General features: G+C 72.0%; 52 protein-coding genes and 3 pseudogenes (1 of these 55 only partly in view). 34 read left to right on the forward strand and 21 right to left on the reverse strand.

Translation table 11 applies throughout. From position 1 onward, the window contains the following. Nucleotides 1–105: 105 nt before the first annotated feature. Nucleotides 106–2277, reverse strand: coding sequence for a TerD family protein (locus ACFWP3_RS21935; RefSeq protein ID WP_384223607.1), 2172 nt, complete (start codon nt 2275–2277; stop codon nt 106–108). 306 nt (nt 2278–2583) lie between these two features. Between ACFWP3_RS21935 and ACFWP3_RS21940 the strand changes: the two genes are divergently transcribed. The 3 genes from ACFWP3_RS21940 (at nt 2584) to ACFWP3_RS21950 (ending at nt 5358) form a co-directional block, all read left to right on the forward strand. After that, nucleotides 2584–3057 carry a subtilase-type protease inhibitor gene (locus ACFWP3_RS21940; RefSeq protein WP_384223609.1) on the forward strand — a complete coding sequence of 158 codons (474 nt, stop codon included), beginning with the start codon at nt 2584–2586 and terminating at the stop codon, nt 3055–3057. Nucleotides 3058–3318: 261 nt separating this feature from the next. Further along, on the forward strand, nt 3319–4263 hold the full coding sequence (locus tag ACFWP3_RS21945; RefSeq protein ID WP_384223612.1) for an ornithine cyclodeaminase family protein: 945 nt from the start codon (nt 3319–3321) through the stop codon (nt 4261–4263). A 465-nt stretch (nt 4264–4728) separates the two neighbouring features. After that, nucleotides 4729–5358, forward strand: coding sequence for a DUF4190 domain-containing protein (locus ACFWP3_RS21950; RefSeq protein ID WP_384223614.1), 630 nt, complete (start codon nt 4729–4731; stop codon nt 5356–5358). Nucleotides 5359–5376: 18 nt separating this feature from the next. Here ACFWP3_RS21950 and ACFWP3_RS21955 read toward each other — a convergent pair whose 3' ends face one another. Beyond that, nucleotides 5377–6492 (reverse strand): AI-2E family transporter, encoded by a 1116-nt coding sequence (locus tag ACFWP3_RS21955; RefSeq protein ID WP_384223617.1) that lies wholly within the window; start codon nt 6490–6492, stop codon nt 5377–5379. Between the two features lie 88 nt (nt 6493–6580). Between ACFWP3_RS21955 and ACFWP3_RS21960 the strand changes: the two are divergent. From ACFWP3_RS21960 to ACFWP3_RS21970, 3 genes and pseudogenes are all read left to right on the forward strand, one after another. Next, a pseudogene (locus ACFWP3_RS21960) lies at nt 6581–7384 on the forward strand (alpha/beta fold hydrolase). Beyond that, nucleotides 7384–8676 (forward strand): PP2C family protein-serine/threonine phosphatase, encoded by a 1293-nt coding sequence (locus ACFWP3_RS21965; RefSeq protein ID WP_384223619.1) that lies wholly within the window; start codon nt 7384–7386, stop codon nt 8674–8676. Before ACFWP3_RS21960 ends, ACFWP3_RS21965 begins: the two are co-directional and overlap by 1 nt. A gap of 1 nt (nt 8677) precedes the next feature. Continuing rightward, a complete protein-coding gene (locus tag ACFWP3_RS21970) occupies nt 8678–9034 on the forward strand; it encodes an STAS domain-containing protein (protein WP_384223621.1) in 357 nt (118 codons plus the stop codon). A 55-nt stretch (nt 9035–9089) separates the two neighbouring features. Here ACFWP3_RS21970 and ACFWP3_RS21975 read toward each other — a convergent pair whose 3' ends face one another. The 4 genes and pseudogenes from ACFWP3_RS21975 to ACFWP3_RS21990 form a co-directional block, all read right to left on the reverse strand. Further along, nucleotides 9090–9332 (reverse strand): protealysin inhibitor emfourin, encoded by a 243-nt coding sequence (locus ACFWP3_RS21975; protein WP_384223624.1) that lies wholly within the window; start codon nt 9330–9332, stop codon nt 9090–9092. Nucleotides 9333–9481: 149 nt separating this feature from the next. Further along, nucleotides 9482–9721: pseudogene (locus tag ACFWP3_RS21980) on the reverse strand (sensor histidine kinase); the annotation flags it as partial. 4 nt (nt 9722–9725) lie between these two features. After that, a pseudogene (locus ACFWP3_RS21985) lies at nt 9726–10103 on the reverse strand (VanZ family protein); the annotation flags it as partial. A gap of 124 nt (nt 10104–10227) precedes the next feature. Further along, nucleotides 10228–11640 (reverse strand): alpha/beta hydrolase family protein, encoded by a 1413-nt coding sequence (locus tag ACFWP3_RS21990; protein ID WP_384223627.1) that lies wholly within the window; start codon nt 11638–11640, stop codon nt 10228–10230. A gap of 275 nt (nt 11641–11915) precedes the next feature. Between ACFWP3_RS21990 and ACFWP3_RS21995 the strand changes: the two genes are divergently transcribed. Beyond that, nucleotides 11916–12737 (forward strand): class I SAM-dependent methyltransferase, encoded by an 822-nt coding sequence (locus ACFWP3_RS21995; RefSeq protein ID WP_384223630.1) that lies wholly within the window; start codon nt 11916–11918, stop codon nt 12735–12737. A 6-nt stretch (nt 12738–12743) separates the two neighbouring features. Here ACFWP3_RS21995 and ACFWP3_RS22000 read toward each other — a convergent pair whose 3' ends face one another. After that, nucleotides 12744–13052: a GPI anchored serine-threonine rich family protein gene (locus ACFWP3_RS22000; protein ID WP_384223632.1), complete on the reverse strand. Its 309-nt coding sequence runs from the start codon at nt 13050–13052 to the stop codon at nt 12744–12746. 69 nt (nt 13053–13121) lie between these two features. On the opposite strand from ACFWP3_RS22000, the gene ACFWP3_RS22005 reads away from it, so the two are divergent. The 3 genes from ACFWP3_RS22005 to ACFWP3_RS22015 are packed head-to-tail and all read left to right on the forward strand — an operon-like array spanning nt 13122 to nt 15124. Then, complete coding sequence (locus ACFWP3_RS22005) at nt 13122–14339, forward strand: hypothetical protein (protein ID WP_384223635.1); 1218 nt, start codon at nt 13122–13124, stop codon at nt 14337–14339. Between the two features lie 51 nt (nt 14340–14390). After that, on the forward strand, nt 14391–14888 hold the full coding sequence (locus tag ACFWP3_RS22010) for a DUF2975 domain-containing protein (RefSeq protein WP_384223637.1): 498 nt from the start codon (nt 14391–14393) through the stop codon (nt 14886–14888). After that, on the forward strand, nt 14888–15124 hold the full coding sequence (locus tag ACFWP3_RS22015; RefSeq protein ID WP_384223640.1) for a helix-turn-helix domain-containing protein: 237 nt from the start codon (nt 14888–14890) through the stop codon (nt 15122–15124). The genes ACFWP3_RS22010 and ACFWP3_RS22015 overlap by 1 nt, the downstream gene beginning before the upstream one ends. An 18-nt stretch (nt 15125–15142) precedes the next feature. Here ACFWP3_RS22015 and ACFWP3_RS22020 read toward each other — a convergent pair whose 3' ends face one another. Continuing rightward, nucleotides 15143–15577, reverse strand: a complete 435-nt coding sequence (locus ACFWP3_RS22020; protein ID WP_384223642.1) for a VOC family protein — start codon at nt 15575–15577, stop codon at nt 15143–15145. 19 nt (nt 15578–15596) lie between these two features. Further along, complete coding sequence (locus ACFWP3_RS22025; RefSeq protein ID WP_384223645.1) at nt 15597–16247, reverse strand: SRPBCC family protein; 651 nt, start codon at nt 16245–16247, stop codon at nt 15597–15599. A 157-nt stretch (nt 16248–16404) separates the two neighbouring features. Here ACFWP3_RS22025 and ACFWP3_RS22030 point away from each other — a divergent pair, with 157 nt between their 5' ends. Then, nucleotides 16405–17076, forward strand: coding sequence for a TetR/AcrR family transcriptional regulator (locus tag ACFWP3_RS22030; RefSeq protein WP_384223647.1), 672 nt, complete (start codon nt 16405–16407; stop codon nt 17074–17076). Nucleotides 17077–17101: 25 nt separating this feature from the next. Here ACFWP3_RS22030 and sbnA read toward each other — a convergent pair whose 3' ends face one another. Continuing rightward, nucleotides 17102–18082: a 2,3-diaminopropionate biosynthesis protein SbnA gene (sbnA, locus tag ACFWP3_RS22035; RefSeq protein ID WP_384223650.1), complete on the reverse strand. Its 981-nt coding sequence runs from the start codon at nt 18080–18082 to the stop codon at nt 17102–17104. Between the two features lie 398 nt (nt 18083–18480). Here sbnA and ACFWP3_RS22040 point away from each other — a divergent pair, with 398 nt between their 5' ends. From ACFWP3_RS22040 to ACFWP3_RS22065, 6 genes are all read left to right on the forward strand, one after another. Next, on the forward strand, nt 18481–21090 hold the full coding sequence (locus ACFWP3_RS22040; RefSeq protein WP_384223652.1) for a Pls/PosA family non-ribosomal peptide synthetase: 2610 nt from the start codon (nt 18481–18483) through the stop codon (nt 21088–21090). Nucleotides 21091–21134: 44 nt separating this feature from the next. Further along, entirely contained in the window at nt 21135–23675 is a 2541-nt protein-coding gene (locus ACFWP3_RS22045) for an amino acid adenylation domain-containing protein (RefSeq protein ID WP_384223654.1), read from the forward strand. 47 nt (nt 23676–23722) lie between these two features. Then, a complete protein-coding gene (locus ACFWP3_RS22050) occupies nt 23723–24793 on the forward strand; it encodes a TauD/TfdA family dioxygenase (RefSeq protein WP_384223657.1) in 1071 nt (356 codons plus the stop codon). Beyond that, nucleotides 24790–25881, forward strand: coding sequence for a 2,3-diaminopropionate biosynthesis protein SbnB (gene sbnB / locus ACFWP3_RS22055; RefSeq protein ID WP_384223660.1), 1092 nt, complete (start codon nt 24790–24792; stop codon nt 25879–25881). The genes ACFWP3_RS22050 and sbnB overlap by 4 nt, the downstream gene beginning before the upstream one ends. 164 nt (nt 25882–26045) lie before the next feature. After that, a complete protein-coding gene (locus ACFWP3_RS22060; RefSeq protein WP_384223662.1) occupies nt 26046–27263 on the forward strand; it encodes a pyroglutamyl peptidase in 1218 nt (405 codons plus the stop codon). 194 nt (nt 27264–27457) lie between these two features. After that, on the forward strand, nt 27458–28570 hold the full coding sequence (locus tag ACFWP3_RS22065) for a mechanosensitive ion channel family protein (RefSeq protein ID WP_384223665.1): 1113 nt from the start codon (nt 27458–27460) through the stop codon (nt 28568–28570). A gap of 65 nt (nt 28571–28635) precedes the next feature. Here the strand turns inward: ACFWP3_RS22065 and ACFWP3_RS22070 are convergent, their stop codons facing one another. Continuing rightward, nucleotides 28636–30126, reverse strand: coding sequence for an MFS transporter (locus ACFWP3_RS22070; RefSeq protein WP_384223667.1), 1491 nt, complete (start codon nt 30124–30126; stop codon nt 28636–28638). A gap of 362 nt (nt 30127–30488) precedes the next feature. Between ACFWP3_RS22070 and ACFWP3_RS22075 the strand changes: the two genes are divergently transcribed. The 3 genes from ACFWP3_RS22075 to ACFWP3_RS22085 all read left to right on the forward strand — a co-directional run bounded on the left by ACFWP3_RS22075 (nt 30489) and on the right by ACFWP3_RS22085 (nt 33754). Next, a complete protein-coding gene (locus ACFWP3_RS22075; protein ID WP_384223668.1) occupies nt 30489–31142 on the forward strand; it encodes a phosphotransferase in 654 nt (217 codons plus the stop codon). A gap of 99 nt (nt 31143–31241) precedes the next feature. Beyond that, a complete protein-coding gene (locus ACFWP3_RS22080) occupies nt 31242–31886 on the forward strand; it encodes a CatB-related O-acetyltransferase (protein ID WP_384223671.1) in 645 nt (214 codons plus the stop codon). A gap of 128 nt (nt 31887–32014) precedes the next feature. Continuing rightward, on the forward strand, nt 32015–33754 hold the full coding sequence (locus ACFWP3_RS22085) for a BCCT family transporter (RefSeq protein ID WP_384223673.1): 1740 nt from the start codon (nt 32015–32017) through the stop codon (nt 33752–33754). Between the two features lie 98 nt (nt 33755–33852). Here ACFWP3_RS22085 and ACFWP3_RS22090 read toward each other — a convergent pair whose 3' ends face one another. From ACFWP3_RS22090 to ACFWP3_RS22105, 4 genes are all read right to left on the reverse strand, one after another. Further along, nucleotides 33853–34710, reverse strand: coding sequence for an alpha/beta fold hydrolase (locus tag ACFWP3_RS22090; RefSeq protein ID WP_384223675.1), 858 nt, complete (start codon nt 34708–34710; stop codon nt 33853–33855). Next, nucleotides 34707–35075: a hypothetical protein gene (locus ACFWP3_RS22095; RefSeq protein WP_384223678.1), complete on the reverse strand. Its 369-nt coding sequence runs from the start codon at nt 35073–35075 to the stop codon at nt 34707–34709. The genes ACFWP3_RS22090 and ACFWP3_RS22095 overlap by 4 nt, the downstream gene beginning before the upstream one ends. A gap of 101 nt (nt 35076–35176) precedes the next feature. Continuing rightward, nucleotides 35177–36013: an alpha/beta fold hydrolase gene (locus tag ACFWP3_RS22100; RefSeq protein ID WP_384223680.1), complete on the reverse strand. Its 837-nt coding sequence runs from the start codon at nt 36011–36013 to the stop codon at nt 35177–35179. Next, nucleotides 36010–36603, reverse strand: coding sequence for a TetR/AcrR family transcriptional regulator (locus ACFWP3_RS22105; protein ID WP_384223682.1), 594 nt, complete (start codon nt 36601–36603; stop codon nt 36010–36012). Before ACFWP3_RS22105 ends, ACFWP3_RS22100 begins: the two co-directional genes overlap by 4 nt. Before the next feature lie 193 nt (nt 36604–36796). Here ACFWP3_RS22105 and hemC point away from each other — a divergent pair, with 193 nt between their 5' ends. Further along, nucleotides 36797–37735: a hydroxymethylbilane synthase gene (hemC, locus tag ACFWP3_RS22110; RefSeq protein WP_384223685.1), complete on the forward strand. Its 939-nt coding sequence runs from the start codon at nt 36797–36799 to the stop codon at nt 37733–37735. Nucleotides 37736–37769: 34 nt separating this feature from the next. Here hemC and ACFWP3_RS22115 read toward each other — a convergent pair whose 3' ends face one another. From ACFWP3_RS22115 to ACFWP3_RS22125, 3 genes are read right to left on the reverse strand one after another with little or no spacing between them, the layout of a single operon-like run. Beyond that, complete coding sequence (locus ACFWP3_RS22115; RefSeq protein WP_384223687.1) at nt 37770–38513, reverse strand: FAD:protein FMN transferase; 744 nt, start codon at nt 38511–38513, stop codon at nt 37770–37772. A 1-nt stretch (nt 38514) separates the two neighbouring features. Next, nucleotides 38515–38964 carry an FMN-binding protein gene (locus ACFWP3_RS22120; protein WP_384223689.1) on the reverse strand — a complete coding sequence of 150 codons (450 nt, stop codon included), beginning with the start codon at nt 38962–38964 and terminating at the stop codon, nt 38515–38517. A gap of 31 nt (nt 38965–38995) precedes the next feature. Next, nucleotides 38996–40363, reverse strand: coding sequence for a ferric reductase-like transmembrane domain-containing protein (locus ACFWP3_RS22125; RefSeq protein ID WP_384223692.1), 1368 nt, complete (start codon nt 40361–40363; stop codon nt 38996–38998). Nucleotides 40364–40514: 151 nt separating this feature from the next. On the opposite strand from ACFWP3_RS22125, the gene ACFWP3_RS22130 reads away from it, so the two are divergent. The 4 genes from ACFWP3_RS22130 (at nt 40515) to ACFWP3_RS22145 (ending at nt 44004) form a co-directional block, all read left to right on the forward strand. Next, nucleotides 40515–41204 (forward strand): response regulator transcription factor, encoded by a 690-nt coding sequence (locus tag ACFWP3_RS22130; protein ID WP_384223695.1) that lies wholly within the window; start codon nt 40515–40517, stop codon nt 41202–41204. Continuing rightward, the gene (locus ACFWP3_RS22135) at nt 41201–42691 is read left to right on the forward strand and encodes a sensor histidine kinase (protein WP_384223698.1); all 1491 of its coding nucleotides are present in this window, start codon (nt 41201–41203) and stop codon (nt 42689–42691) included. Before ACFWP3_RS22130 ends, ACFWP3_RS22135 begins: the two co-directional genes overlap by 4 nt. A gap of 8 nt (nt 42692–42699) precedes the next feature. Beyond that, nucleotides 42700–43317 (forward strand): hypothetical protein, encoded by a 618-nt coding sequence (locus ACFWP3_RS22140; RefSeq protein WP_384223701.1) that lies wholly within the window; start codon nt 42700–42702, stop codon nt 43315–43317. Nucleotides 43318–43470: 153 nt separating this feature from the next. After that, nucleotides 43471–44004, forward strand: coding sequence for a GNAT family N-acetyltransferase (locus ACFWP3_RS22145; protein WP_384223704.1), 534 nt, complete (start codon nt 43471–43473; stop codon nt 44002–44004). A 46-nt stretch (nt 44005–44050) separates the two neighbouring features. Here the strand turns inward: ACFWP3_RS22145 and ACFWP3_RS22150 are convergent, their stop codons facing one another. Then, complete coding sequence (locus ACFWP3_RS22150) at nt 44051–44704, reverse strand: maleylpyruvate isomerase N-terminal domain-containing protein (RefSeq protein ID WP_384223707.1); 654 nt, start codon at nt 44702–44704, stop codon at nt 44051–44053. A 110-nt stretch (nt 44705–44814) separates the two neighbouring features. Between ACFWP3_RS22150 and ACFWP3_RS22155 the strand changes: the two genes are divergently transcribed. Then, the gene (locus ACFWP3_RS22155) at nt 44815–45954 is read left to right on the forward strand and encodes a C40 family peptidase (protein WP_384223709.1); all 1140 of its coding nucleotides are present in this window, start codon (nt 44815–44817) and stop codon (nt 45952–45954) included. 153 nt (nt 45955–46107) lie between these two features. Then, nucleotides 46108–46500, forward strand: coding sequence for a DoxX family protein (locus tag ACFWP3_RS22160; protein WP_384223712.1), 393 nt, complete (start codon nt 46108–46110; stop codon nt 46498–46500). On the opposite strand, the gene ACFWP3_RS22165 is transcribed toward ACFWP3_RS22160, so the two are convergent. Together ACFWP3_RS22165 and ACFWP3_RS22170 are read right to left on the reverse strand one after the other, a co-directional pair. After that, entirely contained in the window at nt 46455–47141 is a 687-nt protein-coding gene (locus ACFWP3_RS22165; RefSeq protein ID WP_384223715.1) for a response regulator transcription factor, read from the reverse strand. The two genes, ACFWP3_RS22160 and ACFWP3_RS22165, sit on opposite strands and share 46 nt — an antisense overlap. Continuing rightward, nucleotides 47138–48331, reverse strand: coding sequence for a sensor histidine kinase (locus ACFWP3_RS22170; protein WP_384223718.1), 1194 nt, complete (start codon nt 48329–48331; stop codon nt 47138–47140). Before ACFWP3_RS22170 ends, ACFWP3_RS22165 begins: the two co-directional genes overlap by 4 nt. A 209-nt stretch (nt 48332–48540) precedes the next feature. Here ACFWP3_RS22170 and ACFWP3_RS22175 point away from each other — a divergent pair, with 209 nt between their 5' ends. The 7 genes from ACFWP3_RS22175 to ACFWP3_RS22205 all read left to right on the forward strand — a co-directional run. After that, nucleotides 48541–49542, forward strand: coding sequence for an ATP-binding cassette domain-containing protein (locus tag ACFWP3_RS22175; RefSeq protein WP_384223721.1), 1002 nt, complete (start codon nt 48541–48543; stop codon nt 49540–49542). After that, nucleotides 49539–51032 (forward strand): hypothetical protein, encoded by a 1494-nt coding sequence (locus tag ACFWP3_RS22180; RefSeq protein WP_384223724.1) that lies wholly within the window; start codon nt 49539–49541, stop codon nt 51030–51032. Before ACFWP3_RS22175 ends, ACFWP3_RS22180 begins: the two co-directional genes overlap by 4 nt. Nucleotides 51033–51037: 5 nt before the next feature. Next, complete coding sequence (locus tag ACFWP3_RS22185) at nt 51038–51778, forward strand: ABC transporter permease (protein ID WP_384223757.1); 741 nt, start codon at nt 51038–51040, stop codon at nt 51776–51778. A 56-nt stretch (nt 51779–51834) separates the two neighbouring features. Further along, a complete protein-coding gene (locus tag ACFWP3_RS22190; protein ID WP_384223726.1) occupies nt 51835–52263 on the forward strand; it encodes a hypothetical protein in 429 nt (142 codons plus the stop codon). Between the two features lie 153 nt (nt 52264–52416). Next, complete coding sequence (locus ACFWP3_RS22195; RefSeq protein ID WP_384223729.1) at nt 52417–53061, forward strand: SDR family NAD(P)-dependent oxidoreductase; 645 nt, start codon at nt 52417–52419, stop codon at nt 53059–53061. A 118-nt stretch (nt 53062–53179) separates the two neighbouring features. Continuing rightward, complete coding sequence (locus tag ACFWP3_RS22200; RefSeq protein ID WP_384223732.1) at nt 53180–54634, forward strand: SWIM zinc finger family protein; 1455 nt, start codon at nt 53180–53182, stop codon at nt 54632–54634. Then, a protein-coding gene (locus ACFWP3_RS22205) for a DUF6493 family protein (RefSeq protein WP_384223735.1) crosses the window boundary here: on the forward strand, nt 54631–55815 show its start. The gene runs 1497 nt beyond the window's last position; 1185 of the gene's 2682 nt are visible here — the first part of the coding sequence; its start codon is at nt 54631–54633; the stop codon falls past the right edge of the window. Before ACFWP3_RS22200 ends, ACFWP3_RS22205 begins: the two co-directional genes overlap by 4 nt.

A 55815-nucleotide genomic window follows, 5' to 3' on the forward strand; every position in this document is an offset into this window, starting at 1 on the left:
GCCACGACCACCACAGCCAACCCGTCGACCGGCAGAAACACTGCAGGTCATCGCGGCCGTCGCACCCCCACCAGACCCCTAAATCAACGGCATTGACGTTAACAGTCAGGCGGGGATCAGGTCACGCAGGTTTTCGGGAGTGACGATCCGGGACCGCGGGTGCAGCCCGGCGGGGCGCTCCAGGCCGATGTAGGTGACGGGCCCGGCCGGGGGCGTCTTGCCGTCCCACAGGGTGACCGTCGTCGTGCTGCCGGTCATCAGCTCGGTGAGGTGGCGCACGGTGAGCTGCTCGCGCTCGACGATGCCGCGCAGCAGCGTCGCGACGGTCGCCCGGTTGCCCTCGACCGTGTTCGACGACGGGGTCCCCTTCAGGTAGAGGTGCAGCCACTTGGCGCGCCACCGGCCGTCGGACGCGCGCAGGAAGACCAGCGGCAGGGCGACCCGGCCGGGACCGCGCAGTTCGGACTTCATCCGTACCGTGCGCGGCTCGAACGGGCGTCCCTGCTGCTCGCCCTCGCGCAGCATGAACCCGAAGAAGGACTCCTCGACCTCCTCGAAGCCCTCCCCGGAGTAGAGGTTGACCTGCGGGACGATGCAAGCGGCGCGTACGGCGTCCAGCCGCAGGTTGATGAACTCCGAAGCCCCGTCCGGGGCGTCGGTGATGTCGCCGGAGTGCTCGCCCCCGACCCCGCTCAGGTTGGTGTACGACAGCCAGGAGGCGGTGGAGTAGTCGGCGTTCAGGAGCGCAGCCGACAGGTCGTAGTCCGTGGAGCGCTCGCTCTGCTTCCAGTACACGAAGAAGCGCAGCAGGTCTCCGTCGACGCGGGACACCGAGCCGCGCGGCAGCACCCCGAGCCCGGACGCGGTGGCCTTGCCGCTGAGCGGCAGCGCCACGTCCAGCACGTCCGGGTCGATGAGCAGGTGGTCCGCGGTGGGCATCCGGCGGCGCAGCTCCGCGTCGAGCGCGGCGATCAGCCGCCTGCGCTCGGGCGCGAACACCGGTCGGCGGACGTCGTCGGTGACCCAGGCCCGGCCGTGGCGGTTGACGAACACGCGCTGCTCGCCGGTCTCGTGCTCGCGGTTGTGCAGGTGCTGGCGCACCGACAGCACGACCCGGCCGGAGACGCCGGCCACGACCTGCTCGGCGGCGGCCACCACGATGTCGCGCTCGTGCTGCGTGATCGAGTCGCGCAGCAGCTGGTCCAGGGCGCGGAAGAGCTTGCCGGGAGCGGCCTTCAACAGTTCGACGGCCGCGGTGGTCTCGCCCCGGGCGAGCAGCTCCTCGACCCGGCTGTCCAGGGAGCGGGCCGTCTTCTCACCGCGGGCGACGGCGAACACCTCGGCCGCGTGGGGCCACTGCGGGTACTCGTGCGGGTGCAGCCGCTCGCCGAGCCGCTTCCACATCTCGCGGTGGGCGTGGACGTCGGCGAGCTTGGCCGGCGCCTCGGCGACGACCGCGTCGAGGCCCGCGAGCAGCGCCCGGCGCACCGACCGGGGCAGGGTGCGCAGCCGCGTCGGCTCCTGCAGGGTCACGTCGCCGCCCACGAGCGCGCAGGCCAGGCGGAGCACATCGGTGACCGTGTCCAGCAGCAGACCCGCACCGGCCATCAGGCGGGCCTGGTTGACCACGGCGCGGTTCTCCCGTACGGGGATCTCGGCGGGCTGCGGCCCGTCGGCGCAGTGGCCGGCGAGGTCCCGCAGGTCGCGCAGGCCGTCCTCGCCGAGCGGGGTGGTGCTGCCGGCCAGCGCCAGGTAGAGGGCGCCGATCTCGTCGTCGAGGGCGCCGCCCAGGTGAAGGACCGTCATACGGTCTCCGGCCGCGGCGATCAGCTCGTCGTGGTGGGCGAGCATCTCGGCGTAGGTGTGCCGGTAGTTCCCGTACGAGGGGAGGGTGAGCAAGTTCACCAGACCGGTGCTCAGCTGGTCCAGCGTGCTCGCGCGCGTCTCCTCGTCGGCGAGGGCGTCGGCGATGCAGCTCATCCAGAAGCCGAAGGTGTCCGGCACGTTGGCGGGGAAGTCGATGAAGTACACGTTGTGCCGGACGTGGTCGCCGGCCATCTCCCGTACGGTTCCCAGCGTCCGTACGGCGGTCTCGACGACCGCGCCCTCGCAGAGCCCCGACAGGTGCGCGAGCAGCTCGGCGGAGAGCTTGAAGCCCGCGGACATCAGCGCGGCGTCGAACTGCTGCGCCGCGACGGCGCCTTCCCCGACGGGTCCCGCGGGGGCGGGGATGCGATGGGTGTGCCGGATGACCAGGGGTTCGAGTCGGTGGACCATCCCGGGATGATCCCAGGGCGGGTCGAGCGGCCGCACCCGGTTTTCGCGGGACGCGCACCGGCACTATCCGGTCAGCCTGGGTGGACGTTCGATGAACAGCGCTCGGCCGACAGCAGGTCAACGGCCTGCATACGGCTGCCCCGTCGGGCGTAACCCTCCGCTTTCGCACGATCGCGAAGGGGTGCATCCCCGGTCCGAGCTGCCAGAACGACCATTCGGTCGCCGATAATCGAACGAGATGTCTGTAAATCGGTGTTCGATGTGCGTGCGCCCTTCGCACCCGACAGACTCGGCAGCGTCCGGTCGATGAATCGCAGTCAACAGCTGCATCATCCCTTCGAATTGAAAGAGAGTTCTGTCGTGCGTCACCGCATCGCTGCCGTCTCCGCCGTCGCCCTTCTGACCCTGGCCGGTGCCACCGGCATCGCGGAGGCACAGCCCGCCAGCCTGTACGCCCCCTCCGCCGTGGTCCTGACCGTCGCTCAGGGCGAGGACGCGCAGACCGTCGCGCGGGCGTCGACCCTCAGCTGCGCCCCGACCGCCCAGGGAACCCACCCCGACCCCACCGCGGCCTGTGCGGCCCTCGCCGCCACCGCCGGCAGCCTCGACACCCTCCTGGCCGCCCCGGACACGAACCGCGCCTGTCCGATGCACTACGCCCCAGTCACCGTCACCGCGGACGGCGTCTGGCAGGGCAACCGCATCTCCTGGAAGCACACCTTCGGCAACGCGTGCACCATGTCGGCGACCCTCAACGGAAACGCCGTCTTCGCGTTCTGACCCCACCTCGCAGGCCGTCCGCCCCGCGCGTCCGCCCCCGCCCCTTCCCCGGGCGGGGGCGGCCGCGCGTACGGCCGCGGCGCCGGCCCGCACAACGCGGAGCACGCTCAGTCGATGCAGAACTCGTTGCCCGCGATGCACTCCGCCTCGAGTGCGGCGAGGCGCTCCGGTTCCGCGCAGTCAAAGGTGACTTGGAACTTCTTGGCCGCTGGCATCGGCGCACCATACCAACGGGTCTCCGCCCTGAGAGATCATGGGTGGGTGACCCGTCTACTGACCCGAAGCGACCTCGAAGCCGTGCTCGACCCGGTGTCCTGCATGGCCGCCCTGCGCGACGGCTTCCGTGCCGTCGCCTCCCCGGTCGCCGGGCAGCGGATCCGCACCGACCTGCCCTTTCCCGGTACGGCCACGGCCCTGATCCCCGGTGTACTGCCCGGGATCGACGCGTACACGGTGAAGGTCAACGCCAAGTTCCCGGCAGCCCGGCCGGCTCTGCGGGGTGTGATCTGCCTGCACAGCGGGCACGACGGGGAGCTGCTCGCGCTGATGGATTCCGCGACCGTCACCGCGTGGCGCACCGGACTGGCCGCGGCCCTCGGAACGGACCTTCTGGCAGGCCCCGCCTCCGCGGAAGGCGAGGTGCTCGGAGTGATCGGCGCGGGCGCACAGGCCGAGCTCATGGTGCAAGGCCTGAGCACCCTGCGCCGGCACCGCGACCTGGTCGTCCACGACGCGGATCCGGATCGCGCCGACGCCTTCGCCGCACGCCACGGCGGCCGCCCCCTGCCGTCCGCCACGGCGGTCGCCGCGGCCGCGCACATCGTCCTGCTCGCCACCTGGTCACGCTCACCGGTACTCCGGCTCGCGGACACGCGGCCGGGGCAGCACCTCACGAGCCTGGGAGCCGACGAGCCGGGCAAGCAGGAACTCTCCGCCGACGTACTGGAGTCCGCACTCCTCGTCGTCGACGACCGGGAACTCGCCGCGGCCATGGGCGCGCCGGCGGCCGCCGGCCTCCCGGCCTCGGCGGCCCACGCCACACTCGGCGAGGTGCTGCGCGGCGAGCACCCGGGACGCACCAGCGCGACGGCCCGCTCCGTCTACGCGCCCGTCGGACTTCCCTGGCAGGACCTCGCCGTGGCGTGGACCGCGTACCGACGGGCGGAGCAGCACGACATCGGCCGGCAGATCGACTTGCTCTCCTGACCGCCGCCCGCCCGACGTGCCGCGTCGACGGCGAGCCAACAGGGCGAGCGGCTCCGGCAGGACGCCTCCGGCTCCGGGGCGTAGCGTGGAGATCAGAGCACCATCGGCAGGCAGGCGTCGTCGGTGTGGACGACATGCACGCCGCCGGCCGAAGGCACGAGGTCGAGTTTCACGTTCCTCTGTGCAAGGAGCGTCACGCGCATGACCTTCCCACCCCCGCCGCCACCGTCGTCCCCCGAGCCGAAGCCGGGCTGGGGGCCGCACGGACCGCCCGGCCAGCAACCGCCCCCGCCCCCACCCGGTCAGTACCCGCCGCCGCCACCCCCACCACCTGGTCAGTACCCGCCGCCGCCCCCGCCCGGTCAGTACCCGCCGCCGCCAGGACAGCCCCCCGGGCCCTACGGTGGCCCGACGGGCTGGTACGCGCCACCGGATCAGTCGGAGAAGACCAACACGCTGGCCATCGTGGCCTTCATCATGTCGGTCCTCTGCGCGATCCCCCTGGTCCCGCTGATCCTCGGCATCATCGCCCTCCACCAGATCCGCGCGCGGCACCAGAGGGGCAGGGGTTTCGCCATCGCCGCGATCGTCATCCACTGCGCGACCCTCGTGCTCTACGCCCTCGCGGTGGTCTTCGGATTCTCCGCGCTGGACGACGAGCCGAAGCGCGACACCACCGGCCAGGTCACCGAGGAGGGCTCCAGCGCGATCGAGGACCTCCGGACGGGGGACTGCTTCAACACGGACAACGACTTGGCGGGGTTCCAGGACGAGGCCGGTGTGGACGCTCCCTTCACGGTCACCGTCCTGCCCTGCGACCAGCCGCACGAGGGGGAGACGTACGCCGTCTTCGACCTGGACGACGGACCGTACCCGGGCAAGGAGGCGGTCACGGCGACCACCGAGGAACGGTGCTCGGGCACGGTGCTCACCGACTACGTGGGCCCGTCCGCGACCCTTCCGGACAACCTGGAGATCTTCATCTACTTCCCGTCCGAGGACACCTGGGGCCGTGGAGACCGCGAGGTCACCTGCTTCCTGGGTGACAGAAGCGGCTCCAGCACCGGCTCGGTCCGGGAGACCATCAGTTCCTGAACGGCTCGTTGGGACCGCCTAGGACGGGACGGGAGCCGCGGGCAGTGGTTCGCCGGCCTCCGGCTCCTGTGGTGGTTCGCTGATCTGCTCGCGCAGGTAGTTCCAGAAGACGGCGACCAGCGCGGCCGCCGGTACGGCCAACAGGCTGCCCACGACGCCGGCCAGGCTGCCGCCCAGCGTGACCGCCAGCAGGATCACCGCCGCGTGGAGACCGAGACCGCGGCTCTGGATCATGGGCTGGAACACGTTGCCTTCGAGCTGCTGCACCGCCACGATGATCGCCAGCACGATCAGCGCGTCCGTCAGACCGTTCGACACCAGCGCGATGAGCACCGCCACCAGACCGGCGAACAGGGCTCCCACGATCGGCACGAACGCCGAGACGAAGGTCAGAACCGCCAGCGGCAGCACGAGGGGTACGCCCACGATCCACAGGCCCAGGCCGATGAACACGGCGTCGAGGAGGCCCACGAAGGCCTGTGAGCGGACGAACGAGCCCAGGGTCTGCCAGCTGCGCGCGGCCACGACCGGGATGTCGGTGGCGAGCCGGCCGGGGAGCTGGCGGGTGAGCCACGGCAGGAAGCGGGGGCCGTCCTTGAGGAAGAAGAACATCAGGAACAGCGCCAGCACGGCGGTGATCAGGCCGTTGAAGACGGTGCTCACCCCGGTGGCGACGGTGGAGACCGCGCTGCCGACGCTGTTCTGGAGACGGGCCATCGCGGCGTCGAAGGCGCCCGAGATCTGGTCGTCGCCGATGTTCAGGGGAGGACCGGCCGCCCACTCGCGCAGCCGTTGGATGCCCGCGGAGACACCGTCGACCAGTTCGCCCGACTGGGACGCCACGGGCACGGCGATCAGTGCCACGATGCCCGCGCTGACCAAGAGGAAAAGGACGGTTACCACGGAGGCGGCCAGGGCGGGCCGCCACCCGCGCCGGCGCAGGTACGCGGCCAGGGGCCAGGTCAGTGTGGTGAGGAACAGGGCGACTATGAGCGGCCAGACGACCGACCACATCCGGCCCAGAACCCACAGGGCCGCCGCCGCCATGACCAGGACCACCAGCACCTCGGCGGAGACCCGTGCCGACGTACGCAGTGCGGCAGCGGCTCGTGCGGAGCTCAATGTGACAGACATGGGGTCACCCTATTCACACCCCGGCCGCACCCGGGCACGGCCGGCGGGATGCCGGCACCGCGCCTGCGGTGGATGACAGGATGTCCGGATGGACGTACTCCGCAGGAACAACGTGAAGGTCAGCGGGTCATCCGGCAGACCCGTGGTCATGCTGGCGCACGGGTTCGGCTGCGATCAGAACATGTGGCGGCTCGTCGAACCCGCCCTGGCCGAGGAATTCCAGGTGGTCCTGTTCGACTACGTGGGCTCGGGCGGCTCCGAGCCGTTCGCCTGGAGCGACGAGCGGTAGGCCTCGCTGGACGGCTACGCCCGCGACGTGACTGAGGTCTGCGAGGCCCTCGACCTGCGGGACGTGGTCTTCGTCGGGCATTCGGTCAGCGCGATGGTCGGAGTCCTGGCGGCCGCCGACGCCCCCGAGCGGCTCTCCTCCCTGGTCATGGTCGGCCCTTCACCCTGCTACATCGACGACGGCGCCTACCGGGGCGGCTTCAGCGCCGAGGACATCGACGAGTTGCTGGAGTCGCTCGAGTCCAACTACCTCGGCTGGTCGGCCGCCATGGCGCCGGTGATCATGGGCAACCCGGAGCGGCCGGAACTGGGCGAGGAGCTGACCAACAGCTTCTGCGCCACCGATCCGGCCAAGGCCCGCGTGTTCGCCCGCACCACGTTCCTCTCCGACAGCCGCGGCGACCTGAAGTCGGTGGGCGTGCCGACGCTGGTGCTCGAATGCACGCAGGACGTGATCGCACCGCGAGAGGTCGGCGCGTACGTTCACGCGGCCATCCCCGGCAGCCGCCTGATCACCCTTGACGCGACGGGCCATTGCCCCCAGCTGAGCGCCCCCGAGGCCACCACCTCGGCCATCAGGGCGTTCGTCCGGAACCCGCGGTGATGTGCCGCACCGCCCAGAACCCGGAGCACCCGGAGGGTGAGAAGGAGGCGACCGACGCCGCGTTCTCCATCCTGCTGGAGGACACCGCCGAGGAACTTTACGAGTCGGCGCCCTGCGGCTACCTGTCCACCCTGATGGACGGCACCATCGCCAAGGTCAACGGGACGCTCCTGGACTGGCTCGGCCTCACGCGCGAGGCCGTCGTGGGCCGCAAACGCTTCACCGACCTGCTGAGCGTCGGCGGCAAGCTCTACCACGAGACGCATTTCGCGCCGCTGCTGCGCCTACAGGGAAAGATCGGCGAGATCGCGTTGGAGCTCAGGGCGTCCGACGGCAGACGGCTTCCCGTCCTGGTCTCCGCCACGGTGAAGACGAGCGCCGACGGCGAGCCCATGCTGATCCGCACCACCGTCTTCGACGCCCGGCAGCGCCGCGCCTACGAGAACGAACTGCTCCGCGAACGCAAGGCGGCGGAAGAGGCACGGCGCGAGGCCGTGGCCGACCGGGAACGGCTGCGCGAGGCACTCGCCGTACTGCAGCAGAGCCTGCTGCCCGCCACCCTGCCCGCGGTGCCGGGCATGGAGGCCGCCTCGTACTACCACACGGCCTCCGTCGACAGGCTCGGCGGAGACTTCTACGACCTGTTCCCGCTGGACGACAAGCGCTGGGCGTTCTTCCTCGGAGACGTCTGCGGCAAAGGCCCCCAGGCCGCCGCCGTGACCTCGCTGACCCGCTACACCCTGCGCGCCGCGGCCCTCCACGATCCCGACCCCGCGGCCGCCCTGACCACCCTGAACACCGTGCTCCACGAGCGGTTCACGGGTGAGGACCCGCGCTACTGCACCGCGATCTTCGGCGTGATGGAACCGGACGGCAATGGCGGTACGACGGCCGTCCGCATCGCGTCCGGCGGCCATCCCCCCGCCCTGGTCCTGCGCGCCGAGGGGCGGGCCGACTACCTTCCCACCCCCGGCGGCCTGCTCATCGGCATCCTGCCCGAGCCCCGGTTCACCTCCGCCGAGACCACGCTCGGCCCCGGCGACACCCTCCTGCTCTACACCGACGGCCTCACCGAGGCCCGCACCGGCACGCGCCGCGAGCTCTACGGGGAAGACGCCCTGCGCGCCTTCGCCGCCCGCCACGGCCACGGCGGGCCGCACCGGCTGATCACCGCCCTCACCGCACTCCTGGACGGCTTCGGAGAGGGACTGAACGACGACACCGCCCTCCTCGCCCTCGGCGTACCCCGTCCCCTTCCCGCCTCGCGAGAGCACGACGAGAGCACGATCTGACATGAACGCCTTGACGATCACCATCCGAGACGCCGAGACCGGTCCCGTACTGGGACTCGCGGGCGACCTCGACTACGACCAGGCCCCCCGCCTCCGTCAGGCACTGGAGGCCCTGACCCTGCGACCGGGCCAACGGCTCGTCATGGACCTCTCCCGCATACGGTTCTGCGACTCGAGCGGCATCACCGTACTCATCGTCGCCCGCAACCTCGCCGTGGCCGCCGGAGCGGACATGGCCCTGGCCGGGGTCCCCGACAACACGCTCCGCATCCTGCGCATCGTGGGCCTCGACCAGGTCTTCCCCCTCCACCCCGACGTGGCCACCGCCCTCGCCGACGGCCCTGCCGACCCTTCCTGACGGAGCGTCGCGGCTGTCGCGCGGTGCCAGGCGATACCGTGCGGGCCGCCGGTCGTCAGGCGCCTTCGCCGAGCACCGTGCGGATCAGCGCGCGCTGGGCGTCGGACAGACACGGGTCCTGAACGTCGAGCACCTCGTCGTCGACGGTGATCCGGTAGTGGAAACCGTCGGCCACCGGGGCGACGGCCCGCTGCGCGAGTTCCTCCAGCTCCGCCGTGTCCGCACGGCCCGAGGTGTCGAGCGCGCGGAGCTTCTCGAAGCCGGCCAGGCCTCCGGAACGGGTGACCGTGATCAGCATGGCTGTTCCTCCCTGTTCGCGTGTCGTACGACCGGCACGGTGCGGTCACTGCCTCGCCTGCCCCGAACACCGGCCCCCTGTCACCGAGGCGGGCCCTGACGGCAGGAACGTCCGGAAAGTGCCACTGGGCGACGGGGATGCCTGGATGCCTACGGTGTGCCGGGAAGCCGGACCGTGACGACGAGGCCGCCGGCGGGGCGGGGGACGAGGTCGAGGCTGCCGTCGTGGGCGCGGACAATGCTGTGCACGATGGCCAGTCCGAGACCGACGCCGGCGTGTTCGTCGGTGCGTACGCGGTCCGTTGCGCGCCGGAAGGGTTCGGTGAGGGTCGGGACGAGTTCGGGTGGGAGCCGTCGGCGCGTGTTCTCGACCCGCAGGACGCTCGTACCGCCGGCTCACCCGGCCGGGCACGATGCCGGCCCCGGAGCCCGGCATCATGGTCATCCAGACGAACGGCACCGTCCCGTGGACCATGCCCACCTCGGCCAGCGACAGCCGCCACGGCGATGCGACGCCCGCGGCGCGCCGGCGGTGCGCCAGGGCCCACGCCACCAGGACGGCCAGCGGCAGCGCGACCAGCGTCATGAGCACCACACCGTTGAAGGTGTCGAAGCAGCCGTGCCACCGCCCGGCCATGCACGCCGGCGCGGACATCATGAGCGGCCCTCGCAGGACGAACCCGGCGCCGGCGATCCCGAGGACCGCCAGGCCGATGAGCACGATCCGCAGCGCGCGGCGGAGCGGTGGGGGCGGTGATGCGTTGTGGTTCATACGGCCATGGAAGGCGGAGGGCCGTTGCGGTGGCGTATGCGATTTTCGATACGTACGCGATACACGCGGGCCCCGGCGTGGCCGCCGGTGCAGGTGTCGGCGTCTTGGGCCGGTGCACGCCGCGTCAGCTGCCCGGCAACGTGTCCTGCAGCCAGTCGAAGACGACCTCGCAGTGCAGCTGCGGGGCCATGGGGGAGCAGTGCAGCTGCGCGCCCTGCGCCGCCGTCAGCCGCAGGAAGTCCTTGGGCGAGGTGAGCGCGTCGTACATCCGCCGCGGCTGGCCGGGGTAGAACTGCTCGCCCTCGTAGTCCAGCACCAGGGTGGGCGCCTTGATGCGGCCGACGACATCGGTGATGGACAGGGCCTGAATGCGGGTGGCGGGCGTGTAGAAGTCGGTGAACAGCTTGCCCTGGCGGGCGTCGAGCATCGCGGGGATGGAGAACGGCTCGAAGCGCTTCTTCATCACGGCGGCGGCCTCGGGCGGCAGTTCCGGGACGACCTCGTTGTTCCAGATGTCGTTCGTCTCCTGCTTGTCGGGCGTGAGGATCTTGCGGATCTCGGGCGGGAAGCCCAGCCACGGTTCCACGCACCCCGGCATCGCCACGAGCGCGGCGATCCGGCTCTCGAACGCCGCGGCCCGGGGCGCGAGGTCCCCCGCCATGCTCAGACCCGTCAGGGCGATCCTGGCCGGGTCCACCTCGGAGCGGGCCGTCAGCCAGTCCACGAGGGGCGTGACGACCTTCTCCCAGGTGGGCGTGAACACGATCCGGTCGACGAAGAGCAGTTGGCCCTGCCCCGGCCCGTCGTAGACGAGCGCGTTCCAGCCGCGCTCCAGCGCGGCGGGAACCCCGTACGTCCACATGTCGACGTTCTGCCCGTCGCTGCCGTTGGTCAGGATCACGGTGGGGCGGCGGGTGTTCGAGGTGTCGGGCCGGAAGAACCACACCGGCAGCGGCGTCGTGCCGTACGGGACGGTGGCCTTGACGGGGACGGGATCGCACAGGTCGCAGAAGGCGTCCCAGGCCGCGCGGCCGGACCGGTAGAGCTGCTCCTCGCTGCCGGGGTCGTCGGATCCGAGGACGAAGAACAGGGCCTGGCCGTAGTACTGGGCGGCGCGCAGCGCCCGGAACCGCTTCGTCTGGTCGTCGGCCGGGGCGCCGGGCGGGGCCTTGAGGAGCTGGTCACCCAGGGTGCGGAAGGTCTCGACGAACGTTTGCGAGGACAGCCCGTCACGGTTGATGGCGTTGACGGCGGTCAGCACCTCGCCGACTTCGGCGGCGCCCGCGCCGGAGGCGCCGAGCGCGAGGAGCCCGTTGAAGTTGTACTCCGGGTCCTTGAACAGCGTCATCACGCCCGGTGTGATGCCGTCCGCGGCGGTACTGGGCGTGGCGGAGCCGCTGGCGCTGGGGGTGGCGGCGGCCGGGGCGCCGGGCGAGCCCCCGCGGGAGCAGCCCGCCACGAGTGCGGCGCCCGCGCCGGCGGTGAGCAGGGCGCGACGCGAGGGGCCGGAGGGACGGTCGCCTGATATCTGCTTCATGCCATCGGAACGTAGCCCCGACCCGGCGCGCCGACACGCGGTCCGCCGCCCACGGACCGTGCCCCCGCCCTGGCCGTTCCGCCCGCCCGGCCGGCGATTCACCAGGTCGCGGGCCCGTATGCGGTCCGGCTGCCGCCCCGTCCCCGATCCGGCCCGGCGTTGGGCCGTCCGGAGGACCGGGAAGGGGAGGACGTCTCGCGCGGCCGCCGGCCGCCGTCACCCTCCTGGCCTCTGCCCCGGGGCCGCCGAGGGCGTCAGGCGTTAGGTATAGGGACATGAGCAACGAGAACGCGGTCCCCGATGCCCTGAAGGCGAAACACCGTGCGATGTGGGCGCTGGGGGACTACCCCGACGTGGCGACGCGCGTGATCCACGAGCTGGGTGGCGAGCTGGTACGGGCATGCGGCGTCCGCAAGGGCGACCGCGTCCTCGATGTCGCGGCCGGCTCCGGGAACGCGGCCATCCCGGCCGCCCTCCTCGGCGCCGACGTCGTCGCGTCCGACCTCACGCCCGAGCTCCTGGAGGTCGGACGCCACCTCGCCGAGACGAGCGGCGCCCGGCTGGACTGGAGGGAAGCGGACGCGGAAGCACTGCCCTTCGCGGACGGCGAGTTCGACACGGTGATGTCCTGCGTCGGCGTCATGTTCGCCCCGCACCACCAGCAGGCCGCCGACGAACTGGTCCGGGTCTGCCGCCCGGGCGGCACCGTCGGCCTGATCAACTGGACCCCGGAGGGGTTCATCGGGCAGATGTTCGCCACGATGCGCCCCTACGCCCCTCCGCCGCCGCCCGGTGTCCAGCCGCCGCCCCTGTGGGGAGACCCGGAGCACGTGCACGCCCTGCTCGGGGACGGCGTGACGGACGTCGACGCCCGCCGGCAGCGGTTGCGCGTCGACCGGTTCGCGCGGCCGGAGGAGTTCCGGGAGTACTTCAAGGCCTGCTACGGGCCGACCATCGCCACGTACCGCTTCGTCTCGGAAGACCCCGAGCGGGTGGCCGCACTCGACGCGGCCCTCGACGACCTGGCCTCGCGGCACCTCGCCGACGGCGTCATGGAGTGGGAGTACCTCCTGGTGACGGCCCATCGGTCCGCGTGAGCGGGGTCAGGCCGGGGTGATGCGGAAGGGGCGGCTGTACGCGTCGAGCAGACCCTGGCTGGTGACGAGCACCATGTACTCGCCCGCGGGGGTGTCGCCCGGGACGGTCACCGTCACCGACGTCTCGTGCGAGGGCAGCCCTTCGGCGAGGACGGCGCGGGTCACGGTGGAGATGCCGTCGCGCTGCACGAGGTGGATGTCGACCGGGTCGATGGGACCGGTGAGGTACCACCGCACGACGTGCTCCGCCCCGGCGGTCCACTCGGCGCCGTCCGTCGGCGCCGAGACCACGAGGTCGTCCGCGGCGAGCAGCACGGCGGCGTCGGGCCATTGGCCGCCCGGGCGCGTGGTTAGGGGAGGTGGGGGAGTGAGTACCGTCTGTCCATGCACAACTTGGGGCTGGGAGAACAGCGGGGCCATGTGCTCCTCATAGCGGGGGACGCCGCCGTGAGGCGCCGCGGGGTACAGGTGGCGCCGAGCGCCAACGTGGCCGCGCTGGGTGTGGTGCCGGTGTCGGGGCTGCTGAACAGCGGGGTTCCGTGCGACACGACGTACCTGGACGGTGCGCGGGATCCGAACACGGTGCTGATGCGGCTGCGTACGGCCGCTGCCACGTCCGGTCCGCTGCTGGTGTACCTCTCGGGCCGGCTGACGGCCGACCGGCGGGGGAACCGCCTGCACCTGGCGCTGGCCGGGACCACGGCCGGCTCGGTGCGCTACACGGCGCTGCCCTGGGAGTGGCTCGGTACGGAACTGGCCGGGCGCCCGGCCGGGTTGACCACGGTCCTCCTCGACCTCGTGGCCGACAAGGCGGCCTGGCCGCTGCTTCAGCAGTACGGCAGCCTGCCCGCCTCCCCGTCGGCAGAGGTGTACGGAGTCGTCTGCCCGCCCGGCTGGCAGGGCGCGGGCCTGGTCGTGAGCAGCTATACGCGGGCCTGGATCGACCAGTTGAGGGCCAGCCCCACCCGCCCCACCAACCTCCAGTTGCACGCTCTCGCGGTGGGGGCGGCCACCCTGCCCCCCGGCTCGCTCGTCCTTCCCGGTGCCCGCGAGCTCGCCATGGCGAGCTCGTCCGGGTCGGTTCCGGGTCAGGCCGTCCCCCTTCCCGGTGAAGAGCGCGGGCGCGCACAGGCGCCGCAGCCGGCGCAGCAGACCGCGCCCGCGGTCCTGCCCGACGATCCCCGCCCGCACATCCACTCCCTGGCCACGGCGGGCCGGCACGCCGAGGCCGCCCTGCTCGCGCAGGCATGGGAGCAGTACGTGCACCAGACGCACGGGCCGTCCTCGCGCGAGGCGCTGGACTGGGTGGAGATCCGGGCCGATCTGGCCCGGATGGCGGGCGACTTCCGGCTCGCCACCCAGCTGTGGTCCGGTGCCGTCCGCACCCGTCTGGGCAGTCAGGCCCCGGACGCCGCCGACGTGCACGCGGCGGCCGCGGGCGCGCTGTACTGCTGGACGCAGCTCAAGGACGCGGGCGCGGCCCTCGAAACGGGCCCCGACCTCATCCGACTGCTGCGCACGCTACCGGCCCTCGATCCCCGGCACTTGCAGCTGGCCCAGCACCGCCTGGAGTTCCTGCACCGTGAGCCGAGCCGCCGCTGACCAGACCGGAGATCTATTGAATATCGATCGGTATCAATCGATTATCGATGCATGCATCGCTTCTTCATCACCGTGCTGCGCGCCGGCATCGCCACCGCGATCCTCTTCGGCCTCTTCGGTCAGCTCGTCATCATTCCCACGACGGCCGCCGACGAGGTCGACCGCTTCCCGCCGTACGCCCCCTACGCCTTGCCCTACACGCTGGTGGCCATCGCAGGGGTGGCATGCGTCCAGGTCGTCCTCGCGGCGGCATGGAGACTGCTCACCATGGTCGAGCGGGATGCGATCTTCTCGTCGGCGGCCTTCCGGTGGCTCGACGTCATCATCGGCTCCACCATCGCGGCGACACTGCTGGCCCTCGCCGTCACCTGCCACCTGATGCTGGCCGACATCCCGTCCCCCGAGGACGGGATGGAGCTCATCGGCGCCCTGGGAGCCGCGACCGCGGCCACCGGCATGGGGACTTGCCTGGTCATGCTCATCGTCATCATGCGGGGCCTGCTGCTCAAGGCGAACAACATGAAAAGCGAACTCGCCGAGGTGGTCTGATGGCCATCATCGTCGACCTCGACGTGATGCTGGCCCAACGCAAGCTCTCGGTCGCCGAGTTCGCCGCCGCCGTCGGAATCACTCCCGCCAACGTCGCCGTACTGAAGAACGGCCGGGCGAAGGCCGTTCGCTTCACCACGCTCGACGCGATCTGCCGCACGCTCGACTGCCAGCCCGGCGACGTGCTGCGCTGGGTGCCCGACGCGGCGGACGGGGCGGACGAGGGGTCTGGGTAGGGCGCCGGCTCGCGACCGTCAGTCGAGGCAGAACTCGTTGCCCTCGATGTCCTGCATCACGAGGCACGACTCGTTCTCGCCGTCGGCGGGCAGCAACCGCACGCGGACCGCGCCGAGCGGGATCAGCCGTGCGCATTCGGCCTCGAGGGCGGCCAGGCGCTCCTCGCCCACGAGTCCGGCGCCGACCCGTACGTCGATGTGGAGCCGGTTCTTGACGATCTTGCCCTCGGGGACGCGCTGGAAGAACAGCCGAGGACCCACGCCCGAGGGGTCGACACACGCGAACGCCGAACCCTGTCGCTCGGGCGGCAGCGCGCGATCGAACGCGTCCCAGTCGGCGAAACCCTCCGGCGGCGGCGGTACGACGTACCCCAGCACCTCGCACCAGAAGCGAGCGACGCGCTCGGGCTCCGTGCAGTCGAAGGTGATCTGGATCTGCTTGATCGTCGCCATCGGCCCATCATAGGGGCGGTCAGCTCGGCTGGTCGTGGGCGCGGGCTTCGGCGGCGGACTTCAGGTCGCGCAGCCAGGCTTCGAGGCCCTCGCGGAGGATTGCGGTCGCGGTTGGCACGTCCGCCTCGACCTGCGCGCCGGTGTGGGTCTCCTCGGTGCTCACCCGGACGCCACCGCCCCTGACCTTGGTGAAGTTCCATACGTGGACGCCGTCGATGTGCAGCCCTTCGCCGATGGCGGGGCCGGTCCAGCGGATGCACGACTGGTGCTTGAGATGCCGGACCGTCGAGGTGATCTCCAGGGAGGTGGCGGGGGTCGCGGGGTTGGGGGGTATGGGGGTCGTCCACCGGAAGGCCGAACCGCTGCGCAAGGGGCCGTGGTCGAGCCGTGCCACGGTCTCGACGGGGGTCTGCCAGGACGGCCAGCGCTCCACGTCGGTCTGCAGCTTCCAGACGGTGTGCAGCGGAGCGTTGATCACGATCTCGGTCCGGTGGCGGACGAGCGCACCGGAGTCGACGCCTTTCCCGCGGCAGGTGAGGGACGTGGCGGAGCCGGGGTGCGGGGCGAGTGCCCCGGCGGGCGCGGCAGTGGCGCCCAGGAGGCCGAGGGTGAGGGCGAGCGGGACGGCTAACAGTGCGGCGCGGGCGCCGGTGCTGCGGATGCCGGACATGGAGTTCTCCTCTGGGTGGGCGATACGCGATGCCGATAGAGGCTCACGTGTTCGTTAGAAGTTATAACTCCCGTACGGCAGGCGGTCAATGAGAAGCGTGATAGCTTCTCACTAATCCTTGAGGGTGTAGTCGAATCGGCGGGAGCGGTGGCAGGCCATGGCGGCGATGGGCGCGAAGACCCCGCGGGAGCGCTACCGGGAACAGGTACGCGCGGAGATCACGGCCCGCGCCTGGGAGCAGATCGCCACGGCGGGGGCATCCGCGCTCTCCCTCAACGCGATCGCCAAGCAGATGGGCATGAGCGGACCCGCGCTCTACCGCTACTTCGCCGGCCGCGACGAGCTGATCACCGAACTGGTCCGGGAGGCGTACCGCAGCCTCGCCGACACCCTCCGCACGGCCTCCGCGGCCGGGGCCGACCTCGCGGGATTGGCGCACGTCCTGCGCGATTGGGCCCTGGCGGACCCCCAGCGGTACTTCCTCGTCTACGGCACCCCCATCCCCGGCTACCACGCGCCCGCGGACATCACCGCCATCTCCTCCGAGGTCATGACCACGCTGCTCGACGCGTGCGCGGCGCTCGGGGGAGCAGGGGAACCTGCCGCGGACGGCGCTGCGACCCCCTTCGGCGTCTACCTGGAGAGCCATCGGGACTGGGCCGCCGGCCACCCCGCTACGTCCGGGGCCCTCCACCGGTTCCTGACCGTCTGGACCCGTCTGCACGGCGTCCTGTCGCTGGAGCTCGCCGGTCACTTCGCCGGCATGGACCTCGACCCGGCGCAGCTCTTCGCGGCCGAACTGGACGACCTGCTGGCCGACCGCCGCTGAGGTCGCGCGCGGCGCACCCGACAGGTCAGGCCGCTGCGGCGGCCGCGGCCGTCCGGGCCTGGAGGACGTCCTCGCCGTAGAAGTTCCGTACCCAGTCCGTCTGGTAGACGGTTTCGAGGTAGCGCTCGCCGAGGTCGGGGGCGATGGCGACCGCGGTCACCTGCTTCTCCTGCCGGGCCAGCCATTGGGCGGCCCCGTTCACGACGGTGCCGGTCGAGCCGCCGAAGATGAAGCCGTGGCGGGCCAGTTGATGGCACGTACGGATCGTCTCGGCCTCGTTGACGTGTATGACCTCGTCGACGTACGAGGTGTCCAGCAGCGGCGGGCGGATGCTGGTGCCGAGGCCGGGGATCATGCGGCGGCTGGGCTCCTCCCCGAAGGTGGCCGAGCCCTCCGCATCGATCGCGACGATGCGTACCGGGCGGTGCCAGGTGCGGAAGAAGCGGGCGCACCCCATCAGGGTCCCGGTGGTGCCGGCCCCGACGAACAGGACGTCGAGGTCGGGGAAGGCGCGGGCGATGGCCGGTGCGGTGGTGCGGTAGTGGGCCTTGTGGTTGTTGGGGTTGGCGTACTGGTTGAGCCATACATAGCGGTCGTCGGAGGCACACAGGGCGCGGACGTGGTCGATGCGGGCGCCGAGCAGGCCGCCGGTGGGGGAGGGCTCGGTGACGACGTGGATCTCGCAGCCGAGGGCCTCCAGGAGCAGCCGGGTCGCCAGGTTGCAGCGCGAATCGGTCACGCACACGAACCGGTAGCCCTTGCTCGCGGCGATCATGCTCAGCGCCACGCCGAGGTTGCCCGAGGAGGACTCGACCAGGATCGAGCCGGGGGTGAGCAGGCCGTCGCGCTCGGCGGCCTCGACCATCGCCGTGGCGGCCTTGAGCTTGATGGACCCCGCGAAGTTGAATCCCTCGCACTTGAGGAACAGCCGGTGCCCGCTGATCGCCTCGAGGTCGACGTAGAGGTCGTCCGTGTTGAATTCCTGGGGGGTGGATATGACCGGCATGGGCACCTCCTGGTATGCGCTCACGTCGGCTCTGGTGCCACTGGCTCGTGTGGGCGGCTCGGAGAAGACCTCGGCTGCTGCGACGTCTTCGGGACCCCTCCAGTACGCGTGCTGACCTGCGGCTCTGTCATGTCACCCGATCTCGGGACTTGACGCCGTGCGCGATCACGGGTAGGCGCCGGACCGGCGGGCCGCTACCTCTGCCGGTGTGTGCTGTCAAGCCACGACATCAAGCGGCGTGACGGAAAAGTGCCCCCGGGGCCTACTGGAGGGGCGGCAGTGAGAGCCGTGACGAGGTGACGCCATCCGTTGCCGAGCGTCACCCACACGATCGATGCCGCAAGGCATCCTCCGGCCCCCGCGGTCCGCGGCAGCCGGAACATCGTCGAGGAGCAGACATGCTAGAGAAATCCACCGCAACGCTGTCCACCAGCAGGCCCGACGACCGGCCGAAAGCCACGCCGGACGGCCCGACGGCCGAGACCGCGCGGATCCTTGCGGAGGTGCTGGCCGATGTCGTGGGTGTGGACCAGGTCCCGGGCGACAGCGACTTCTTCGCCGACCTGGGCGCTGATTCGATGGTGATGGCGCGGTTCTGCGCCCGAATCCGGAAGCGGGGCGACCTGCCGCCCGCATCAATGAAGGACGTCTACCGCAATCCCACGGTCGACGGCCTGGCCGCCGCGCTCACCCACGCCGCGCCGGCCGTCCCGGCGGCGACAGTCCCCGCGCCCGTAACCCCCGAGCGCGAGCCCGAGCCCGCGGCCACGAGCCACACCGCGCCCGCGCCTGCGCCCGTACCCGTACCCGTCTGCCAGTCCGTCCCTCCGGCCACCGCTCCGGCGCGCCAGCAGGTGAAGCGGGCCGGCACGGGCCAGTACCTGCTCTGCGGAGCGCTGCAGTTCCTGGTGTTCCTCGGCTACTCCTACCTCGTCGCCGTGCTCACGGTCCTCGGCTTCGAGTGGATCGCCGCCGGTCACGGTGTGCTCGACGTCTACCTGCGATCCGTACTGGCGGGCGGCGTCGGTTTCGCCGGCCTGTGCGCCGTCCCGATCGTCGGGAAGTGGACCCTCATCGGTCGTTTCACGCCCCGCGAGTTCCCCGTCTGGAGCCTCGGCTACGTCCGCTGGTGGCTGGTCAAGACCTTGATCCGCACCAGCCCCGCCCGCCTCCTCACCGGATCGCCGCTCTACGTGGTGTACCTCAGGGCGCTGGGCGCCAAGATCGGACGCAACGTCGCGATCTTCTCCCCGCACATCCCCGTCTGCACCGACCTGATCACGATCGGTGACGGAACCGTGGTCCGCAAGGACGTGCTCTTCTCCGGCTACCGGGCCCACGACGGTCTCATCCAGACCGGCCCGGTCACCCTCGGCAGCAACGTCCTCGTCAGTGAACAGACCGTCCTCGACATCAACACCTCGATGGGCAGCCGGGCCCAGCTCGGGCACGCCTCCAGCCTGCACGCAGGTCAGACGGTCCCCGCGGGCGAGCGCTGGCACGGGTCGCCGGCCGAGCCCACCGGTACGGACTTCCGTACGGTCGGCGCCGCCGACTGCTCCACGGCCAGGAAGGTCCGCTACACCGTCGGGCAGCTGCTCGGCCTGGTGCTGGTGTTCCTGCCGCTGGCCACCGGCGGCCTGAGCGTGCTGCTCGCCCCGCTGTCGCAGCTGACCACACCCACACAGGCCGGGACCGCGGAGTTCACCAGCGGGAGCCTCTATCTGGGCGCGCTGGCCGCATCCTTCGTACTGTTCTTCGGCGCCGCGCTCGTCGGCCTGCTCATCCAGGGCGTACTGCCGCGGCTGCTCAACCTGGCGGTCAAGCCGGACACGGTCTATCCGCTCTACGGCCTGCACTACGGTCTGCAGCGCGCCATCGCGCGTCTGACCAACACCAAGTTCTTCACGGTGCTGTTCGGGGACAGCTCCGCGATCGTCCACTACCTGCGCTACCTCGGCTACGACCTGTCGCGCGTCACGCAGACCGGTTCGAACTTCGGCAGCGAAGTGAAGCACGACAATCCGTTCCTGAGCTCGGTGGGCAGCAAGACGATGGTCGCCGACGGTCTGTCGGTCATCAACGCCGACTTCTCCAACACGGCGTTCAGGCTGTCCCGGGTCTCGATCGGAGCCGACAACTTCCTCGGCAACCGCATCGCCTATCCCGCGCACGCCAAGACCGGTGACAACTGCCTGCTCGCGACGAAGGTGATGGTCCCGGTCGACGGGGAGGTACGGGAGAACGTGGGCCTGCTGGGCTCGCCCGCCTTCGCGATCCCCCGCACGGTGATGCGGGACACCCGGTTCGAGGAACTGGAGAGCGGCAGCGAGCTGCGCCGGCGCCTGGCCGGCAAGAACCGGCACAATGCCGTCACGGCGGGGCTGTACTTGATGGCGCGGTGGATCCACGTCTTCTTCGTGAGCCTTGTCGCCCTGAGCGCCTCAGCCCTCTACCCCTCGCTAGGTGCGTCGGCGTTCGCGCTGGCCGGTGTCCTCACACTGCTGTTCACCGTCGTCTACTTCGCGCTGATCGAACGGGCCGCCACCGGATTCAAGGCCCAGAAACCGCTGTACTGCTCGATCTACGAGCCGTCTTTCTGGAGGCATGAGCGTTTCTGGAAGATGGCGTCGGTCGATTACGTGCAGATCTTTGACGGAACTCCGTTCAAGAACGTCGTCTGGCGGCTGCTGGGCGCACGGATCGGCAAGCGGGTCTTCGACGACGGCTGCTTTCTCCCGGAGCGGACCCTCGTCACCATCGGGGACGACTGCACGCTGAACGCGGGCACGGTGGTCCAGTGCCACTCGCAGGAGGACGGCGCCTTCAAGTCCGACCGCACCACGATCGGTGACGGCTCCACCCTCGGTGTCAGCGCTTTCGTCCACTACGGCGTGACCCTGGGCGACCGCGTCCAGCTCGACTGCGACTCCTTCCTCATGAAGGGCGAGCAGGTCCCGCAGGGAGCCCGGTGGACGGGAAACCCGGCCCGGCCGCAGTCCAGCTGAAACCCACCCCGACCCACATCAGCACCAGACAGGAGAGACCCCTCATGGCACTCAACGCATCCACCAGCCGAGAGTTCTGGCACGGCATCCTGGCCGCCGGCAGCGGCTCCGCCCCCCTTCCCCGATGGACCCGGGTGCCGGTCGCGGGCGTGGCCGAGTACGAGACGCCGGTCCCGGCCGGCCGGCTGACGGCCATGCGCCGGGTGGCCGACGACCTGGAAGTGCCGCTGGAATACGTGCTGTTGACCGCCCACGCGAAGGTGCTGGCCGCGCTGAGCGGGGAGCAGGAGGTCACCACAGGGTACGTCGCCGCCGCCGGAGTCCGGCCGCTGCCGTGCAGGCTGACCACCGGCCCCGGCTCGTGGCGGAGCCTGCTGCTGCACACCCGCGAGGCCCTCGCGCGGCTGCGGGCCCACCAGGACTTCCCGGTCGAAGACCTGAGGCGCGAACTCGGCCTGGTCGAGGCCCCCTTCGAGACCGTCCTGGACGTCACCGGCGGCACCCCGGCCGCGGACCCGGCGCAGGACACGGCGGTGGACCCGGCGCTGTGGACGGGCATCGTCCACGACGACGACGGCCGGCCGATACTGCGGCTGCGCTACCGCACCGACGTCCTCGACGCGGACTGCGCGGCCCGGATCGCCGGATACCACCTGACCGCGCTCGCCCTGATCGCCGCCGACCCGGACGCCGATCACACGGCCCAGAGCCTGCTGTCGGCCGAAGAGCTCCGCTTCCAGGTCGACGGCCTCGCCGGGCCCAGCCGGGAGCTGCCCGAGCGCCGCGTGCACGAACTGTTCGAGGAGCGCGTACGGCAGCACCCGAACGCCGTCGCCGCGCAGCACGGCGACCGGGAGTGGACCTACGAGCAGCTCAACGCCCGAGCCAACCGGCTGGCCCGCGCCCTGCTGGACCGGGGGCTGCACAGCGAAGGGGTGGTCGCGGTGGCCATGGAGCGGGACCTGGACTGGCTGGCCGCCGTCCTGGCCGTCTTCAAGGCCGGAGGCGCCTACCTCCCGATCGAGCCCCACCTGCCGGCCGAACGCATCACCACCATGCTCGCCCGGGCCGGCTGCGGACTCCTGATGACCCGGTCGGACGCCACGGCCGGCGTGCGGTCGGCCCTCGCCGCCCGGCCCGCGGTCCGCCCGCTGTTCGTCGACACCGCCGACGGCCAGGAGCACCCCGGGACCGACCTCGGCATCGACGTCGCACCCGACCAGCTGGCCTACATCTACTTCACCTCCGGCTCGACCGGTGAGCCCAAGGGCGCGATGTGCGAACAGGAGGGCATGCTCAACCACCTCTACGCCAAGATCGACGACCTGGAGATCGCCGAAGGGCAGGTGGTCGCCCAGACCGCGCCCCAGTGCTTCGACATCTCCCTGTGGCAGCTGCTCGCCCCGCTGCTCGTCGGCGGGCGGACCCTGCTGATCGAGCAGGAGGTGATCCTCGACGCCGCACGGTTCGTCGACACCGTCGCCCGCGGCCGCGTCACCGTCCTTCAGGTGGTCCCCTCCTACCTCGACGTGGTCCTGTCCCACCTCGAACAGCACCCCCGGACACTGCCGGACCTGCGGTACGTATCGGTCACGGGTGAGGCGCTGAAGAAGGAACTCGCCCAGCGCTGGTTCACCGCCCAGCCCCGCATCAGGCTCGTCAACGCCTACGGGCTGACCGAGACCAGCGACGACACCAACCACGAGGTCATGGACCGCACCCCGGACACCGACCGGGTGCCGCTGGGGCGGCCCGTCAACAACGTGCACCTCTACGTCGTCGACGAGCACCTCAACCCGGTGCCGCTCGGCGCACCCGGAGTGATCGCCTTCTCCGGCATCTGCGTCGGCCGCGGCTACGTCAACGACCCCGAGCGCACCCGGCCGACCTACCTCGCCGATCCGCACCGCGCGGGCCGGCGGCTGTACCGCAGCGGCGATGTCGGCCGCTGGCAGCCCGACGGCAAGCTGGAGTTCCTCGGCCGCCGCGACAACCAGGTCAAGATCCGCGGCTTCCGCATCGAGACCGGCGAGATCGAGAACACCCTGCTCCGCGCCCCCGGGGTCCGCGACAGCGCCGTGGTGGTCACCGAGCGGCCCGACCACAGCACTCACCTGGTGGCGTTCTACAGCGCTCCGCAGCCGCTCGAAACCGGCGTCCTGCTGGACCGGCTGGGCGCGTCACTGCCCGGCTACATGGTCCCCTCGGCCATTCACTGGCAGGAGAGCCTCCCGCTGACCGCCAACAGCAAGATCGACCGCAAGGCCCTGACGGCCCTGGCCGCGCAGCTGCACGGCACCGAGGACGCCACCGAGGACGAGGTCCAGGCGCCGAGCACGCCCGCCGAACAGCGGATGGCGGCCGCGTGGGCGAAGGTGCTCGGCGTTCCGCAGGACCAGATCGGCCGGGGCGACAACTTCTTCGACCGGGGCGGGACCTCCCTGTCGGCCGTGCGGCTCGCCGTCACCCTGGACCGTGCCGTGTCCCCGGCGGACGTCAACCGGCACCCCGTCCTCACCGATCTCGCCCGGTTCCTGGACACCGCGGCCCGGCCGCGCCCCACCGCACCGTCGGTCTCCCTCTGACGGCCGTCCCCCTGCTCCACCCCGACACCCCCGAAAGGACCAAGACCATGTCGTTCACCAGCCCCGCCCCCGTCAGCCCCGCCCCGCTCAGCCCCAGCCCCGTACCGGCCTCCGTGCCCGTACCCCCGGTGGACCTGAACCCCGGCACACCCCCGATCCTGCACGTCCCCACCCCCGCACCGGCCGACGCACCGGCCTGGGCCGCCGAACACCGCCACACCCTGCGCGGCCTCGTCACCGAACACGGCGCCGTCCTCGTCCGCGGGCTCGGCCTGTCAGACGCCGGGCAGGTGGGCGCCGTCTTCACCGCAGTGGCCCCCGCCCTGATGGCCGACACCGAGACCTTCGCGCCCCGCCAGGCCCACGCCCCCGGCGTGTACTCCTCCACGGTGTGGCCGGCCAACCAGCCCATGTGCATGCACCACGAGCTCAGCTACACCCACAGCCCGCCCGGCCTGATGCTGATGGCGTGCCTGACGGCACCCGCCGAGGGCGGAGCCACCGCCCTCGCGGACTCCGCCGCCGTCCTGGACGCGCTGCCGCCGGAGCTCGTCCAGCGGTTCGAAGCCGAGGGCTGGCTGCTCACCCGTACCTACAACGACGACATCGGCGCCTCCTGGACCGAGGCGTTCGGCACCGAGGACCGGGCGGCCGTCGAGGACTACTGCCGCGCCAACGCCATCGAGTTCGCCTGGCAGGGCGACGGCGGCCTGAGCACCCGCCAGCGCCGCCCCGCCGTGGTGCGCCACCCGGCGACCGGCCGGCGCTGCTGGTTCAACCAGATCGCGTTCCTCAACGAGTGGACGCTGGCGCCCGAGGTGCGGGAGTACCTCGTCGACGTCTACGGCCCCGACGCCCTGCCGTTCAACACCCGCTTCGGAGACGGCGACCCGATCGGCGAGGACATCGTCGAGCTGATCAACACCGTCTACACCGAGCACACCGTCCGCGAGCCCTGGCAGTCCGGCGACCTGATGCTCATCGACAACATCCGTACCGCCCACAGCCGGGAACCGTACGAGCCGCCGCGCGAGGTCCTCGTTGCCATGGCCGCACCGCACACCCCGCACTCCTTCCCGCCCGCCCTGACCGCATCCTCTGAGGGGAGCACCCGATGACCACCGCCCGCACCACTCCCGCGCAGTCCACGACGCCCGAACCGGTTGCAGCAGCACCGCAGTTCACCGTGCCCCCGTTCGCCGTGATCCCGGGCGCCCAGGTCCAGCACACCCTCCAGGGCCAGGAACCCCAGATCATGGAACTGATCGAGGCCACCTACGCACTCCACTCCGCCGGGCAGTCGGTGAACCCGCCGTCGTACTTCCTGCGCTTCCCCGACCGCCCGACCGCCCGCATCATCGCGCTGCCCGCATCGATCGGTGGGCAGGACCGGGTGGACGGTCTCAAGTGGATCTCCAGCTTCCCCGACAACGTGCAGGCCGGCCTCCCGAGGGCCTCGGCGGTGCTGATCCTCAACGACCACGACACCGGCTACCCGTTCGCCTGCCTGGAAAGCTCCATCATCAGCGCCACCCGGACCGCGGCGATGGCCGCATCGGCCGCCCACAGGCTGAGCCGGGCCCGCGGGACCCGGCCGACCCGCATCGGATTCTTCGGAACCGGCCTGATCGCCCGCTACATCCACACCTTCCTGGCCGCGACCGGCTGGTCCTTCGACGAGATCGGCGTGCACGACATCTCCGCCGACAGCGCGGCGGGCTTCGAGAGCTACCTGCGAGGCACCGACGAGACCACCCGGATCACCCTGCACGACAGCCCCGAGGAGCTGATCCGCTCCAGCGACCTGCTCGTCTTCGCCACCATCGCCGACCGGCCCCACGTCACCGACCCGGCGTGGTTCGACCACAACCCCCTGGTCCTGCACGTGTCCCTGCGCGACCTCTCGCCCGAGATCCTGCTCGCCTCGACCAACATCGTCGACGACGTCGAGCACTGCCTGAAGGCCGACACCTCACCCCACCTGGCCGAACAGCTCACCGGGAGCCGCGACTTCCTCGCCGGCACGCTGCACGACGTCACCACCGGCCGCGTGGAGGTGCCGCAGGACCGGCCCGTGGTGTTCTCGCCCTTCGGCCTGGGCGTGCTCGACCTGGCCGTCGGCAAGCACGTCTACGACGAGGCCCTGCGCACCGGGCAACTCCAGGTCATCGACGGCTTCTTCCACGAGCTGCGCCGGTACGGATGAGCGGCGCACCGGCCCGGACCCGAGGCCGGCGGAGTTGAGCCAGTCCTCGCGGCTGTGGCCGGTGCCCCTGTGGTGGGGGTGCCGGCCGCTATGTAATGTCACATCGCATGATGATCTTACGTCGCGCGGCATCGGCCGCCGCCCTTCTCATCACCATCCTCCCCGTGGCAGTCGCCTCACCCGCGCACGCGGCCGACGGCTCGTCCGCCTGCCGCACCCAGGCCACCGCACCGCTCGACGCCGAACAGGCACGGCTCGCGGACGCCCGTACCACCGCCCTGGTCCAGCGGGCCGGCCTCGAGGACTTCGTACGACGGTTCCCCGCCGCCCTGTGCGCGACGCGCCGCCCCGCCGAGGCCGAACGGCTCCTCCAGTCCTGGGGCGAGGCCCTCTGGCAGGCCTCCGTACGACGCGCCCAGGGCCAGCGGCCCGGCGGCGACCTCGCCGCCGGCGACGACCGGCCGCTGTACTGGGCTCGGCTCGCCATGACCGCCGCCCTCGCCCGCTGGCAGCCGGAGTTCACCGTCGACCGGGCCGCGCTCCGCGCCCGCTTCGAGGACGCCTCCCGAGGCCTCACCGACAACGCCTTCCGGCCGGCGCCCGGCGTACGAAGGATCTTCATCAGCGGGTTCGACCCCTTCGGGCTCGACGCCGAGATCCGCCGCGCCAACCCCTCCGGATCGGCCGCCCTCCAGCTCAACGGCCGGCGCGTGACCCTCGCCGACGGCACCCCGGCCGAGATCCGCGCCGTCGTCCTGCCCGTGCGCTACGCCGACTTCGACGCCCACATGGTGGAGCGGGCCTTCGCCCCGCGCATGGCCGCGGGACCCGCCTCGGCCGACATCATCACCACCGTCAGCCAGGGCTACCCCGGGATCTTCACCCTGGAGGACTGGGCGGGCCGGGCCCGGTCCGCCGACCCGTACCCCGACAACGCCCGCGCCCTCTCCGGCGGCACCCGCGAGCGTCCGGTGACGGCCCCCGGCCTCGGCCCCGGACCGGAGTTCATCCGCACCACGCTGCCCGCCGACGCGGTGACCGCCGCCGTGCAGACCCCGTACCCCGTCCTCCTCAACAGCGAGGTGACCGAGATCCCGGCCGGCGGCACGGCTCCCGTCGACCGGCCCGACGGCCCCACGCCCGGCTCCCGGGCCGTGGCGGGCGGCGGGGGCGGCTACCTGTCCAACGAGGTCGCCTACCGCTCCAACCGGCTGCGCACCGAACTCGCCCCGCACCTGCCCGGCGGCCACCTCCACACCCCCGTGCTCACCGGCCTGCCGGCCGACCCCCAGCAGCTGACCGGCCCCGAGTTCGAACGCAACGAGAGCGCGATCACCGCCGAGGTCCGCGCGGTCCTCGAACACGCCGCCGTACGACGGTAGCCACCGCCCCCGCCTGCGGCGCGTCACCCGCCATGGGGCAGGATGGCAGCCCGTTCCGGATGCGCACACACGCCCGAACGCGGCTTACAGCACGACGAACTGACAGGTGACAAGGTGACGACACACCTCATACGACGGCCGGCAGCGTCCGTCGCCACGCCCCCGGGCCGGCGCCGCCCAGCGGAGGGGGTCCGTTGAACCGGGATCTCGTCCTGCACGACTGGCTCGTCGCGGGAATCGCGCTGGCGGCGGGCGCCGCGGCCGGGCTGCTGCTGCGCGCCCTCCTGCGGTGGCTGGGCCGGCACGCCGAGCGCACCCGGTGGCGGGGCGACGACATCATCGTCGACGCCCTGCGCACCATCGCCCCCGGTGCCGCACTCATCGCGGGCGCCGCGGTGGCCGCCACGACCCTGCCGCTCACCCCACGGGTCTCGGGGATCGTGAACCAGTCCCTGACCGCGCTGCTCATCCTCATCGCCACGCTCAGCACGGCGCGGGTCGTCGCCGGCCTCGTCCAGTCCGTGGCGGGGGCGCGCACCGGGGTGGCCGGCTCGGCGTCCATCTTCGTCAACATCACGCGGATCGTGGTCCTCGTGATGGGCGTGCTGGTCGCCCTGGAGACCCTCGGCGTGTCCATCGCGCCCCTGGTCACGGCCCTCGGAGTGGGTGGTCTGGCGGTGGCCCTCGCGCTCCAGGACACCCTCGCCAACCTCTTCGCCGGGGTGCACATCCTCGCCTCGAAGACCGTGCAGCCCGGTGACTACATCCGGCTCACCAGCGGCGAGGAGGGGTACGTCGTCGACATCAACTGGCGCAACACCGTGGTGCGCAACCTGTCGAACAACCTGGTCATCATCCCCAACGGGCGTCTCGCGCGGACGAACATGACCAACTTCACCCAGCCGGAAGCGCGGTTCTCGATCCTGGTCCAGGTGGGAGTGGGCTACGAGAGCGACCTGGAGCACGTCGAGCGGGTGACCCTGGACGTCGTCGACGGCGTGATGGCCGACATCAACGGCGCGGTCCCCGACCACGAAGCGGCCGTCCGCTTCCACACGTTCGCGGACTCCCGCATCAACTTCACCGTGATCCTGGGTGTCGGCGAGTTCAGCGACCAGTACCGGATCAAGCACGAGTTCATCAAGCGCCTGCACCGGCGGTTCCGTACGGAGGGCATCTCGATCCCCGCCCCGACCCGTACGGTCGCCCTCCACCGGGACGGCGACCTCCCCGAGCCGTCCGCGCAGGTGCCGGTCCCGCACCAGCGCGGGGCCTCCCCGACGGTCCTCACGGACAGCGGCCGCTAGGCCCTCTCTTTCGGAGACGGCCCAGCGTGCCGTACGCCCCTGCCCGACGCCGAGCGCGGCCGCGGTCACCGCGAGCCGGCCGCGGCCGGCTTCACCACCGACAGCGGCTCGGCGATGTCCTCCAGCGAGCGGCGCTCGGCCTTGACCGCGAGGAAGGCCGCCACGAGGCCGGCGGCGCACATCAGCGCGGCGCCGATCCGGAAGGCGAGCGCCGTGTCGCCGACCACGCCCGACTCGGTGAGGTCGGCGAAGATCAGCGGGCCGCTGATGCCGCCGGCCGCGGTGCCGAGGGCGTAGAAGAAGGCGATGGCCATGGCGCGGGTCTCCATGGGGAAGATCTCCGACACGGTCAGGTACGCGCTGGACGCGCCCGCCGAAGCGAAGAACAGCACCACGCACCAGCAGACCGTCATGCTCGTCGCCGTGAGCGAACCCCGGTCGAACAGCCACGCCGTGCCGAACAGGAGCACGCCGGAGAGCAGGTAGGTGGAGGAGATCATGATCCGCCGTCCGAGCGTGTCGAACAGCTTGCCGAGCAGCAGGGGCCCGAGGAAGTTGCCCGCGGCGATGACGGCGAAGTAGTAGCCGGTGTGGCCCGTCGGCACGTCGAAGAAGGTCGTGAGGATGGTGCCGAAGCCGAAGGTGATGGCGTTGTAGAGGAAGGCCTGGCCGATGAAGAGCGACAGGCCGAGGAACGCGCGGCGCGGGTAGCGGCCGAAGACCGTCTTGGCGATGAGCCCGAAGCCGATGCTCTTGCGCTGGTGGATGGTGATCTCACCGGCCGGCGGCGGCAGGCGCTCGCCCTTCTCCCGCTCGATCTCGCGCTCCACGGACGACACCAGTGCCTCGGCGACCTGCGACCTGCCGTGGATGAACTGCCAGCGCGGGCTCTCCGGAACGTGCCGGCGCACGAGCAGGATGACCAGGCCGAGGACGACGCCGAGGGCGAAGCTGAGCCGCCAGCCGAGGTCCTTGGGGAAGATGTCGGTATCGAGCATCACGACGGACAGCAGGGCCCCGCCGATCGCGCCGAGCCAGTAGCTGCCGTTGATGATGAGGTCGACCCGGCCCCGGTAGAGGGACGGGATCAGCTCGTCGATCGCCGAGTTGATGGCCGCGTACTCGCCGCCGATGCCGAAGCCGGTGAGGAAGCGGAAGAGGAAGAACCACCAGGACTCGAACGAGAGCGCGGTCATGGCGGTCGCGGCCAGGTAGACGGCCAAGGTCACCATGAAGAGCCTCTTGCGGCCGTAGCGGTCCGTCAGCCAGCCGAAGAAGAGCGCCCCGGAGCACGCGCCTGCCACGTAGAGGGCGGCGGCGATACCGGTGACCTGGGCAGCGGTGATGTCGAGGCCGCTGCCCTCCTCGGCGAGGCGGCCGGCGACGTTGCCGACGATGGTGACCTCGAGACCGTCGAGGATCCAGACGGTGCCGAGGCCGATCACGATCATCCAGTGCCAGCGGGACCACGGCAGGCGGTCGAGGCGGGCCGGTACGGCGGTGGTGACGGTGGCCGTGCCTGCCTCCGCGGGCACGGTCGACGAGTCGGACGCCATCGTTCCCTGATCCCTCCTTCTCGACCGCCCCCTGCCCTGCCGGGTTCCCGCGAACCGTCCGGACATGCGGCCGCTGCCACGGCCGTACGGAATGCGCTCGAGCCCCGCACCGGGAGGAAGGGCGGGCCGCCCTGCGCGCTCCTTCACACAGTCCGCCGCTCATACGCAGCGATCTTGACCTCCGGCCCGCCGAACCGTCCCCGTACCCGTTCCGTACGCGCCGCTCATCAGCACTTCGGCGCATCCGCCGCCACCGAACAGACCAACGCCACTGGTCATTGCGTTCGGTTCCCCTCGTGGATACTGCGGGCCGGGGGCGATCGCGTTGCCCTGGGGCAGAGCAGGCGGACCGAGGAGGGGTGTTGGAGCTGATCGGGCGGGGACGCGAGGCCGACGTGTACGCCGTCGGCGGAGACCGGGTGCTGCGCCGCTTCCGCAACGGAGGCCCGGCGGAGGACGAGGCGCGGCTCCTGCGGTGGCTGGCGGCTCAGGGCTACCCGGTGCCGGTGGTCCACGAGGCGGCCGGCACGGACCTGGTGATGGAGCGGCTGCACGGGCCGACCATGAGCGAGGCGTTGCGCAGCCGTCCCTGGCGGGCTGCGGCGTACGGCGCGCTGCTGGGCCGGCTGCACCGGGAGCTGCACGGTCTGCCCGACCCCGGCTGGCTGCCCCGGCTCCCGGGAGGCGACGGCGGTGATGACCGGGTGCTGCACCTCGATCTGCACCCGGAGAACGTCATCATGACGGACCGCGGCCCGCGGGTCATCGACTGGAGCACCTCCCGCGTCGGCCGCCCCGAGGTCGATGTCGCCATGACCTTCGTCATCCTGCGCGGCATCGTCCTTCGCCCGCACGAAAGCCTGCTGATCCGGGGTTTCCTGCGCGCCATGGCCCGTACCTGCGGGACCGACCGGCGCGCCGGCATGCCCGCCGCCACCGAGCGACGGCTGGCGGACCCCCACCTCACGGAAACCGAGGCCGCCCTGGTCCGCCGCCTGCGGCGCCCCCACGCCTGAGGTCACAGAATGGGCCTTCGCCGCCCCTGCCGAACCGAGAACCGAACCGAGAACCGAACCGAGAACCGAGAACCGAACCGAGAACCGAGAGCGACTGCCATGAATCGCCTTCCCGCCGACCCGACGGTGCTTCACCCGTTCCCCGACCAGCCGCGCGTGGTCCTGCTCAAGCCGCTGGTGACCTCGCCGCTGATCGAGGTCGGGGAGTACTCGTACTACGACGACCCTGACGATCCGACCGCGTTCGAGTCCCGCAACGTGCTCTACCACTACGGGCCGGAGAAGCTCGTCATCGGGAAGTTCTGCGCGCTGGGCACCGGGGTGCGGTTCATCATGAACGGGGCCAACCACCGCATGGACGGGCCCTCCACGTTCCCCTTCCCCATCATGGGCGGATCCTGGGCCGAGCACTTCGACCTGCTCACCGGCCTGCCGTCCAGGGGCGACACCGTCGTCGGCAACGACGTCTGGTTCGGCTACCACACCATGGTCATGCCGGGCGTGCGCATCGGGCACGGCGCGGTCATCGCCTCCGGCGCGGTGGTCGTGGACGACGTCCCCGACTACGGCATCGTGGGCGGCAACCCGGCCCGGCTCATCCGCACCCGCCACCACGAGGACGACATCGCCCGCCTGCTCGCCCTCGCCTGGTGGGACTGGCCCGCGGACCACCTCACCGAGCACATCCGGGTCATCATGTCCGGCACCGTCGACGACCTCGAGGAAATCGCACCGCGGGCCTGAGCCGGTCGGCCGATCGGGGCCTGTTGATGCAGGGACAGGTGTGCGCGCCGTGGTACGGGATATCCGAGGCCAAAACCGGGCCACGACCGCGAAAGGTGCCGCCTGTGTCTCAGGAGCAACGTAAACGGATGCAAAGGCTGCGGCTGCCCGTGAAGGCGGCCCTGCCCGGCCGCCATCCGCACGAGGACAAGGAGCCCGTCACCGACCGGGTGGTCTTCGGTGTGACGGCCGTGCTGACCTTGGGCTTCGTGATCTGGGGCGCCACGGCCACCAGCGCGCTGGAGCGCGTCTCCGACACCCTGCTGAACGGCCTGATGCACAACGCCGGCTGGGCGTTCGTCCTGGTCGCCTCCGGGTTCGTGGTCTTCGCGCTCTGGCTCGCCATCAGCCGCTACGGGCGGATCGAGCTGGGCCAGGAGCACGAGAAGCCGGAGTTCAGCACCGTCTCCTGGGTCGCCATGATGTTCAGCGCCGGCATGGGCATCGGCCTGATGTTCTACGGCGTCAGCGAACCCCTCGCGCACTACACCACCCCGCCGCCGGGCACCGACCCCGCCGACTCGGCGGACGCCATGCAGACGGCCCTCGCCACCACGCTGTTCCACTGGACGCTGCACCCGTGGGCCATCTACGCCGTGGTCGGCCTGGCCATCGCGTACAGCACCTTCCGGCGCCGCAGACGGCAGGCGATCAGCGCCGTCTTCGTGCCGCTGCTCGGGAAGAAGCGCGCCGAGGGCGCACCGGGCCGGGTGATCGACATCCTGGCGATCTTCGCCACGCTGTTCGGCTCCGCGACGTCCCTGGGGCTCGGCGCGCTCCAGATCGGCAGCGGCATGCACGAGGTGGGCTGGCTGGGCAAGGCCGGGACGGGGCTGCTCGTCGCCATCATCGGCGTGCTGACCGTCTGCTTCGTCTTCTCCGCCGTCTCGGGCGTGGAGAAGGGCATCCAGTGGCTTTCCAACATCAACATGGTGCTCGCCGTCATCCTCGCGGTCTTCGTGTTCGTCGTCGGACCCACCATCCTGGTCCTCGACCTGATCCCCACCTCCCTGGCCGCGTACTTCGACGAGCTGCCCCAGCTGATCGGCCGCACCGAGGCGTCCACCGGCGGCGGTGACGTCGCCGACTGGCTGAGCAGCTGGACGGTCTTCTACTGGGCGTGGTGGATCTCGTGGACGCCGTTCGTCGGCATGTTCATCGCCCGCATCAGCCGTGGCCGTACGATCCGCCAGTTCGTCGGCGGCGTCATCCTGGTGCCCAGCACCGTGAGCCTGGTCTGGTTCGCCATCTTCGGCGGTACGGCGATGCGCCTCAAGGAGCAGGGCAAGCTCGGCGACGCGACCACGCCCGAGGCGCAGCTCTTCGGGGTGCTCCAGGAGTTCCCGATCGCCGGCGTGATGAGCCTGCTCGTGATGGTCCTGGTCGGCATCTTCTTCGTCTCCGGCGCGGACGCGGCGTCCATCGTCATGGGCACCCTCTCCCAGAAGGGAACCTTCGAACCCGCCCGGTTCATCGTCGTCTTCTGGGGCGTGGTGACCGGTGGCGTGGCGGCCGTGATGCTGCTCGTCGGCGAGGGCAAGGGCGACGCCCTCGCGGGCTTGCAGCACTTGACGATCCTCGTCGCGGCACCGTTCGTGCTGGTGATGATCGGCATGTGCTGGGCGCTCTTGCGCGACCTCCGCCAGGACCCGCTGATCGTCCGCGGTGAACTCGCCGAGGAGGCGATGGAGGAAGCGGTGATCGCGGGCCACGAGAAGTACGCGGGCGAGTTCGAGATCCGTATCGGCCCGGCGCAGGACGAGGCACCCGCCAAGCCGAAGGACGACCCGGAGCGCAAAGACCCGGGAGCCCCGCCCCCGGCCCCCTGACGGGCGCACCCGCCCTGGGCCGGCCGGGCCTCGCACCACGGCCCGGCCCGGCCCGTTGGCGACATCGCCTTTTCCGCGACGCGCGGGCGCGTACGCGCTCAGTCGAGCCGCTCCAGGAACGGGACGATCGCGTCGAGGAAGTGCTCGTTCCGATCGCCGGCCACCATGTGCCCGGCGCCGAGGACGTCGACGCGCCGGGCGCGGGGCACCCGGTCGCAGAACTGCTCGGCCACGTCTTCGCGCACTACGTCGCTGACCCCGCCGCGGACGAGCAGGATCGGTACGTCGGCGTGGCGCGCGGCGTCGAGGAGACGCTCGGCCATGCCCGGCGGGTCCATCCGGCCCTCGAAGCTGTCCAGGATCCGGGGGTCCCTGTGCCAGACCCAGCGGTCGCCGCGCCGCCGTAGGTTGTTCCGTATCCCTTCGGGGTCGGCCGGGCGCGGGCGGTGCGGCAGGTGCGCGGACACTGCCGCGGCCGCCTCCCCGACGTCGGCGAACCCGTCCGGATGACCCCGCATGAAAGCGACGATCCGCCGGAACGCTCGGGGATCCGGTCGATGGGCGACGTCGACGAGCACCAGGGCGCGGATCGCCGCCCCGGGCGCCTCGCCGGCGGCCAGCAGGGAACCGAGGCCTCCCAGCGAAGCGCCGACGAGCACCGGCCGGCCGCCGAGCTCGGCGACGATCGCCCGGACGTCCTCGGCGAACAGTTCGAGGGCGTAGCCCCCATCGCCCGCCCATGCGCTGCTGCCGTGCCCGCGCAGGTCCGGGGCGATGACCCGCCACCCCAGCGCGGCCAGCCGCGGGCCGGTCCGATCCCACGCTTGCCGCGTCTGGCCTCCGCCGTGCAGCAGGACGAGCGGCGGAGCGGACGCCTCGCCCCACACGTCCGCCGTGAGCCGGATGCCGCCGTGGCCCGTGAAATCCCGGGAGAGTGGCAGCGCACCGGCCGTCATTCCGCGCCGCCCCGGGTGCGCAGCGGCGCCAGCAGCTGGTCGCGGTGGGGATCGGCGGCCGCCGCGGCGAGTACGACGTCCAGTGCGAACAGGGCCTGCGCGAGGAACCGTTCGTCATCGATCCGGCCGGCGACCCACTGGTGCAGCGCACCCACGCACGCGGCGCTGACCACGGCCGCCAGGGCGTCGGTCTCGACATCGGCGCGCAGCAACCCCTGAGTCCGTGCCTGCGCCATCGCGCGGCGGAGCCGGACGAGCGGACTGCGGTCGAGCACGCGGCCGCCGGCCTCCCAGCCGCGCACCCTCTCACACGGGTGGACGAAGAGACCCGGCCGGATGCCCCATGCGTTGAGCACGCTGCTCAACTCGGCCTCGTCCGGGGCGCCGACGGACCTGATGTGGGCTGGGTTGAGGCGCGGCGCGGCCAGTCCGAGCCGTCGTTCACAGGGCTCATTCTGCTCCTGCTTCAGGCGCGGAAAGCCTTCCGGAGGAGCTCTCCGAACTCGGCCGGGTGCGTGGTCAGGCCGGTGTGGCCGCCGGGGAAGTGCAGGAGGTTCGTGCCGAGACGTTCGGCGAGGAAGGCGGCCGGACGGTAGGGCAGCTCGCCGCGCGAGTCCTGGCCGCAGGCGAGGACCAGACGGTCCGTCAGGGTGGCTAGTCGGTGGACGTCCGGGGTGTAGGACATGAAGCTGGGCACGATGCGCCCGATGAAGTACGGCAGGTTGGCCATCGTCTGCTCGGCCCGTGCCGCTGCCTGCGGCGGGAGCTTGATCTCGGCCTTCGGCTCGGCAGCGGGGCCGTCCTTCTTCAGGCCCGCGGCGAACGTCGCCATCGCCGGCATGAGTCCCTGTGTCTGGAGGGTCTCCTGCACGCGGGCGATCAGTGCGCGATGCTCGGCGGCGTCGGGCAGGACCTCCACGACCGGCGGCTCGTGTGCCACGAGGCGTTCGACGCGTTCGGGATGGGCGGCGAGGAGGTGCAGGGCGGCGATCGCGCCCGAACTGGCGCCGAACACCCGGGCGGGCTCGCCGGGCGACAGCAGTTCCAGCATCCGGAACGCGTCGTCGGCATGCTGGGCCACCTTCTGCTCGGCCTCGGCGTCGTCCAGCGTGCTTCGGGACATGCCGCGGGGGTCGTAGGTCGCGACGGTGTATTCGGCGGCCAGGTCGTCGGCGATGCCGTCGAAGGAGGCCGCGCCCCCGGACCCTCCGGGGATCAGCAGGAGGAGCGGGCCTTGGCCGCGTACCTCGTAGTGCAGGGTCGCACCGTCCACGCGCAGGCTGCCGATGGTCGGGTCGGTCATGACGGGTCTCCTTCTCGGGACGGCGGCCAGTGCTCCAGGAGGGTGTGCAGGGCGTCGAGGGCGCGGAGCCAGGAGTCCTGCGGTGAACGCTCGTGTGCGAACCCGCCCGCGGCTTCCAAGGCGACGAAGCCGTGGAACGTGCTGCGCAGCAACCGGACCGCGTCGGTCAGGTCCGGCTCGGCCAGTCCGTAGCCGCGCAGCATGCCGTAGGTCAGCTCGACCGCACGCCGCGGCCCGGACGCTCGTGCGGCCAGCTCGGGGTCGATCCGGATCGGGGTCTGCGTCGCCATGTAGCGCCCCGGATGCTCGTGGGCGTACTCCCGCCAGGCGTTGGCGAACGCGACCAGTGCGTCCTTGCCCGCCCGCCCGGAGGTCGCCTCCGCGATGCGGATGGTTTTCTCGTCGGCCGCCAGCAGGGCGATCCGCCCGCGCAGATCCTCCAGGCCGCGCACGTGCGTGTAGAGGCTCGCGTCCTTCACGCCGAACCGCCGCGCCACCTGCGACATGGTCACCTGGTCGAGCCCGACCTCGTCCGCCAACTCGGCGCCCGCGACCGTCACCCGCTCCGCCGTCAGCCCTGCCCGCGCCATGCACCCTCCCCGTTCCTAGGAGTCTTAGCTTATACCTAGGATCCCTAGGAACGGCAAGGAGCAGGTCCGTTCGCGCCGCGCCGCCGGGCCTGGATCAGGCTGCTCCTTGGTGACGTTCTGTCGGAAACCCCATGGATGTGGTGCAAGTAGACTTCCGCGTCAATGTCCTTGGTGAGTTGAGGAGTTGGCCCAGATGCGCGAGGCGACGCTGGTGATCGTCGGGTCCCGGGCGAGCGCGCTTGCGAAGAAGCAGGCGGCGGAATGGCTCGGCCCGCTGCGCGTCCGCTTCCCCGACGTGCGGTTCAAGAGGGCGCTGATCACCGAGGGCGGGGACCGGGACCGTCGGACCGCGACGCTCGCCGAGGTTGCCCAGACCACCGGCGGCAGCGCGTTCTCCAGCGACCAGGAGCGCGCCCTGGTGAACGGTGAAGTCGACGTCATCGTGCACTCCTTGAAGGATCTCCCGACGACCCTCGCCGAGGGCACGATGCTGCTGCCCTCCCCGGGCCCCCGCGCGGACGTCCGCGACGTCCTGTGCGGAGCCACCCTGGCCGGTCTGCCGAAGGGCGCGGTCATCGGCACCGGCGCCCCGCGGCGCATCGCCCAGCTCCTCGCGCTCCGCCCGGACCTGAACCTCGTACCGATCCGGGGCAACGTCCCCGGCCGGATCAAGCACGCCGGCCGGGGCGGCATCCACGCCGTGCTGCTGGCCGCCGCCGGACTGGGCCGGCTGGGCCTGATGCCCGAGGTCCACGAGGTTCTCGAGCCCCACCGGTTCCTCCCCTCGCCGGGGCAGGGCGCCCTCGGTATCCAGGTCCGCACCGGCTCCCCGGCCGCCCGCCTCCTCGCGTCCACTGGCGACCCGTACGTGGACGCCTGCGTACGCGCGGAACGCGCCCTCCTCGCCGAGCTGCACGGCGGATGCTCCGTCCCCGTGGGCGCGTGGGGGCAGATCACCCCGGAAGGGCTTCTGCACCTGTCGGCGGCCGTCACCGCACTCGACGGAACCGCGCAGGTCACCGCGACCGGCTCCGGGCCGGTCGACGCCCCGGAGAAGCTGGGCGCCTGCGTCGCCGCCGACCTCCTCGCCGAGGGAGCCGCACGCATCCTCGCGGACATCAGGAAGCCCTGAGCTGCCGCGGGCCTTTGTGCGAGGACAGGCGCGCTCAGGCAGCGTGCCCCGACGGGGTGCTTGGCAGGGGCAGGCCCGGTGTGCGCAGCACCTTGCGGGCCGTGTCGACGGCGAACACCTCGCAGTGCGGCCGCCCGGCCGCCCACGCGACACCCTCCGAGCCCAGCGCGAACGCCGCCGTCGCCGTCGCGTCCGCCTCCGTGAGCGTCGGCGCGACGACCGTGAGGGAGAGCAGGCCGGTGGCCGGGAGGCCGGTCCGGGCGTCGAGGATGTGGGCGCCGCGTTCGTAGTGGCCGGAGGTGGCGACCGCCGCGTCCGTCAGCTCCAGGACCGCGCACAGCCGGCCGGCGTCCTCGGGGTGGCGTATGCCCACCCTCCAGGGCCCGCCGCCGGCGACGATGTCGCCGCCGGCGTTCAGGCAGAACCGCCGCACCCCGGCCGCCGCCAGCAGTTCGGCGGCGCGCTGCATCGCCCAGCCCTTGACGACGGCGCACGGATCGAGCCCGCGGCCCGGCAGCCGTACGTCGAAGGCGCCGCCGCTCGCCCGGCGGTACTCCTCGCACAGGTCCAGGACATGGCCGAGGTCGGCGCTGACGCCGTCGGCGCTCAACTCGCCCCGGTTCAGACGGGACACCTCGCTGTCGGGCTTGAACGGGCTGAACCGTGCGTCGGCTTCGCGCAGCCACGCGAAGACCTCGTCCGCCGCCCCCTCCGGGAGGAGCGCGTCGTCGATGCGCAGCGAGACCGGCAGGCCCATGACGTGCTCGACCCGGTTCACGTCAGGCCCCGCTCTTGCGGTCGAGGGCCGCCTGCAGGGATTCCTTGTAGCCGTCGCTGGTGATCGTCGCGCCCGTCACCGCGTCGATGTCGGCGCTCTGGGCGTCGAGGGTCGACTCGATCAGCTTCGGCAGGGCGGAAGTGGTCTGGGGGTGCGGGGGCGCCTTGAGGGCCCTGATCGAAGTGATCCGGCCGGCCGTGAGCGTCACTTCGACCTGTACGGCGCCCTTCTCGGTCGGGACCGTCGATCCGGCGATCACCTGGGTGCCGGAGGAGGCCGCCGGCGGGGTGGGGGAGCCCGGAGAGGGCGCCGCTGTCGAGCCCGGCGCCTCCGCCGGGCTCGACAGCGGGGGCGGCTCGGCCGCGGCGGAGGCCCCGGTCGAGGGCGTGTACCGCCAGACCGGGATCAGGGCCGCGACGGACAGGACCAGGGCGGGCAGTGCTCGTTTCACGTGATGTTCCTCCTTGTCTGCTGTGCCCGGTTCATCCGGCCAGGCTGAAGCGTTCGAAGTGGACCTGCCGCTTGGGTACGCCGAGCGTGCGCAGGCCGCGCAGTACGGCGCCGGTCATACCGGGCGGGCCGCAGACGTAGATGTCGCGCTCGGCGAGGTCGGGGACGAGCGCGGACAGGGCGCCCGGCGACAGCGGATCGGGGTCCGGCGGGCCGCTGATCAGGTGCAGCGACGCGCCCTTGGCGGCGGCGAGCTCCCGCAGTTCGCCGTAGAGGACCGCGTCCTGCGCGGCGGAGACGCGGTAGACGAGCACGGCATGCCCGTGGAGGTCCTCCAGGAGCGCGCGGATCGGGGTGATGCCGACGCCGCCCGCGATCAGCAGGGCGTCCGGGCGGGTCCGGTGGAGCGTGGTGAAAGCGCCGTACGGGCCTTCGGCGAACACGCGGGTCCCCGGCTCCAGGCGGCGCAGGGACGCGGATCCCGCGCCGGAGGCCTTCACCGTCAGCCGCAGGTGGGTGCCGTCGGGGGCGGCCGACAGGGAGTACGGGTTCGCCTGCCACCAGCGGTCCTTCGTCAGGAACCGCCACAGGAAGAACTGGCCCGCACGGGCCGGGAGCCGGTCCAGGTCGCGGCCCGTCACGTAGATGGAGACGACGTGGTCGGACTCGGGCACGACGGCGGACACCCGCAGCCGGTGCCGCAGGTTCCGCCGCAGCGGGAGCACGACGCGGCCCGCGAACACCGCGCCGAGCGCACAGCCCCACAGCCCGTACCAGTACGCGGTGGCGGCCGGCGACGTGGTGAACGTGGTGCCCGCCGCGACCTGGTGGGTGAAGGCGAGGACCACCGCTACATAGGTGTACAGGTGGATGAAGTGCCACGTCTCGTACGCGAGTCGGCGCCGGGCCCAGCGGGCCGAGGCCCCGCCGACGACCAGGATCAGGACCATCGCGACGGTCGCCCGCAGCACGCCCTCAGTGGTCTCGGCCAGGTCGACCAGCTGGTCGACCGGGTCGAGCGAGGACGCCTGGGCGTAGCCGAGGGTGATGAACACGCCGTGCCCGACCAGCGACCACAGCAGCCCGAAACCGGTGACGCGGTGCCAGGCGGTGAGCCGGTCCATGCCGATGCGGCGGTCGAGCCAGGGCAGCCGGGCGACCAGCAGCAGCTGGAAGGCCATGAACAGGGCGCCGTAGAGGCCGCAGAGGCGACCGACGACGATCAGCGCGTTGGACGCGAAGCCCGCCTGCGAGAAGAAGTACGCGACGGCCGCCGCGTTCGCGGCGAGCAGGGCATACAGGCCGGCTCGGGCCACCACCCGGGGGCGTATCGCCGAGGGCGGAAGGGGCGGAGCCGGCGTCGGTGACGGCGGTGCGGACGTCGCGGGGACAGCGGTCACGGGGCCAGAACCTCCTGGGTCGGGTCGTTGGAGAGAGCTTGGCCGCCGGGACCTGTCGATTCCCTGTCAGGAGACTTTCAACTCCGTATCGAACTGCCCCGCCCCTGATCAGCGGGGCCGCACCGCCGCGCCCGTGCCGCAAGATGGGCGGGTGGACAAGATACGAGTGCTGGTCGTGGACGACGACCCGCCGATCGCCGACCTCGTCGCGACGGTCGCCCGCTACGAGGGCTGGGAAGCGGCCACGGCCAACTCGGGCCGGGAAGCGCTGCGGCTGGCCGGCGACTTCCACCCGGACATCGTCGTCCTGGACCTGATGCTGCCCGACACCGACGGCTTCGGCGTGCTCGACGGACTGCGCGCGGCCGGGACGATGGTCCCCGTGGTCTTCCTCACCGCGCGCGACACCGTCGCCGACCGGATCGCCGGGCTGACCCGCGGCGGTGACGACTACCTGGTCAAGCCGTTCGCGGTGGAAGAGCTGATGGCCCGACTGCGCACCGTGCTGCGGCGCAGCGCCGGACCGGGCTTCGAGCGGTCCGTCCTGCGCGTCGCCGATCTCACGATGGACGAGGACACGCGCGAGGTACGGCGCGGAGAGGACCGGCTGACGCTCACCCCGACCGAGTACGAGGTCCTGCGCTACCTCATGCGCAAGTCCCCGACCGTACTCACCAAGGCACAGATCCTCGACCACGTGTGGGAGTACGGCTTCGGCGGCCGCTCGAACGTCGTCGAGCTGGTCATCAGCCGACTGCGCCGCAAGCTCGACTCCACCGGCAGCCCGCTGATCCACACCGTACGCGGCTTCGGCTACGTGGTCCGGCAGGCCGCCCCATGAGCGTGCGGCTGCGCGACACGTACCGCAGACTCCGCCTCGGCACCCGGCTCGCGCTCGGCCTCGGTGTGCTGTCGCTGGTCGCGTTCGCCGTCGTCGGCACCTCCCTGACCGCCTACATGCGCGACTACCTGGGACACCAGCAGGTCGCCCAGTTGAAGCTGGTGCAGAACACGCAGGCCAAGGACGCCGCCCAGCACGGTACGGTCAAACGGCAGCCGTACTACGGGTGGTACACGGCCGTGTACGACGTCAGCGACGGCACGGCGGCGCTACGCCGGCCCGCCGACGTCCCGGACGACACGGGGGAGTTCACCGCCCTCGCCCAGGCGCGCGCCGACTCCGCAGGCGATGTGACGAGCACCGCGCAGCTCGCGGGGAAGGGCGCCTACCGGCTGCGGGCATGCGAGGTCGTACCCGGAGTCGTCCTGGTCAGCGCCGCCCCGATGGCGGAGATCGAGGACACGATGGAGCAGCTGATCACCGTCCAGGTGATCGCGTTCACGGTCGCCCTGCTGGCCCTCGTCGTCTTCGGGCGGATCCTGCTGCGCCGCGGCCTGAAACCGCTCAGCGACATGGCGCACACCGCACACGGCATCGCCTCGCACGACCTCTCCGAGTCGGCCTCCCGCCTGCCGCTGCGCGCCGACCGGTCCGGGGGTGGACCGGAGGTCGAGGAGCTGCGCACGGCCTTCAACACGATGCTGGAGCACATCGACGACTCGCTGGCCGTGCGCGCCGAGGCCGAACAGCGGCTGCGCCGCTTCGTCGCCGACGCCTCGCACGAACTGCGCACCCCGCTGATGTCGGTACGCGGCTACGCGGACCTGTTCCAGTACGCCGCCGCCAACGTCCCAGAGGAACGCGACAAGCACCTCACCCGGCTGCGCTCCGAAGCCGCCCGCATGGGCGTCCTCCTCGACGACCTGCTGCTGCTCGCCCGGCTCGACGCCGCCGAGGTGGACGCGCCGCTGCGGCTGGAACCGTGCGATCTGGCGGACCTCGCCCTGCAGGCCGCCGACGCCTTCCGCGCCGCCCACCCCGGCCATCCGCTCACCCTCGACACCGGACGCGGGCCGTTGCCCCTCGCCCTCGACCCCGTCCGCATCCGCCAGGTGCTCGACAACCTCCTCACCAACGCGGCCGTCCACACGCCCGCCGGGACTCGCGTATCGATGACGGTGGGCGCGACCCCGGGCGCCGCCCGGGTGGTCGTGGCCGACACGGGACCCGGCATCACGGACGCCGACCAGCACCGGATCTTCGACCGCTTCCACCGCGTCGACAAGGCCCGCAGCCGCGACAACGGCGGCAGCGGCCTCGGCCTCGCGGTCGCCCGCTCCCTGGCGACCGCGCACGGCGGCACCCTGACCCTGCGCAGCGAGCCGGGCACCACCGCCTTCGTCCTGGAGCTGCCGCGCACGGAGCGCTGGTCCGCACCCTTCGGAACGGAGAAAGGCGTGGTCAGGGGAGGTCCAGACCAGGCATGATCGCGGGCATGAGCACGGACATCTGGGGTTTCATCGAGTGCCACCGCGACTACCGGGACCACGAAGCGGATTCCTACTGGCACGCGACCATCGACCTGGACCACCTGAAGGTGCCCAGGAACTACGACGCGTTCGGCTGCCTGTTCGGCGTGCGCGACAACGAGCAGTTCGTGCCGGTGGCCCCCGACCGCGGACTGCCCGAGGACGCGTCGAACCGCGTCCGCGAGGGGCGCGAGACGATCGGCGGACGCAGCGCCAGCTGGGTCAGCTGGGCCGAGATCAAGCAGGTCGACTGGGACGAGGAGTCCGCCGGTCCCGACGCCTATGTGCACGAGTACCACCGTGATCCGCACGGCGCATGGCAGTTCCTCCACCGCCACTACTCCCCGCCCCAGCGGTTCGTCGACCTCTGCGGGCAGCCGGCCCGCATCGCGATGCGACCGAACCGCCATTTCCCCGAAGGCTCGCAGTGGGTGGACGGGGACCGGATGTTCCGGGTCGGGCGCCTCAAGCGCCGCGACGCCGTACCCCACGACCAGTGGGGGCCCGTCTGGACCGTCATGCGCACCCTCGCCGACCTGCACGGAGACGACGAGGTCAGGCTGGTCGTCTGGTTCGACGACTGAGGTCGGACGGACGTCGTGCGCGAGGGAGACTCCGAGGCCCTGATGCGCTCCCTGCGCACGATCGGACTGCGCCGCGCCAGCTGCGACCCCGACGAGATGCCTTGACCCAGGGCGGCTGTTGGGGCGGAGTGCCTTCCAAAGGATCATGTAGGGATGTCTGATCACCTGTCACCCGCATCGCCGACCACCGTCCGACTCACGCGGTACACGAAGACAGAACAGAGCGAAATCCTCGGCGCAGGCGAGGACCCCTTCGGCGTCGCGCACACCGGCCTGACCTGGCTCCCCAAGGAGGACCATTTCGGCGTCAGGCTCGGCGACCGGCTCGTCGCGCACGCCGGCCTGCTCCGACTCCCCGTGACGATCGGAGACAGGGAGACCGAGGCGATGGGCGTCGGCGGAGTAGCCGTCTCTCCGCACCTGCGAGGTCAGGGACTTGCCCGTCTGGTCATCACGGCAGCCCTCGCCCACGCACGAACCCTCGGCCCCCGACACGCCCTGCTCTTTTGCCGCGCGCCCCTCGTGCCCTTCTACGAGGGTCTCGGCTGGCAGCCGCTGGACCAGGAGGTCCACGTCGAGCAACACGAGGGACCAGTGCTGATGCCCCTGCGCACGATGTGGACACCCCTCCACGACGCAGCGAACCGGCCGACCGGAGCGGTGCGGGTGCATTCGTTCCCGATGTAGAGGACGGGGCATCCGTGAGCCGCCGACGCGGCCGCGCCGGTGCTCGTCAGCCGAGGACGAGCGGCACGTTCACCCCCGCCGTGTCCAGCTCGCCCGCCTCGGCCGTGGTCGGAGTGCGGCGGCCCGTGCCGATCAGCAGGGCGTCCTCGTCGGAGAACGACGGCGGGTACGGTGTCCCGCCGATGCGTTCGAGCAGTGCGCGGGCCCCGGCGAGGGCCTCGGCGGGCGGGCCCGGGGTGTGCGGGAGGTGTGCGCGGAGGTCGAGGTGGTGCAGAGTCCACTCCAGGACGTACGCGGACAGGTAGTCGCCGACGGTGAGCACCTGGCCTCGGGTGCCGACCCGGGCCGCGGGATCCGCGAGGGCGGCGGCGCGGCCCGCGGCGGAGCCGACGTCGTCGAGGTGGAACGTAAGCAGCCACGGCTCCCCGTACGCGGCGGCCAGGCGCACGGTCAGTGCGTCGAGCGGATCCTGCTCGTCCGGGGTCGCGCCGACCTCCCAGTAGGTCGCCGCGTCCCGGGTGGGCTCCGTGTCGGCGGGGGTGGCGAGGGTGATCAGGACGTCCTGGGCATCGATGACCAGATGGCACACCAGGTCCCGCACGAGCCACCCGTCGCAGCCGGACGGCCGCGCGAAGTCCTCGTCACCGAGCCCGGCAACCGCCGCCCGCAGTGCCGCCCAGGAGGATGAGAAGAGGTCCACGTCCATAACCTAGTCCCCGGAGGCCTCCGGGCCGAGCATCCTGGTTCGCCCGACCGGCCGCTTCGCCGCCGGAGGGTTCGCGGTCGGGGCGTACTGGACAGAATCGGCTCATGTTCTCCGTGAAGACAGCCCTGACAGCTGCCGCAGCGCTCCTCGCCCTCGCGGCCCCGGCTGCCGCACACCCCGTCGGCCCCATCGGACCCATCGGCCCCGCCGCCGTTCCGGCCCTTTCGGCAGGCCACTCCAAGCTCGCTGCGGCGCGTCCCTGCGACGGTGCCCCGACCTGCTACGTCGACGTGACGGTGGCCCAGGTCTGGGTGTCCCCCGAGGAGGTGCGGCCCGTGGACGCCCCGGCGACCGCCAATCCCGCCGACGTCCGAGGCTGGTTGAAGGCCATGACGCTGGACGAGCGTCGTGAGGTCGCCGGGGAGACGCAGGCGCTCCACGGCGTGCGGGTGACCGTCGACCGGACGATGTGGCACGGCGGCCTCCTCTGGGACCACGTATGGGTGCACGGCCAGCCCACCCCCAGGGACGAGGCAGGCCTCGGCGCCTACCCCGGTTGGATTCCCGACCGGCAGCTGACCTCCGAGCACCGGAAGCCGCCCGCCGGTACGCACGAGGAACGTGTCGGCCGGCCCACGGCCCGGGGCTTCACCACCGCCGAGGCCGCCGTCTCGGGCACGGGCTCGGTGCAGTCGCGCGAGTATTCGTACAACACCTCGTTTCCCGTGAAGGCCGGCCCGGTGCTCGGCGTCGTCACCGCGTACTCCCACACCGGTACCCGCGTGTACTTCCGAGCCGGTGACCTCGCGCGGGTGCCGGCCGCGCCGAGCGGCGAGGACGTGGTCGCCGCCGCACGCACCTTCATGGGCCTGCCCTACCTGTGGTCGGGCACCTCCGGATTCGGCTACGACTGCTCCGGGCTGACCGGACAGGTCTACTCGGCCCTCGGTGTGACCATCCCCCGGGACGCCCAGCCGCAGTTCGACGCGGGCGGCGGGCAGGCACCCGCGGGTTCGGCCGTCGGGGTGCGCATCACCGACACGAAGGACCTGAAGCCCGGCGACATCGTCGCCTTCCGCCCCGCCACCGGCACCGAGGTCACCCACGTCGGCATCTACTCGGGGACGAAGAACGGCGAGCCGATGATGATCAACTCGCCGCGCACCGGTGACGTGGTCAAGGAGGAACCGATCGGATCCACCGGCCGCGTGTACGTGGGCGCTACCCGCTTCCTCACCCGCTGACACCGACGCCTGCGCTGACGCGGGCGCCGTGGTGCGATGCGGGGAACTGGTGCGCACGGGGGACAGCGCGACGCGAGTGGACCATACTTACCGACCAGTAGATGGCTCTTGCCCGCGCAATCCCGGCACATCCCTCGCGCCCGAAGGACCCCGATGCCCACTCCCGCACGCTCCGCACTCGCACTGGCCGCGCTCCTCGCCTCCGCGGGCGCCGCCCACTTCATCGCCCCGAAGCAGTTCGACGCCACCGTGCCGCGTACCTTGCCCGGCAGCCCCCGCACGTGGACGACCGCCAGCGGGGTCGTGGAGCTGGCGCTGGCCGCTGGTCTCGCGTTTCCGCCGACACGCCGGACCAGCGCCCGCGCCTCAGCCGTCTTCTTCGCGGCCGTGTTCCCGGCGAACGTGAAGATGGCCTACGACTGGCGCGATCGGCCCATGCCCGCGAAGGCCCTCGCCACCGCACGGCTTCCGCTGCAGATCCCGCTGATCCTGTGGGCGCGTCACGCCTCCAGGCCCGGGTCCGGTTCGGGGTCCGCGATCCGGTAGCCGACCGTCGGCAGGGTGGTGATGACCGGCGGGCTGCCGAGCTTGCGGCGCAGTCGGCCGACGGTGACGGCGACGGTGTTGGTGAACGGGTCGGCGTGCTCGTCCCAGACCTGCTCCAGCAAGGCCTCCGAGCTCAGGAATCCGGGGCCGGCCCGCAGCAGCGCCGCCAACACCTCGAACTCCTTCACGGAGAGGTCGAGCGGGCGCCCGTCGCGCGTGGCGCTGCGCCGCACCGGATCGAGCTCGACGCCGGCCGTGCGCAGGATCCGGGCCCTCGCGTACGGACGGCGCCGGGCCAGGGCCCGCAGGCGCAGCACGAGCTCCGGGAAGTGGAACGGCTTGACCAGGTAGTCGTCCGCGCCCTGGCCCAGACCGGCCACGCGGTCGGCGGGGGAGTCCGCGGCGGTCAGCATCAGCACCATCGGGCGCTCGTCCCGCTCGGTGATCATCTGGCAGAGCGTGTCGCCGTGCAGACCGGGCAGGTCCCGGTCCAGGACCACCACCTCGTAGCCGTTGACATCGAGCTTGACTGCGGCCGCCAGGCCGTCGTAGGCGATGTCCACGGCCATGCCCTGGTCGCGCAGGCCCTCCGCGACGAGATCCGCGAGCGCGCGGGCGTCCTCCGCCACCAGCACCCTCATGCCGCCTCCGCCCCCTCGACCGCCCTGAGCAGGGTGACGACGACGCGCAGGCCACCGTCCTCCCGCGCGCACAGGTCCAGCCGGCCGCCGTGCACCTCGGCGACCGCCGCGACGATCGCGAGCCCCAGACCCAGCCCCTGACCCAGCCCCCGCCCAGGCCCCGTACCGGTCGAGGCCGTCCGGTCCGGTCCGGCGCGGCGGAACGGGCGGGTGAGTTCGGCGACCTGCTCCTGCGCCAGCACCGTCCCCCCGTTCTCCACGACGAGCTCGACCGCCGAGCCGGTGGTGCGGAGGGAGACACGGACCCAGCCGCCCGGTTCGTTGTGCACGACGGCGTTGTCGACGAGGTTCTCCACCAGCCGCCGCAGCAGCGTCCGGTTACCCCGTACGAGGGTGCCGGGCGCCGGATCCAGCACCTCTTCGACGCGGAGCCCGCGTGCGGTCAGCGCGGCGGCGGCCAGTTCGTCCAGCGGGACCGCTTCCGGCTCCGGCAGGTCGTGCTGGGCACGGGCCAGCGTCAGCAGGCCGTCCAACAGCCGGTCGATCTGGTCGAGTTCGGCATGCACGCGGCCGGCAAGCACGCGCGTCTGGTCCGGCAGCGGGCCGGGCTTGGCAAGGGTGACGTCCACGGCCGTGCGCATCGTCGCCAGCGGCGTGCGCAGCTCGTGCGAGGCGTCGGCGACGAACCGCCGCTGAGCGGCGAACGAGCCCTCCAGACGGGCGAGCAGCTCGTCGATGGTGTCGCCGAGGTCGTGCAGCTCGTCGTGCGGGCCGTCGACGGCCAGCCGCTCGTGCAGGTTGTCCGCCGATATCCGGCGGGTGGCCGCGGTCATGGCACGCAGCGGGCGCAACACCCGTCCGGCCGCGTACCAGCCGAGCAACAGCGACAGCACGCCCATCACCAGCAGCCCGACCGCCGAGCCCAGCAGCAGCTGCTCCGTCTGCCTGCTGTGCGCCTGCGCGAGCTGGTGCTCCAGGCTCGCGATCCGCGCCTGCGCCGCGCCCGACGCGTCCGGCACCGCCGAACCGGGGCCCGGCACCGCGTCCATCGAACCGCCCGCGAAGAGCGCGACGACGGCCAGCATCACGGCACCCGAGGCCAGGAACAGCCCGGCGTACAGCTGCGTGAACCGCCAGCGCACGCTGCGCCGTCGACGCGACGCCCGGAGGGAACCCCCCTCGCCCACCATGGGGCACTCCTCTCGTCCACCCGTACCGCCCTGCCGGTCAGGCTAGGTGAGCCGACCTAACAGCGGCATGACGGCGGGCGTTCCGCTCGTGTCACCGCCGCCCGCGCACCGTGATGCCACAAGCACGGACGGAACGACGTACGGAACGACGTACGGAACGACGTACGGAAGACGTACGGAAGACGTACGGAACAGAGGCGGAGGCACCCATGGCGGGCGAGGTCGGGACCGAAGACGGGATCGAGGTACGGGGCTTGAGCAAGCGCTTCGGCGCGACGCAGGCGCTGGACGGGATGAGCTTCACGGTGCGCCCGGGCCGGGTGACCGGATTCGTCGGGCCGAACGGGGCGGGCAAGTCGACGACGATGCGGGTGGTGCTGGGCCTGGACGCGCCCGACGCGGGCCGCGCGCTGGTCGGCGGCCGCCCGTACCGGAGCCTGGCGGAGCCGCTGCGCGAGCTCGGCTCGCTGCTGGACGCCGGAGCGCTCCAGCCGAGCCGCACCGCCCGCAATCACCTGCTCTGGCTCGCCCGTACCCAGGGGCTGCCGGCCGCCCGCGTCGACCATGTCCTGGCCGATGTCGGACTGGCCGAGGCGGCGCGGCGCCGGGCGGGCGGCTTCTCCCTGGGCATGCGGCAGCGTCTCGGCATCGCGGGAGCGCTGCTGGGCGATCCGCCCGCCCTGATGCTGGACGAGCCGTTCAACGGGCTGGATCCGGAGGGGATCCGGTGGATACGGACGCTGCTGACGACCTTGGCCGAGGAGGGGCGTGCCGTACTGGTCTCCAGCCATCTGATGAGCGAACTGGAAGGCGTGGCAGACCATTTGGTCGTCGTCGGCCGGGGGCGGGTGGTCGCCGACACAGGCGTACGAGAGCTGCTGACCGGCGTCGCGGCCGGGCGGGTGACGCTGCGTACGGCGGCGCTGCCGGCGGCCGCGCAGGTTTTGAAGCAGTCCGGGGCCGTGGTGGAGACGTCCGGCCCGGACACGCTGACGGTCACCGGCCTGGCCGGTGCGGCCATCGTGGCCCGGCTCACCGAGGCGGTCGTCCCGTTCGCCGAACTGGCCGCGCACCGCGTCACCTTGGAGGAGGCATACCTCGAACTCACCCGGGATTCAGTGCAGTACCGGAGCGCCGCTGCCTCCAACGCATCCAGCGCATCCAGTGCATCCACCGCCTCCACGGCCGACGCAGAGGAGGCCGGGCGATGACGAGGGCCCTGCACGCCGAATGGACCAAGTTTCGCACCGTGCGCGGCTGGATGCTGGGAGCCGTCGGAGCGGCACTGGCCTCGGTGCTGTTCCTGCTGGTCGGCACCGTCTCGTCGAACGAACACCCCGGTGACGTCTCGGCACTGCCGGTCGGACCGGGCGGCGAGGCGGTCAACGACAGCTTCTCCTTCGTCCACCGCACGCTGACCGGCGACGGATCGCTGACCGTGCCGGTCACCGCGCTGACGGGCGTGCTCTCCGACCCCGATGGGGCCCCGGACAGCACGACGCGCGGGCTCACACCGTGGTCCAAGGCAGGGATCATCGTCAAGAGGAACCTGACGCAGGGCTCGCCGTACGCGGCGGTCATGGCGACGGGCGCCCACGGCGTCCGCATGCAGCACGACTTCGTCCACGACCGCGCCACCGATCTGACGGGCGTGCCGTCCGCGGTCGCGCCGCAGTGGCTGCGGCTGGTCCGGGACGGGAAGACCGTCACCGGCTACCACTCGGCGGACGGCGTCCACTGGACGGAGATCGCCAGCGTGGCCGTCCCGGGCGATGCGGTCCAGGCGGGTCTGTTCGTCACCGCGCCCGCCGCCGTGCAGACGGCCGGCGCCGGCAGCTCCCCGGCCACGGCGACAGCGGCCTTCGGGCAGCCGGTGCTCACCGGCGCGTGGCGGGACGACTGGGCCTACACGCAGGTGGGCGGTGGTGCAGGCACCTCGGGCAGCTACGTCCCCGGCACGACGGGCGGCCACCGCGCGAGCGGCGACGGCTTCACCGTCACCGGAGCGGGCGATATCGCGCCCGTGGTCGGCGGTCCCGCACTCGGTCCCGCCTTCACCGTCGAGACCTTCCTGATCGGCACCTTCATCGGTCTGATCGTGGTCGGTGTGGTGGCCGTGCAGTTCTCCACCAGCGAGTACCGGCGCGGGCTGCTCGGCCTCACCCTGGCGGCCACGCCGAGGCGCGGACGGGTGCTCGGCGCGAAGGCCCTCGTCGTCGCGGGCGTCGCCTTCACCGTCGGTGCCGCGGCGGCCGCGGTGAGCCTGCCGCTGGGCCGGGCACGCGCCCGCGCCGCGCACTTCGCGGTGCTGACCGTCCCGACCGAGGAGCAGCTGCGGGCCGTTCTCGGCACGGGTCTGCTGCTGGCCGCGACGGCGGTCCTGGCGCTGTCGCTCGGCGTGCTGCTGCGCCGCAGTGCGACAGCGATCACCGCCCTCGTCGCGGTGACCGTCCTGCCCTACCTGCTGGCCCTGGGCGGCATGCTGCCCGCCGGCCCGGCCGGATGGCTGCTGCGCCTCACCCCGGCGGCCGGCTTCGCCGTCCAGCAGACCCTGCCGCGCCACGACCACGTCCTCTCCGTCTACACCCCGGCCACGGGCTACTTCCCGCTGCCGCCGTGGGGCGGGCTCGCGGTGCTCGGCGCGTGGGCGCTCCTCGCGCCGGCGGCGGCGTCCCTGGTACTGCGCCGGAGGGACGCGTGAACGCGATGGTGCTGCGACGTGCGTGCCGGGCCGAGTGGACGAAGCTGCGGACGGAGACGGGCTGGTGGTGGCTGCTCCTCGGCCTGGTGGCCCTCACGGTGGCCGTGGGCGCGGCCACCTCGGGCAGCGTGCGGTGCTGCGGCGGGGATCCGGCCCGGCTCGCCCTCAGCGGGGTGACGGTCGGCCAGGCCGTGGCCGTGGTTCTGGCCGTGCTGTGTGCGGGCGGCGAGTACGGCACGGGAATGATCCAGGTGACGCTGACCGCAGTGCCCGCGCGGACGACCGTACTGGCCGCGAAGGCCGCGGTGCTGAGCGCGGTCGTCGCGGCGGCGGGCGGTGTCGCCGTACTGGGCTCGCTGCTGGCCGGGCACCTGCTGCTGCCGGGCGCTCCCGACCTGACCGACGGACCGGCGCTGCGGGCCGCCCTCGGCTCCGTGCTCTACCTGGTCCTCGTCGCCCAGCTCGCCCTCGGCGTCACCTTCGCCGTCCGCGACGGCGCGGTCGCCTCGGGCGCCGCCCTGGCCCTGCTGTACCTGTTCCCACTGCTCAGCCACGTCGTGACCGATCCGTGGCTGCAGCGCCAACTGGCCCGCTTCGGCCCGATGCCCGCCGGCTTGGCCGTCCAGGCGACGACCGCACTGCACCGGCTGCCCATCGGCCCGTGGCCGGGGCTGGGCGTGCTGGCCCTGTGGGCGGCAGCCGCACTGCTGCTGGGCGGAACGGTGCTGCGACGACGAGACGCCTGACGGAAGCACGCACACCCGTGCGGCCGTTGTCAGTGGGTGCGGGCAGGCTTACGGGTATGACGACGTTGCTGATTTCCGACATCGAAAGAGCCGTTCGCAGCAGTTGGAGTGCCGAGACATGCACGCCGGAGTACCGCTCGCGCTGGACCGAGGACAATCCGGCCCGCGACCAGTGCGGGGTGACCGCCATGGTGCTCAACGACCTGCTGGGAGGCGAACTGATCCGAGGGGAGGTCCATGTCGACGGGGAGCGTGTGGACTACCACTGGTGGAACCGGCTGGGCCTGGGCGTGGAAGTCGATCTCACCCGCGAGCAGTTCGGGCCGGAGGAGACGGTCATCGGCGGCACCGTCATAGCCCGGCCGCCCGAGACCGAGTGGGGCCGGCTCCGTGAGGAGTACGAGCTCCTGCGCGACCGGGTCATGGAGAAGCTCGGTCGGCAGCAGGCTTCCGCCCGGAGCCCGCTGAGCACGCCCTCGGCATAAGCGCCGGGGGAGTACCCGAGGACGTACCGCACGGGGTAGGCCGGCCCGCAGATCACGCCCGTCGTTCTGCGGGAGGCCCGCGCCGGGGCGCCGCAGGCAGGAGCGCGCGCCCCGGTGTGCGCCCGCGCGCCTCCGCACACCCCAGCGGGAGGGATGGCCGTCGGACCGGGGTCCGCCGACCGTCTCGGCGGCATCGACGTACTCGTGAACAACGCCGGCGTCGGACTGTTCGGCGCGGTCGAGGAGGTCTCCGACACCGAACTGCGCGACCAGTTGGAGACCTTGGTCGTGGGGCCGTGGCGGCTGACCCGCCTGGTCCTGCCGCTGATGCGGGCCCAGGGGCACGGCCACATCGTCAACGTCTCCTCCATCGTCGGCCGCATGGCCTTTCCGGGGCTCGCCGCCTACGGCGCCGGCAAGCACGCCCTGGAGGGCATGAGCCAGGCCCTGGCCGTGGAGGCCGCACCCCACAACATCCGCGTGACCGTCCTCGAACCGGGCATGTTCGCCACCCGCTACGGCACCTCCATGACCGAGGCCCGTGACCGGATCCCCGCCTACGACGTCACCAACCGCGAGATGCTCGAAGGGGCCCGCGGCCTCGCGGAGAAGCCCGAGACCGGCCGCCCGGAGGACTTCGCGGCGCGCGTCCTGGACTTCGTCGGATCCGACACCGCCACGCCCCTGCGGATCCCCGTCGGCGACGACGCCTACGGATACCTCGACGAGGCCGAACAGGCCTACCTGGCCGAGTTCGCCGCAGCCCGGACCATCACCCAGGCAGCGCAAGGAGTCTGACGAATCATCAGTCACCCGTCAGTCGATCGCTCGTCCGTGGCCCCGCTCGGTACGGCAGGGCCACGGAGCCCACAGGGGCGCAGCGGCGTTGTCAGTGGTCCCCCTTAGCGTTCCGATCATGACGCGAACCGCACACACCTTCGCCTACGCGGGCTCATCCTCGCTGACCACCGACGCGGCCGGTACGGGACGGATGCTCGGCCTGGAGACCGCGGGAGGCCTGACGCCGGCCGGGGCCGAGGCCCACCCCCAGTTCTTCGCAGGGTTCTTGAACAGCCCTCAGGCCGCCGCCCGCGCCCTGCTGGCCGTCGCCGACGTGGCCGCCGCCCGCTACTACCGGCGAACCCTGCGGGCCTCGCTCGACCCGGTCGTCACGGGCAACGGCGACCGGCTGCGCTTCGAGTCCTTCTCCGGATGCTGCGGGGTGTACGCCCGGCTCGACGTGCTCCCCGAAGGACTCGGCGGCTCCGACACCGGCCACGGCACCACCAACGTCGACGTCAACAACCCGCTGCGCGAGGCCCTGTCCCGCCTGACCGGTGACGACCCGCTGCACCTGCGCGTCGGCCCCGACGAGCTGACGGTCACCACCCTCGACGGTCCGGTCGTCGAGAAGAAGGTCCCGCTGCCCGACCGCTGGCTGCGCGGTTTCGCCGAATCCCAGGCCATCACCACCGGCTTCGACCTGCGCGCCGAACTCACCGCCGCCGAAGCCGTACGCTTCCTGCGCTCGCTCCCGCGCACCCCCACCGGCAGCGGCGCCGCGAGCGCCGCCCTGTGGGTGATCCCCGCGGGCCGTACGCTGCGCCCCACCACCCGGCCGGTGCCCGGGGCGGTCTGCCTGCCCGGCCCGGACAGGCTCGCCGCCCTCCAGCGGGTCCTGCGCAATGCGACCGGCCTGCGCGTGTACGGGCCGGTGGCCGACGGTGCCGGGCCCACCGCCTCCGCATGGGAGGTCGGCCTGCCCGGCATGCGGCTCACGCTCACCCTCTCCCCGGAACCCGACCGCGGGTTCTCCGGCGAGGGCGGCGTCCTGGAGGCCCTCGCCACGGACACCGCGGCCGCCGACGCCGACCTGATCTCCGTGCTGCTGGCCTGGGAGCCGCGCATCGACCCGGCCGACCTCGCCGAGCAGTCCGGGCTCCCCGTAGACCGCGTACGGGCAGCCCTCACCCACCTCGGCACGGCCGGCCGCGTCGGCTACGACCTCGCCGAAGCCGCCTACTTCCACCGTGAACTGCCCTACGACTCCCGTCGCGCCGAACGCCACAACCCGCGCCTGGTCGCCGCCCGCGCCCTGCTGGCGGAAGGCGCCGTCACCCTGGACGACAGCGCGGGCACCGCCGTCGTCGCCTCGGGGGAGCGCCGCTACCAGGTCCGGGGTACGGGCGGCGCCCTGAGCTGCACCTGCCAGTGGTGGGCCGACTACAGCGGCCGCCGGGGCCCCTGCAAACACGCCCTCGCCACCCGCATGGCCCGCCGGGCCGCGCACACCGACGCCCAGCACACCGACACCGCGCACACCGACACCGCGCACACCGACACCACCACCCCCGCCGGAGCCTCACGATGAACGCCACCGCCCAGGACACCACCGCTCCCGCACCGCAGGCGGGCGCCCCCGCGCGCGACATCCTCGCCGCCGTCCGGGCCGGCCGCACCTCCGACCTGCCCGGACTGCTCAAGCCGCTGGACCGGGTGCAGCGGCGGGAGCTGCTCGCCGAACTGAAGGCGCTGCGCGCCGACCTGCGCTCCCAGGGATGGGAGAACTGGCGGGAACGGGACCTGGTGAACCCGGCCCTGGTCGTCGCCGGCGCCGGATGCACCACCGGCGCGGCCGCCGCGGCCTCCTGGATCGCCGCGCGCGACCTGCGCCGCTGGCAGGCCCTCCCGGCCGACACCCTGCTCAAGGTCCTGTCCGACCGGGAACCGCGGCTGCTCGGCGACCTCGCCCACCGGCTCGCCGCCCGGGCCGCGACCGCGGAACAGGACTACCCGCTGATCCGCACGCTCGTCGGCATCGCCGGATGCCCGATGCCGACCACCGACGGCTGCCTCGAGGGCTGGGCCTCGTCCCTGCCCGCAGCGCGCACCTCCCTCACCGAGGCCCTGCGCGGGGACCCGTACACCGCCGAGCTCGTCCCGCACCTCTTCGAGACCGCCGAGCCGGTCCCCTCGCTCGGGCACTGGTCGGGCGAGCCCGTCGGCCCGTACCACTGGCCGACCGCGCTCGCCGCCATCGCGGAGGAGGGCCTGGTCGACCGTACCGCCCTGCTCGACGGGTGCACGGCCCGTCTGCTGCGCGGCGGTACCGCCCCCCATCTCAAGCCGTACCTCGCGATCCTGCAGGCCCTGCAGCCGACCGCGGAGGAGGAGCGGGAACGGGCCGCCGACTGGATCGCGCTCGCCGCCGACGCCCCGTCCGCCGTCGCCGGGCACGCCCAGCAGGCCCTGGCCCGGCTCGCCGCGGCCGGCGGCCTCGCTCCCCGCCTGCTCGCCGAAATGTCCCTGACCGTCCTCTTCCGGCCCGAGAAGAAGCTCGTACGCGCCCAACTGGTGCTGCTCGGCCGGGAGCTGGTCCGCGATCCGGCCGCCGCCCCCGAGCTGCTGCCCGTACTCGGCGAGGCCTTCGGACACACCGACACCGACATCCAGGAACGGGCCCTGAAGCTCGCCGCCGCGCACCTGGTCGACGACCCGGACGTACGCGCCGAACTCGCCGCATGCGCACACCTGCTGAGCCCCCTGCACCGG

It is taken from the genome of Streptomyces sp. NPDC058525, from assembly GCF_042719495.1.
In the GTDB taxonomy this organism is placed as follows: domain Bacteria; phylum Actinomycetota; class Actinomycetes; order Streptomycetales; family Streptomycetaceae; genus Streptomyces.

What these genes read in the sequence shown, in the direction of transcription:
- ACFWP3_RS21935 (WP_384223607.1), bottom strand. Translation starts at nt 2,277, where the DNA reads ATGGTCCACCGACTCGAACCCCTGGTCATCCGGCACACCCATCGCATC.
- ACFWP3_RS21940 (WP_384223609.1), top strand. Translation starts at nt 2,584, where the DNA reads ATGAATCGCAGTCAACAGCTGCATCATCCCTTCGAATTGAAAGAGAGT.
- ACFWP3_RS21955 (WP_384223617.1), bottom strand. Translation starts at nt 6,492, where the DNA reads ATGTCTGTCACATTGAGCTCCGCACGAGCCGCTGCCGCACTGCGTACG.
- ACFWP3_RS21965 (WP_384223619.1), top strand. Translation starts at nt 7,384, where the DNA reads ATGTGCCGCACCGCCCAGAACCCGGAGCACCCGGAGGGTGAGAAGGAG.
- ACFWP3_RS21970 (WP_384223621.1), top strand. Translation starts at nt 8,678, where the DNA reads ATGAACGCCTTGACGATCACCATCCGAGACGCCGAGACCGGTCCCGTA.
- ACFWP3_RS21975 (WP_384223624.1), bottom strand. Translation starts at nt 9,332, where the DNA reads ATGCTGATCACGGTCACCCGTTCCGGAGGCCTGGCCGGCTTCGAGAAG.
- ACFWP3_RS21990 (WP_384223627.1), bottom strand. Translation starts at nt 11,640, where the DNA reads ATGAAGCAGATATCAGGCGACCGTCCCTCCGGCCCCTCGCGTCGCGCC.
- ACFWP3_RS21995 (WP_384223630.1), top strand. Translation starts at nt 11,916, where the DNA reads ATGAGCAACGAGAACGCGGTCCCCGATGCCCTGAAGGCGAAACACCGT.
- ACFWP3_RS22005 (WP_384223635.1), top strand. Translation starts at nt 13,122, where the DNA reads ATGCACAACTTGGGGCTGGGAGAACAGCGGGGCCATGTGCTCCTCATA.
- ACFWP3_RS22010 (WP_384223637.1), top strand. Translation starts at nt 14,391, where the DNA reads ATGCATCGCTTCTTCATCACCGTGCTGCGCGCCGGCATCGCCACCGCG.
- ACFWP3_RS22015 (WP_384223640.1), top strand. Translation starts at nt 14,888, where the DNA reads ATGGCCATCATCGTCGACCTCGACGTGATGCTGGCCCAACGCAAGCTC.
- ACFWP3_RS22020 (WP_384223642.1), bottom strand. Translation starts at nt 15,577, where the DNA reads ATGGCGACGATCAAGCAGATCCAGATCACCTTCGACTGCACGGAGCCC.
- ACFWP3_RS22025 (WP_384223645.1), bottom strand. Translation starts at nt 16,247, where the DNA reads ATGTCCGGCATCCGCAGCACCGGCGCCCGCGCCGCACTGTTAGCCGTC.
- ACFWP3_RS22030 (WP_384223647.1), top strand. Translation starts at nt 16,405, where the DNA reads ATGGCGGCGATGGGCGCGAAGACCCCGCGGGAGCGCTACCGGGAACAG.
- sbnA (WP_384223650.1), bottom strand. Translation starts at nt 18,082, where the DNA reads ATGCCGGTCATATCCACCCCCCAGGAATTCAACACGGACGACCTCTAC.
- ACFWP3_RS22040 (WP_384223652.1), top strand. Translation starts at nt 18,481, where the DNA reads ATGCTAGAGAAATCCACCGCAACGCTGTCCACCAGCAGGCCCGACGAC.
- ACFWP3_RS22045 (WP_384223654.1), top strand. Translation starts at nt 21,135, where the DNA reads ATGGCACTCAACGCATCCACCAGCCGAGAGTTCTGGCACGGCATCCTG.
- ACFWP3_RS22050 (WP_384223657.1), top strand. Translation starts at nt 23,723, where the DNA reads ATGTCGTTCACCAGCCCCGCCCCCGTCAGCCCCGCCCCGCTCAGCCCC.
- sbnB (WP_384223660.1), top strand. Translation starts at nt 24,790, where the DNA reads ATGACCACCGCCCGCACCACTCCCGCGCAGTCCACGACGCCCGAACCG.
- ACFWP3_RS22070 (WP_384223667.1), bottom strand. Translation starts at nt 30,126, where the DNA reads ATGGCGTCCGACTCGTCGACCGTGCCCGCGGAGGCAGGCACGGCCACC.
- ACFWP3_RS22080 (WP_384223671.1), top strand. Translation starts at nt 31,242, where the DNA reads ATGAATCGCCTTCCCGCCGACCCGACGGTGCTTCACCCGTTCCCCGAC.
- ACFWP3_RS22085 (WP_384223673.1), top strand. Translation starts at nt 32,015, where the DNA reads ATGCAAAGGCTGCGGCTGCCCGTGAAGGCGGCCCTGCCCGGCCGCCAT.
- ACFWP3_RS22090 (WP_384223675.1), bottom strand. Translation starts at nt 34,710, where the DNA reads ATGACGGCCGGTGCGCTGCCACTCTCCCGGGATTTCACGGGCCACGGC.
- ACFWP3_RS22100 (WP_384223680.1), bottom strand. Translation starts at nt 36,013, where the DNA reads ATGACCGACCCGACCATCGGCAGCCTGCGCGTGGACGGTGCGACCCTG.
- ACFWP3_RS22105 (WP_384223682.1), bottom strand. Translation starts at nt 36,603, where the DNA reads ATGGCGCGGGCAGGGCTGACGGCGGAGCGGGTGACGGTCGCGGGCGCC.
- hemC (WP_384223685.1), top strand. Translation starts at nt 36,797, where the DNA reads ATGCGCGAGGCGACGCTGGTGATCGTCGGGTCCCGGGCGAGCGCGCTT.
- ACFWP3_RS22135 (WP_384223698.1), top strand. Translation starts at nt 41,201, where the DNA reads ATGAGCGTGCGGCTGCGCGACACGTACCGCAGACTCCGCCTCGGCACC.
- ACFWP3_RS22140 (WP_384223701.1), top strand. Translation starts at nt 42,700, where the DNA reads ATGAGCACGGACATCTGGGGTTTCATCGAGTGCCACCGCGACTACCGG.
- ACFWP3_RS22145 (WP_384223704.1), top strand. Translation starts at nt 43,471, where the DNA reads ATGTCTGATCACCTGTCACCCGCATCGCCGACCACCGTCCGACTCACG.
- ACFWP3_RS22155 (WP_384223709.1), top strand. Translation starts at nt 44,815, where the DNA reads ATGTTCTCCGTGAAGACAGCCCTGACAGCTGCCGCAGCGCTCCTCGCC.
- ACFWP3_RS22160 (WP_384223712.1), top strand. Translation starts at nt 46,108, where the DNA reads ATGCCCACTCCCGCACGCTCCGCACTCGCACTGGCCGCGCTCCTCGCC.
- ACFWP3_RS22165 (WP_384223715.1), bottom strand. Translation starts at nt 47,141, where the DNA reads ATGAGGGTGCTGGTGGCGGAGGACGCCCGCGCGCTCGCGGATCTCGTC.
- ACFWP3_RS22170 (WP_384223718.1), bottom strand. Translation starts at nt 48,331, where the DNA reads ATGGTGGGCGAGGGGGGTTCCCTCCGGGCGTCGCGTCGACGGCGCAGC.
- ACFWP3_RS22175 (WP_384223721.1), top strand. Translation starts at nt 48,541, where the DNA reads ATGGCGGGCGAGGTCGGGACCGAAGACGGGATCGAGGTACGGGGCTTG.
- ACFWP3_RS22180 (WP_384223724.1), top strand. Translation starts at nt 49,539, where the DNA reads ATGACGAGGGCCCTGCACGCCGAATGGACCAAGTTTCGCACCGTGCGC.
- ACFWP3_RS22185 (WP_384223757.1), top strand. Translation starts at nt 51,038, where the DNA reads ATGGTGCTGCGACGTGCGTGCCGGGCCGAGTGGACGAAGCTGCGGACG.
- ACFWP3_RS22190 (WP_384223726.1), top strand. Translation starts at nt 51,835, where the DNA reads ATGACGACGTTGCTGATTTCCGACATCGAAAGAGCCGTTCGCAGCAGT.
- ACFWP3_RS22195 (WP_384223729.1), top strand. Translation starts at nt 52,417, where the DNA reads ATGGCCGTCGGACCGGGGTCCGCCGACCGTCTCGGCGGCATCGACGTA.
- ACFWP3_RS22200 (WP_384223732.1), top strand. Translation starts at nt 53,180, where the DNA reads ATGACGCGAACCGCACACACCTTCGCCTACGCGGGCTCATCCTCGCTG.